Annotated in this window: 54 protein-coding genes and 2 tRNA genes (2 of these 56 cut by a window edge); 38 read left to right on the top strand and 18 right to left on the bottom strand. The window is 73.2% G+C overall.

What is annotated here, in order from left to right; genetic code table 11:
* The 3 genes in view from LQK89_RS13010 to LQK89_RS13000 are tightly spaced (at most 9 nt apart) and all read left to right on the top strand, a layout consistent with a single transcriptional unit that may run on beyond the window.
* A protein-coding gene (locus tag LQK89_RS13010) for an LLM class flavin-dependent oxidoreductase (RefSeq protein ID WP_231049346.1) crosses the window boundary here: on the top strand, positions 1-197 show its 3' end. The gene continues 895 nt to the left of window position 1, outside the view; 197 of the gene's 1,092 nt are visible here — the last part of the coding sequence; its start codon lies beyond the left edge, outside the window; the stop codon is at positions 195-197.
* On the top strand, positions 197-1,501 hold the full coding sequence (locus tag LQK89_RS13005; protein WP_231049345.1) for an O-acetylhomoserine aminocarboxypropyltransferase/cysteine synthase family protein: 1,305 nt from the start codon (positions 197-199) through the stop codon (positions 1,499-1,501). Before LQK89_RS13010 ends, LQK89_RS13005 begins: the two co-directional genes overlap by 1 nt.
* A 9-nt stretch (positions 1,502-1,510) precedes the next feature.
* Positions 1,511-2,443, top strand: coding sequence for a 4-(cytidine 5'-diphospho)-2-C-methyl-D-erythritol kinase (locus LQK89_RS13000; RefSeq protein ID WP_058741189.1), 933 nt, complete (start codon positions 1,511-1,513; stop codon positions 2,441-2,443).
* 44 nt (positions 2,444-2,487) lie between these two features.
* On the opposite strand, the gene LQK89_RS12995 is transcribed toward LQK89_RS13000, so the two are convergent.
* Positions 2,488-4,125 (bottom strand): glycosyltransferase family 39 protein, encoded by a 1,638-nt coding sequence (locus LQK89_RS12995; RefSeq protein WP_231049344.1) that lies wholly within the window; start codon positions 4,123-4,125, stop codon positions 2,488-2,490.
* Positions 4,126-4,216: 91 nt separating this feature from the next.
* Between LQK89_RS12995 and LQK89_RS12990 the strand changes: the two genes are divergently transcribed.
* From LQK89_RS12990 to LQK89_RS12970, 5 genes are all read left to right on the top strand, one after another.
* Entirely contained in the window at positions 4,217-4,630 is a 414-nt protein-coding gene (locus LQK89_RS12990) for a TOBE domain-containing protein (protein WP_174777672.1), read from the top strand.
* 62 nt (positions 4,631-4,692) lie between these two features.
* A complete protein-coding gene (locus tag LQK89_RS12985) occupies positions 4,693-5,736 on the top strand; it encodes a HesA/MoeB/ThiF family protein (protein WP_231049343.1) in 1,044 nt (347 codons plus the stop codon).
* A 37-nt stretch (positions 5,737-5,773) separates the two neighbouring features.
* Positions 5,774-6,577 (top strand): molybdate ABC transporter substrate-binding protein, encoded by an 804-nt coding sequence (modA, locus tag LQK89_RS12980; RefSeq protein WP_231049342.1) that lies wholly within the window; start codon positions 5,774-5,776, stop codon positions 6,575-6,577.
* Positions 6,574-7,374 (top strand): ABC transporter permease, encoded by an 801-nt coding sequence (locus LQK89_RS12975; RefSeq protein ID WP_231049341.1) that lies wholly within the window; start codon positions 6,574-6,576, stop codon positions 7,372-7,374. The genes modA and LQK89_RS12975 overlap by 4 nt, the downstream gene beginning before the upstream one ends.
* Complete coding sequence (locus LQK89_RS12970) at positions 7,371-8,396, top strand: ABC transporter ATP-binding protein (RefSeq protein ID WP_231049340.1); 1,026 nt, start codon at positions 7,371-7,373, stop codon at positions 8,394-8,396. Before LQK89_RS12975 ends, LQK89_RS12970 begins: the two co-directional genes overlap by 4 nt.
* On the opposite strand, the gene LQK89_RS12965 is transcribed toward LQK89_RS12970, so the two are convergent.
* From LQK89_RS12965 to LQK89_RS12955, 3 genes are all read right to left on the bottom strand, one after another.
* Complete coding sequence (locus LQK89_RS12965) at positions 8,393-8,632, bottom strand: MoaD/ThiS family protein (protein WP_231049339.1); 240 nt, start codon at positions 8,630-8,632, stop codon at positions 8,393-8,395. The two genes, LQK89_RS12970 and LQK89_RS12965, sit on opposite strands and share 4 nt — an antisense overlap.
* Positions 8,633-8,634: 2 nt before the next feature.
* Complete coding sequence (gene moaA, locus LQK89_RS12960; protein ID WP_442874067.1) at positions 8,635-9,681, bottom strand: GTP 3',8-cyclase MoaA; 1,047 nt, start codon at positions 9,679-9,681, stop codon at positions 8,635-8,637.
* Between the two features lie 101 nt (positions 9,682-9,782).
* Positions 9,783-11,267 carry a glycosyltransferase family 87 protein gene (locus tag LQK89_RS12955; RefSeq protein ID WP_231049338.1) on the bottom strand — a complete coding sequence of 495 codons (1,485 nt, stop codon included), beginning with the start codon at positions 11,265-11,267 and terminating at the stop codon, positions 9,783-9,785.
* 54 nt (positions 11,268-11,321) lie between these two features.
* On the opposite strand from LQK89_RS12955, the gene LQK89_RS12950 reads away from it, so the two are divergent.
* From LQK89_RS12950 to pheA, 4 genes are all read left to right on the top strand, one after another.
* On the top strand, positions 11,322-12,620 hold the full coding sequence (locus LQK89_RS12950; protein WP_231049337.1) for a molybdopterin-dependent oxidoreductase: 1,299 nt from the start codon (positions 11,322-11,324) through the stop codon (positions 12,618-12,620).
* The gene (locus LQK89_RS12945) at positions 12,617-13,069 is read left to right on the top strand and encodes a hypothetical protein (RefSeq protein ID WP_231049336.1); all 453 of its coding nucleotides are present in this window, start codon (positions 12,617-12,619) and stop codon (positions 13,067-13,069) included. Before LQK89_RS12950 ends, LQK89_RS12945 begins: the two co-directional genes overlap by 4 nt.
* 9 nt (positions 13,070-13,078) lie before the next feature.
* A complete protein-coding gene (locus tag LQK89_RS18120) occupies positions 13,079-14,113 on the top strand; it encodes a bifunctional helix-turn-helix transcriptional regulator/GNAT family N-acetyltransferase (protein WP_331000550.1) in 1,035 nt (344 codons plus the stop codon).
* A 77-nt stretch (positions 14,114-14,190) separates the two neighbouring features.
* A complete protein-coding gene (gene pheA, locus LQK89_RS12930; protein WP_231049335.1) occupies positions 14,191-15,147 on the top strand; it encodes a prephenate dehydratase in 957 nt (318 codons plus the stop codon).
* A 33-nt stretch (positions 15,148-15,180) separates the two neighbouring features.
* Here the strand turns inward: pheA and LQK89_RS12925 are convergent, their stop codons facing one another.
* Positions 15,181-16,263, bottom strand: coding sequence for a diacylglycerol/lipid kinase family protein (locus LQK89_RS12925; protein ID WP_231049334.1), 1,083 nt, complete (start codon positions 16,261-16,263; stop codon positions 15,181-15,183).
* Between the two features lie 41 nt (positions 16,264-16,304).
* Entirely contained in the window at positions 16,305-16,673 is a 369-nt protein-coding gene (locus LQK89_RS12920; protein WP_231049333.1) for a VOC family protein, read from the bottom strand.
* 61 nt (positions 16,674-16,734) lie between these two features.
* On the opposite strand from LQK89_RS12920, the gene LQK89_RS12915 reads away from it, so the two are divergent.
* The 5 genes from LQK89_RS12915 (at position 16,735) to LQK89_RS12895 (ending at position 20,158) form a co-directional block, all read left to right on the top strand.
* Entirely contained in the window at positions 16,735-17,211 is a 477-nt protein-coding gene (locus LQK89_RS12915) for a MarR family winged helix-turn-helix transcriptional regulator (protein ID WP_231049332.1), read from the top strand.
* A 70-nt stretch (positions 17,212-17,281) separates the two neighbouring features.
* Positions 17,282-18,547 carry a serine--tRNA ligase gene (serS, locus tag LQK89_RS12910; protein WP_231049331.1) on the top strand — a complete coding sequence of 422 codons (1,266 nt, stop codon included), beginning with the start codon at positions 17,282-17,284 and terminating at the stop codon, positions 18,545-18,547.
* On the top strand, positions 18,547-19,458 hold the full coding sequence (locus LQK89_RS12905; protein ID WP_231049330.1) for an HAD family hydrolase: 912 nt from the start codon (positions 18,547-18,549) through the stop codon (positions 19,456-19,458). Before serS ends, LQK89_RS12905 begins: the two co-directional genes overlap by 1 nt.
* 63 nt (positions 19,459-19,521) lie before the next feature.
* Positions 19,522-19,606, top strand: a tRNA-Ser gene (locus LQK89_RS12900).
* A 3-nt stretch (positions 19,607-19,609) separates the two neighbouring features.
* Complete coding sequence (locus LQK89_RS12895; RefSeq protein WP_058741178.1) at positions 19,610-20,158, top strand: GNAT family N-acetyltransferase; 549 nt, start codon at positions 19,610-19,612, stop codon at positions 20,156-20,158.
* A gap of 58 nt (positions 20,159-20,216) precedes the next feature.
* On the opposite strand, the gene LQK89_RS12890 is transcribed toward LQK89_RS12895, so the two are convergent.
* On the bottom strand, positions 20,217-21,035 hold the full coding sequence (locus LQK89_RS12890) for a helix-turn-helix transcriptional regulator (protein WP_231049329.1): 819 nt from the start codon (positions 21,033-21,035) through the stop codon (positions 20,217-20,219).
* 116 nt (positions 21,036-21,151) lie between these two features.
* Between LQK89_RS12890 and hxlB the strand changes: the two genes are divergently transcribed.
* Together hxlB and hxlA are read left to right on the top strand one after the other, a co-directional pair.
* Entirely contained in the window at positions 21,152-21,724 is a 573-nt protein-coding gene (gene hxlB, locus LQK89_RS12885; RefSeq protein WP_231049328.1) for a 6-phospho-3-hexuloisomerase, read from the top strand.
* A 58-nt stretch (positions 21,725-21,782) separates the two neighbouring features.
* Positions 21,783-22,421 (top strand): 3-hexulose-6-phosphate synthase, encoded by a 639-nt coding sequence (hxlA, locus tag LQK89_RS12880; protein WP_231049327.1) that lies wholly within the window; start codon positions 21,783-21,785, stop codon positions 22,419-22,421.
* A gap of 58 nt (positions 22,422-22,479) precedes the next feature.
* Here the strand turns inward: hxlA and LQK89_RS12875 are convergent, their stop codons facing one another.
* The 3 genes from LQK89_RS12875 to LQK89_RS12865 all read right to left on the bottom strand — a co-directional run bounded on the left by LQK89_RS12875 (position 22,480) and on the right by LQK89_RS12865 (position 26,370).
* On the bottom strand, positions 22,480-23,892 hold the full coding sequence (locus LQK89_RS12875) for a PepSY-associated TM helix domain-containing protein (protein ID WP_231049326.1): 1,413 nt from the start codon (positions 23,890-23,892) through the stop codon (positions 22,480-22,482).
* A gap of 85 nt (positions 23,893-23,977) precedes the next feature.
* Positions 23,978-24,988, bottom strand: coding sequence for a LacI family DNA-binding transcriptional regulator (locus tag LQK89_RS12870; protein ID WP_331000549.1), 1,011 nt, complete (start codon positions 24,986-24,988; stop codon positions 23,978-23,980).
* 146 nt (positions 24,989-25,134) lie between these two features.
* A complete protein-coding gene (locus tag LQK89_RS12865) occupies positions 25,135-26,370 on the bottom strand; it encodes a Gfo/Idh/MocA family protein (RefSeq protein WP_231050802.1) in 1,236 nt (411 codons plus the stop codon).
* Between the two features lie 194 nt (positions 26,371-26,564).
* On the opposite strand from LQK89_RS12865, the gene LQK89_RS12860 reads away from it, so the two are divergent.
* The 5 genes from LQK89_RS12860 (at position 26,565) to LQK89_RS12840 (ending at position 31,157) form a co-directional block, all read left to right on the top strand.
* Entirely contained in the window at positions 26,565-27,536 is a 972-nt protein-coding gene (locus LQK89_RS12860; RefSeq protein ID WP_231049324.1) for a carbohydrate ABC transporter permease, read from the top strand.
* Positions 27,537-27,561: 25 nt separating this feature from the next.
* On the top strand, positions 27,562-28,515 hold the full coding sequence (locus LQK89_RS12855; protein WP_231049323.1) for a carbohydrate ABC transporter permease: 954 nt from the start codon (positions 27,562-27,564) through the stop codon (positions 28,513-28,515).
* Between the two features lie 11 nt (positions 28,516-28,526).
* The gene (locus tag LQK89_RS12850; RefSeq protein WP_231049322.1) at positions 28,527-29,900 is read left to right on the top strand and encodes an ABC transporter substrate-binding protein; all 1,374 of its coding nucleotides are present in this window, start codon (positions 28,527-28,529) and stop codon (positions 29,898-29,900) included.
* An 89-nt stretch (positions 29,901-29,989) separates the two neighbouring features.
* On the top strand, positions 29,990-30,460 hold the full coding sequence (locus tag LQK89_RS12845; RefSeq protein WP_231049321.1) for a BLUF domain-containing protein: 471 nt from the start codon (positions 29,990-29,992) through the stop codon (positions 30,458-30,460).
* An 85-nt stretch (positions 30,461-30,545) separates the two neighbouring features.
* Positions 30,546-31,157, top strand: coding sequence for a ScbR family autoregulator-binding transcription factor (locus tag LQK89_RS12840; protein ID WP_167510125.1), 612 nt, complete (start codon positions 30,546-30,548; stop codon positions 31,155-31,157).
* Here LQK89_RS12840 and LQK89_RS12835 read toward each other — a convergent pair.
* The 3 genes from LQK89_RS12835 to LQK89_RS12825 all read right to left on the bottom strand — a co-directional run bounded on the left by LQK89_RS12835 (position 31,144) and on the right by LQK89_RS12825 (position 33,421).
* The gene (locus LQK89_RS12835; RefSeq protein ID WP_231049320.1) at positions 31,144-31,572 is read right to left on the bottom strand and encodes a BLUF domain-containing protein; all 429 of its coding nucleotides are present in this window, start codon (positions 31,570-31,572) and stop codon (positions 31,144-31,146) included. The two genes, LQK89_RS12840 and LQK89_RS12835, sit on opposite strands and share 14 nt — an antisense overlap.
* Positions 31,573-31,634: 62 nt before the next feature.
* Positions 31,635-32,255 (bottom strand): response regulator, encoded by a 621-nt coding sequence (locus tag LQK89_RS12830; protein WP_231049319.1) that lies wholly within the window; start codon positions 32,253-32,255, stop codon positions 31,635-31,637.
* Positions 32,252-33,421: a sensor histidine kinase gene (locus LQK89_RS12825; protein WP_144805019.1), complete on the bottom strand. Its 1,170-nt coding sequence runs from the start codon at positions 33,419-33,421 to the stop codon at positions 32,252-32,254. The genes LQK89_RS12830 and LQK89_RS12825 overlap by 4 nt, the downstream gene beginning before the upstream one ends.
* A 148-nt stretch (positions 33,422-33,569) precedes the next feature.
* Here LQK89_RS12825 and LQK89_RS12820 point away from each other — a divergent pair, with 148 nt between their 5' ends.
* From LQK89_RS12820 to LQK89_RS12800, 5 genes are read left to right on the top strand one after another with little or no spacing between them, the layout of a single operon-like run.
* Entirely contained in the window at positions 33,570-34,670 is a 1,101-nt protein-coding gene (locus LQK89_RS12820) for an ABC transporter permease (protein WP_231049318.1), read from the top strand.
* The gene (locus tag LQK89_RS12815; RefSeq protein WP_231049317.1) at positions 34,667-35,380 is read left to right on the top strand and encodes an ABC transporter ATP-binding protein; all 714 of its coding nucleotides are present in this window, start codon (positions 34,667-34,669) and stop codon (positions 35,378-35,380) included. The genes LQK89_RS12820 and LQK89_RS12815 overlap by 4 nt, the downstream gene beginning before the upstream one ends.
* Positions 35,381-35,390: 10 nt before the next feature.
* Complete coding sequence (locus LQK89_RS12810; protein WP_231049316.1) at positions 35,391-36,101, top strand: MSMEG_4193 family putative phosphomutase; 711 nt, start codon at positions 35,391-35,393, stop codon at positions 36,099-36,101.
* 33 nt (positions 36,102-36,134) lie between these two features.
* Entirely contained in the window at positions 36,135-36,662 is a 528-nt protein-coding gene (locus tag LQK89_RS12805; RefSeq protein ID WP_141862546.1) for a DUF3090 domain-containing protein, read from the top strand.
* The gene (locus LQK89_RS12800) at positions 36,659-37,456 is read left to right on the top strand and encodes an SCO1664 family protein (RefSeq protein ID WP_231049315.1); all 798 of its coding nucleotides are present in this window, start codon (positions 36,659-36,661) and stop codon (positions 37,454-37,456) included. The genes LQK89_RS12805 and LQK89_RS12800 overlap by 4 nt, the downstream gene beginning before the upstream one ends.
* Positions 37,457-37,531: 75 nt before the next feature.
* On the opposite strand, the gene LQK89_RS12795 is transcribed toward LQK89_RS12800, so the two are convergent.
* From LQK89_RS12795 to LQK89_RS12785, 3 genes are all read right to left on the bottom strand, one after another.
* The gene (locus LQK89_RS12795) at positions 37,532-39,559 is read right to left on the bottom strand and encodes a vWA domain-containing protein (RefSeq protein WP_231049314.1); all 2,028 of its coding nucleotides are present in this window, start codon (positions 39,557-39,559) and stop codon (positions 37,532-37,534) included.
* Positions 39,552-40,922, bottom strand: coding sequence for an AAA family ATPase (locus LQK89_RS12790; RefSeq protein ID WP_231049313.1), 1,371 nt, complete (start codon positions 40,920-40,922; stop codon positions 39,552-39,554). The genes LQK89_RS12795 and LQK89_RS12790 overlap by 8 nt, the downstream gene beginning before the upstream one ends.
* A 133-nt stretch (positions 40,923-41,055) precedes the next feature.
* Positions 41,056-42,255, bottom strand: a complete 1,200-nt coding sequence (locus LQK89_RS12785) for a cobalamin-independent methionine synthase II family protein (RefSeq protein WP_231049312.1) — start codon at positions 42,253-42,255, stop codon at positions 41,056-41,058.
* Between the two features lie 146 nt (positions 42,256-42,401).
* Between LQK89_RS12785 and LQK89_RS12780 the strand changes: the two genes are divergently transcribed.
* The 8 genes from LQK89_RS12780 (at position 42,402) to LQK89_RS12745 (ending at position 52,737) form a co-directional block, all read left to right on the top strand.
* Entirely contained in the window at positions 42,402-43,850 is a 1,449-nt protein-coding gene (locus LQK89_RS12780; protein WP_331000548.1) for an MFS transporter, read from the top strand.
* A 146-nt stretch (positions 43,851-43,996) separates the two neighbouring features.
* Positions 43,997-44,668: a GntR family transcriptional regulator gene (locus tag LQK89_RS12775; RefSeq protein ID WP_114850493.1), complete on the top strand. Its 672-nt coding sequence runs from the start codon at positions 43,997-43,999 to the stop codon at positions 44,666-44,668.
* Positions 44,669-44,776: 108 nt separating this feature from the next.
* Positions 44,777-46,069: an LCP family protein gene (locus tag LQK89_RS12770; protein WP_231049311.1), complete on the top strand. Its 1,293-nt coding sequence runs from the start codon at positions 44,777-44,779 to the stop codon at positions 46,067-46,069.
* A 393-nt stretch (positions 46,070-46,462) separates the two neighbouring features.
* Positions 46,463-46,551 (top strand) — tRNA-Ser (locus LQK89_RS12765).
* A gap of 218 nt (positions 46,552-46,769) precedes the next feature.
* Positions 46,770-47,765: a glycosyl hydrolase family 18 protein gene (locus LQK89_RS12760; protein WP_231049310.1), complete on the top strand. Its 996-nt coding sequence runs from the start codon at positions 46,770-46,772 to the stop codon at positions 47,763-47,765.
* A 246-nt stretch (positions 47,766-48,011) separates the two neighbouring features.
* The gene (locus LQK89_RS12755) at positions 48,012-49,004 is read left to right on the top strand and encodes an AAA family ATPase (RefSeq protein WP_231049309.1); all 993 of its coding nucleotides are present in this window, start codon (positions 48,012-48,014) and stop codon (positions 49,002-49,004) included.
* A complete protein-coding gene (locus LQK89_RS12750) occupies positions 49,004-50,326 on the top strand; it encodes a DUF58 domain-containing protein (protein WP_231049308.1) in 1,323 nt (440 codons plus the stop codon). The genes LQK89_RS12755 and LQK89_RS12750 overlap by 1 nt, the downstream gene beginning before the upstream one ends.
* Positions 50,323-52,737, top strand: coding sequence for a transglutaminase family protein (locus tag LQK89_RS12745; RefSeq protein ID WP_231049307.1), 2,415 nt, complete (start codon positions 50,323-50,325; stop codon positions 52,735-52,737). Before LQK89_RS12750 ends, LQK89_RS12745 begins: the two co-directional genes overlap by 4 nt.
* A gap of 179 nt (positions 52,738-52,916) precedes the next feature.
* Here the strand turns inward: LQK89_RS12745 and LQK89_RS12740 are convergent, their stop codons facing one another.
* Positions 52,917-53,519: a TetR/AcrR family transcriptional regulator gene (locus LQK89_RS12740; RefSeq protein WP_231049306.1), complete on the bottom strand. Its 603-nt coding sequence runs from the start codon at positions 53,517-53,519 to the stop codon at positions 52,917-52,919.
* Positions 53,520-53,792: 273 nt separating this feature from the next.
* Complete coding sequence (locus tag LQK89_RS12735; protein WP_058743270.1) at positions 53,793-54,587, bottom strand: trimeric intracellular cation channel family protein; 795 nt, start codon at positions 54,585-54,587, stop codon at positions 53,793-53,795.
* A 69-nt stretch (positions 54,588-54,656) separates the two neighbouring features.
* Between LQK89_RS12735 and efeU the strand changes: the two genes are divergently transcribed.
* A protein-coding gene (gene efeU / locus LQK89_RS12730) for an iron uptake transporter permease EfeU (RefSeq protein ID WP_231049305.1) crosses the window boundary here: on the top strand, positions 54,657-55,894 show its 5' portion. 355 nt of this gene lie beyond the right edge of the window; only the first 1,238 of its 1,593 coding nucleotides appear in the window; the start codon lies at positions 54,657-54,659; its stop codon lies off the right edge, out of view.

Raw genomic sequence — 55,894 nt, 5'->3', positions numbered from 1 at the left:
AGCAGGTGGCGGACCGGATCCTCGAGTTCGAGGACGCCGGGGTCGACACGCTCCTGCTGCAGTTCTCGCCACAGGCCGAGGAGATGGAGCGCTTCGGCGAGCAGGTCATCCCGCTCGTCCGTCCGACCGGTGCGTCCGTCTTCCCGTCCCCGTCCGCGTCCGCGTCCACGTCCGCCTCCGCCGGGTCGGTCGCCTGATGGCGGTCGAGGACGACTGGGCGTTCGAGACCCGGCAGATCCGCGCCGGGTTCAGGGCCGATCCGGGCTTCGGCGGGAACGTGCCGCCGATCGCGCAGACCGCCGCGTTCGTGTACCCGTCGGGCGAGGACGCCGCGGCGCGGTTCCTGCTCGACGCGCCCGGGCACACGTACTCGCGGGTGAACAACCCCTCGGCCGCCGCGCTCGAGCGGCGGATCGCCGACCTCGAGGGCGGGATCGGTGCGCTGGCCCTGGCGTCCGGGCAGGCCGCGACGTCGCTCGCGGTGCTCGGCGTCGCCCGCGCCGGCGACCACGTCGTGTCGAGCGCCTCGCTCTACGGCGCGACGTACACGCTGTTCGCGTCGACGCTCCGCGACCTCGGCATCACCTTCACGTTCGTGCAGGACCCCACCGACCTGTCCGAGTGGGCCGCCGCGGTCCGTCCGGAGACGCGGGCGTTCTTCGGCGAGAGCATCCCGAACCCGCGCGGCGACGTGCTCGACTTCGCCGGGGTGGCCGGCGTCGCGCACGAGGCCGGGGTCCCGCTCATCGTCGACAACACGATCGCGACGCCGTACCTCGTCCGGCCGATCGAGCACGGTGCGGACATCGTCGTGCACTCGGCGACGAAGTACCTCGCCGGGCACGGCAGCGCCATCGCCGGGATCATCGTCGACAGCGGGAACTTCGACTGGGCGGCACATCCGGAGAAGTACCCGCAGCTCACGACGGTCGAACAGTCCGGGTTCGCCGGCACGGCGTTCACCGAGAAGTTCGGTCGGCGGGCCTTCATCCAGCGCACCCGGTCGAAGCTGTCCGCGGACCTCGGCCCCGCGATCGCCCCGTTCAACGCGTTCCTGGTGCTGCAGGGCATCCAGACGCTCTCGCTCCGGATGGACCGGCACGTGTCGAACGCCGCGACCGTTGCGAGCTGGCTGGACGCGCACGACCAGGTCGGCGGCGTGCACTACGCGGGCCTGCCGTCGTCGCCGTGGCACCACCTGCAGCAGCGCTACGTGCCGAAGGGACCGTCGGCGGTGCTGGCGTTCGACCTGGTCGGCGGGCTCGAGGCGGGTCGGCGGTTCGTCGCGGCCCTCGAGCTGTTCGACCACGTCTCGAACATCGGCGACGTGCGCTCGCTCGTCGTGCACCCCGCGTCGACGACCCACGTGCAGATGACCCCGTCGGAGCGAGCGGCCGCGGGCGTCGGGGAGGGGCTGATCCGACTGTCGATCGGGCTCGAACACGTCGACGACGTCCTGGCCGACCTGGAGCGTGGTTTCACCGCAGCGCGCGCGAGATAGGTTGGAACCATGACCTCGCTGGCCGCTCCGACCCGCGTACGGGTGCGCGCTCCCGGCAAGATCAACGTGTTCCTGTCCGTCGGGGCCCTGCAGGACGACGGCTACCACGACGTCGCGACGGCGTACCAGGCGGTGTCGCTGTACGAGGACGTCACCGCCGAACCCGCCGACGACTTCTCGGTGCGGTTCACCGGCCCGATCGACACGAGCGGGGTGCCGACCGACGAGTCGAACCTCGCGATCCGCGCAGCCCGCCTGGTCGCGGACGCCGCCGGGCACCGCGGTGGGGTCCGGCTGACGATCGACAAGCAGGTCCCGGTCGCCGGCGGCATGGGCGGGGGGTCCGCGGACGCCGCGGCGACCCTGCTCGCGGTGGACACGCTGTGGGGCACGGCGCTCGGCCGTGAGGGGCTGCTGGCGCTGGCCGCACGGCTCGGGGCGGACGTGCCGTTCGCGTTCGCCGGCGGCACGGCCGTCGGCACCGGGCGCGGGGACGAGCTCAGCCCGGCGCTCGCCAAGGGGGAGTTCCACTGGGTGCTCGCGCTGAGCGACGCCGGACTCTCGACCCCGGCCGTGTACCGCGCGCTCGACGCGCACCGGGAGCGCTACCGGGCCGACATCCGGCCGGCGCCGACCACCCCCGTGGTCGAGGCGAACGTGCTCCAGGCACTCCGCGCGGGGGACCCGGGGCTGCTCGCGGACTGCCTGCACAACGACCTGCAGGCTCCGGCGATGCGGCTCCAGCCGGCGCTCGCGACGACGCTCGAGATCGGCGAGAAGGCGGGTGCGCTCGCGGGCATCGTGTCCGGCAGCGGGCCGACCGTGGCGTTCCTGGTCGCCGACCGTGACGCCGCGCTCGAGGTGCAGGTCGAGCTGAGCGCCGCCGGGCTCGTGGCGCTCCGGGCGACCGGCCCCGTGCACGGCGCACGCGTCGTGCACTGACCGTCTGCGGTGCTGCGCGCTCCAGCCGCTGCACCGTCCGGGCGTCAGCCCTTCACGAACTCCGTCATCACGACGCGGCCGGAGCGGAACTGCTGCTCGACGTGGAAGCCGTGCTCGGCCAGGACGGCGGCGGTCTCCGGCTCGATGTTCCGCGCCTTCGGGGTGCCACCGACGAACCACACGGTGTCGATCTCGCCGAGCCGGGCCGGGATGGTGGTCGCGAGGTCACCGTTCTGGTTCCACAGCACACCGCTCTCGGCGCCGATCTTGGTCGCGCCCAGGTCGGTCATGCCGGTGAACGCCCACGGGTACGAGATCCGGATGATGTCGGCGGTGGTCCCCGGGTGTCCGTAGACACTGCCGAACACGACGCCCTCGTTCGCACCGGCACGACCGGCACGCTCGCTCGAGATGATCGACGCGGCGTTCGCCCAGGTGGAGTCCTGCTTGGACTGCGGGCTCTTCACGTACACGGCGGAGGGGATGCCGCCGACCAGGCAGACGGCCACGGCGGCGGCGAGCAGGGCCCGCGGACGGACGAGCGTGACGGCGAGGGCGATGAGGAGCGCCACGAACGGCAGGCTCAGCGACGCGTACTTGGGGGAGTACAGGTGCTTGCCGAGCGCGGTCGCGATGAGCAGCACGCTCGTGGGCAGCACCGCGAGGGGCAGCGCGACGCGGACCGCCTGCGCCCGGACGAGGTCGCGGACGTCGGGGACACGGCGACGCGCGGCGATCAGCGGGACGGCGGTGCCGAGGGCCAGGAGGACCCAGGCGACGGCCGCGTACAGGGTGATCCCGCCGAACCAGGCGGTGGAGAACACCTGCGGGAGCGTGCGCTCCCCGATGCCGGAGATCCACGCGACCTGCTTCGACTGGGCCATCACCTCGAGCACGAGGGGCGAGACGAGCAGGGCGGCCCCGGCGGCTGCGACGACCCATCGGACGAGCGTCCGGCGGCTCACGAGCGGTGTCGCGGCGCGGCCGACCCGGTCAGCCCGGCGCTGCGCGGCCACCGTCCACGCGAGGGCGACGGCGTGCGCGACCACGGCGAGCGACAGGTAGACGTTGAACGTCACCGAGACGAGCGCCACGACGCCGTACGCCACCCACCAGCGGGTGCGGTGCGTCGTCCGTGTCCGTCGGACCGCGGTCAGGCCCACGAGGGTGAGCAGCACCGCGAGCGTCGTGATGGTCGCGTAGGGGCGGCCCTCGGAACCGGCCCACTGGACCCGGGGCAGGGCGATGAACACCAGTCCGGCCGTGATGCCGAGCCGGCGACCCCCGAGCCGGCGGCCGAGCGCCACGAGGAGTCCGGCGGCCACACCGATGGCGAGGGCGCTCGGGAAACGGAGGGTGAAGGGCGTGTAGCCGACGAGCCAGAACCAGGCGTGGATGAGTGCGTAGTACAGGCCGTGCACCGCGTCGACGTTGTGCAGTTCGGCCCAGAGCTGCGGCCAGCTGCGCTGCGCGCTCGTGACCGTGGCGCCCTCGTCGTACCAGAGCGACGGCACCCAGGCGAAGGCTGCACCGGTGAGGACGCCGATCGCCCCGACCGTGAGCTCGGGCGTCCGGACGACGGCCAGGCCGATCGCCGAGGACGCGGAGCGCAGGCGCGATCGGACCGGCGGGACGCCGACGGTCGCGGGCACACGGATGGTGCCGGTCTGGGGTGCAGTCACGCCCACGACGGTATCCGGGCCGTCTGGACAGGTGCCCCGCACGGGCCCGGCCGTCCGTGAGAGTTCGCGATGCCGTAGGGTGCCGTCCACCATGACGACACTCCGCATCCGTGATGCTGCACGGTACCTCGGCGTCAGCGACGACACCGTCCGACGCCTGGTCGAGGCCGGCACCCTGCCCCGGTCCGAGGACGCCGCCGGGCGCACGGTGGTGCTCGGCAAGGACCTGGCGGCGTACGTCCGCGGACGCGACACGGGGCTCGACGACCCCTCTGGGGTGCGGAGTTCCGCGCGGAACCGCTTCGTGGGGATCGTCACGGACCTGGTCGTCGACGGGGTCGTGGCGCAGGTCGAGCTGCAGGCCGGACCGAACCGGGTGGTGTCCCTGATGACCTCGGAGGCGGTGCGCGACCTCGGGCTCGAGGTCGGGTCCGTCGCGGTCGCGTCGGTCAAGGCGACGATGGTGACGGTCGAGGTGCCCGACCGTCCGGAAGGCGCACGGTGACCGGCGACCCGTCCGGGATGCGCACGCCGATGCGTTCCGACCCGGTGGCGGTCCGTCGGCGGATGACCTCGCGCACCGCGGCGCTCGAAGGGGCAGGGCAGCGCGCGATCGACGCCCTGGCCACGGGCCGGGTGCTCGTCGTCGGGGCCGGTGGGCTCGGCGCACCCGTCCTCACCTACCTGGCCGGTGCCGGGCTCGCGCGGATCACGGTCGTCGACCACGACGTCGTCGACGCCTCGAACCTCGCCCGGCAGACGCTCTTCGCCCTCGCCGACGTCGGACTCCCCAAGGCCGAGGTCGCCGCGGCGCGGGTCCGGGCGGTCGACCCGGTCGCCGAGGTCGTCGCGCTCGCGGAGCCCTTCCGCCCGGAGCACGTGGCCGACCACGACGTTGTGGTCGACGCGGCCGACAGGGTCGAGGTCACCCGGGCGGTGTCGGACGCCTGCGCCGCCGCGGGCATCCCGTTCGTCTGGGGCACGGTGCTCGGGTTCGACGGACAGGTCTCGGTGTTCCACGACGCCGCGGACGAGCCGGTCGACTTCCACGACCTGCACCCGGATGCCCTGCCGGACGAGGGGTCCTGCGCGCTCGACGGCGTGCTCCCCGCGCTGTGCGGTGCCGTCGGGGCGGTGATGGCCGCCCAGGTGACGGCCCTGCTGGCCGGACCCCGACCCGGATCGACGGCACCGGAGCGACACCTGCTCGGTGCGCCCCTGCTCGGTCGGGTGCTCACGGTGGACGCCCGACGGTGGCGGTGGACGGAGAGCCCGCTGCGGCGCGGTCCGGGCAGCCGTCGTCCGGCGCGGTCGACCGACGTCGAGCCCGAGCGCACCTCGCCGAGCGCCCTGGCCGAGCGGCTCGCCGGTGACGCGGCACCGATGCTCGTCGACGTCCGCACCGCCGAGGAGCGTGCGACGGGGACGATCGCCGGGTCCGTCACGCCGGACGACATAGCGGACGACGACCGCCGTCCGGTCGTCGTGGTCTGCGCCTCGGGGCGCCGCGCGACCGCGTGGGCGCGGACGGCGATCGCCGCGGGACGGGACGCGGTCGTCCTCGACGGCGGCATCACCGCGTGGCGGTCCGAGGGTCACCCGACGAGCTGAACGCCGCGTCACCCGCAGCTGCGGCTAGGATCGGACCGTGAAGCCGCTCCTGCGTTCCGCTGTCCTGCTCGTCGTCGCAGGTCTCGCCCTGACCGGGTGCACCGCGCAACCCGCCACCAGCGGCACGGGTACCGGGACCCCGTCGGCCTCGGCGACGCCCTCCGGCAGCATCACCGTGTTCGCCGCCGCCTCCCTCCAGAAGACCTTCACCGCGCTCGGGGAGCAGTTCGAGGCGGACCACCCCGGCACCACGGTCACGTTCTCGTTCGCGGGGTCGAGCGACCTCGTCAGCCAGGTGCAGAACGGCGCCCCCGCCGACGTGTTCGCCTCCGCCGACCAGGCCAACATGGCGAAGCTCTCGTCGTCGGACCTCGCCACCGGCTGGCCGCGCGACTTCGCCACGAACGTCCTCGAGATCGCGGTCGCCCCGGGAAACCCGAAGGGCATCCGGAGCCTGGCCGATCTCGACCGCTCGGGCGTGCAGCTCGTCACGTGCGCGTCCCCCGTGCCGTGCGGTGCGGCGACGCAGGAGGTCGAGCGGGCCGCCGGCGTGCAGCTCCACCCGGTCAGCGAGGAGCAGTCCGTCACCGACGTGCTCGGCAAGGTCGAGTCCGGACAGGCCGACGCGGGGCTCGTCTACGTCACCGACGTCCGCGGGGCGGCGGGCAAGGTCGACGGCGTCCCGTTCGACGAGTCGGCGAAGGCCGTCAACACGTACCCGATCGGCGTCCTGCAGGAGTCCACGAACCCGACCACCGCCGCCGCGTTCGCCGCCTACGTCCGGTCCGACGCCGGGCAGCAGGTGCTCGAGCGCGCCGGGTTCGGCCGGCCCAGGGGATGACACGCCAGCGGGAGCACCGCACCCCCGTCCCGTGGTGGCTCCCCGCCCCCGCGGTCCTCGGCGGCCTGTTCGTCGTCGTGCCCGTCCTCGCGATGGTCGGTCGCGTCGACTGGGGGTCCTTCGTCGCCCTCGTCACCTCGCCCGCGTCGACGACCGCCCTCGCCCTGAGCCTCGGCACCGCCGCCGCGACCACGGGCATCGCGTTCGTGCTCGGCTACCCCCTGGCTGTCCTGTTCTCCCGCTCGACCGCCCGGTGGGTGGGGGTCCTCCGCGCCCTCGTGCTGCTGCCGCTCGTCCTGCCGCCCGTGGTCGGCGGCCTCGCCCTCCTCGCGGCCTTCGGTCGACTCGGCGTGCTCGGCGCGTTCCTCGACGCGCACGGCCTGCGCATCGCGTTCACCACGACGGCGGTCGTGATGGCGCAGGTGTTCGTCTCGATGCCGTTCCTGGTGTCGAGCGTCGAGGGCGCCCTGCGGGTCGGCGGCGACCGGTACGAGCGGGTCGCGGCCACGCTCGGGGCCGGACCGACCCGCACCTTCCTGACCGTCACGACCCCGCGGGTCCTGCCCGGCATCGTCTCCGGGCTCGTGCTGTGCGGCGCGCGGGCGCTCGGGGAGTTCGGCGCCACCCTGACCTTCGCGGGCAGCCTGCAGGGCGTCACGCGGACCCTCCCGCTCGAGGTCTACCTGCAGCGCGAGGTCGACCCGGACACGGCGGTCGCCCTCGCCCTGGTGCTCGTGGTCGTCGCGGTCGTCGTCATCGGGGTCACGTCGCTGCGCACCCGGGCGGTCGTCGCGTGACGGCCCCCGACGCCGGTCTGCGCGTCCACGTCGTCGACCGTGACCGCGACGTCGACGTCGCGATCACGGTCGCGCCGGGGGAGTGCGTCGCCCTGGTCGGGCCGAACGGCGCCGGCAAGTCCTCCGTCGTCGAGACCGTCGCGGGACTCCTCCGCACCCCGGACAGCACGGTCGCGCTGGACGACCGCGACCTGACGCGGCTCCCGGCGCACCGCCGGCGCGTCGGGCTGGTCGCCCAGCGCGCCGACCTGTTCCCACACCTGTCCGTCGTCGACAACGTCGCCTTCGGTCCGCGCGCGGCCGGGACGGGCGGCCGGGAGGCACGACACCGGGCCGTCGCGGCCCTCACCGCGGTCGGCGTGGCCGGGTTGGCCGACCGGGCACCCGGGGCGCTGTCCGGCGGGCAGGCCCAACGCGTCGCGATCGCCCGGGTGCTCGCGACCGACCCGGCGGTCCTGCTCCTCGACGAGCCCACCTCGGCGCTCGACGTCGACGCCCGCGCCGCCGTCCGTGAGGCCCTCACCACCGCGCGCGCCGCTCGGCCGACGGTGCTCGTCACGCACGACCCGCTCGAGGCCGTCGCGCTCGCCGACCGGGTCGTGGTGCTGCAGGACGGACGCGTCGTCGAGCAGGGACCCGTCGACGCGGTGCTCCGACACCCCCGGACGCCGTTCGCGGCGTCCTTCTCCGGACTCGCGCTCGTCCGCGGGACCGCCACCGCGGACGGGATCGCACTCGACGGCGGCGGTGCGCTGGCGTCGACGGCCGGCACCGTGCCTCCCGGCCGGCCCGTCGTCGCCGCCCTGCACCCGACGGCCGTCCGCGTGACGCGGGACGGGGCGGGACCCGCGCGCACCGTGACCGCGCTGGAGCCGCGCGACGGACTCGTGCGCGTGCGCACCGCCGACCTGGTGGCGGACGTGACGGTCGCGACGGCCGCGGGGCTCGGACTGGCGCCGGGCGTCACGGTCCGGCTGTCGGTCGCGCCGGACGAGGTCGCGGTCTACGAGCCGGACGCCTAGCCGCCGGCGAACGGCGGCATGACGTCGACCGTGTCGACGCCCGCGAGCGGTGTCGAGCGGTCGCGGGTGGTGACCCCGTCGACCAGGTAGGAGCAGCGCTCCTGCAGCGCCGTCCAGCGCTCGGCATCGGCGGCGGTGACGGCGCGCAGGGCGTCGTCGAGGGTCGCGGCCGACGTGGTGGTCTCGTCCTGGCCGACCGTGGCGCGGGCCGCGGCGAAGAAGCGGAGGGTCGTCACGGTCAGCCCCCGATCGCGCTCATGCCGCGGGACGGGTGCACGATGCCGTCCACGTCGTCGCCGTGGTCGCGGGGCTTCGCCCACATCGCGCGCCGCCACGTGTCGAGCAGGGTGTCGTCGTCGGCACCGGCGCGCAGCGGACCGAGCAGGTCGACCTCGTCGTCGGAGAACAGGCACGAGCGGACGTGGCCCTCGGCGGTCAGACGGGTGCGGGTGCAGTCGGCGCAGAAGGACTCGGTGATGCTCGCGATGACGCCGACGGTCCCGAGCGGTTCGCCGTCGTGGGTGGAGACGCGGTAGCGCTCGGCCGGGGCGCCGTCCCGCGGGGCCTCGTCCGGGGTGAGCACGAAGCGCTCGCCGAGGAGCGCCCGGGTCTCCGTCGCGGTGACCATCGTCGCGCCGTCCCAGGCGTGCCCGGGGTCGAGGGGCATCTGCTCGATGAACCGGAGCTCGTGGCCGCGCTCGAGGCACCAGGCGAGCAGGTCCGCCGCGAGGTGGTCGTTCACGCCGCGGAGGAGCACCGCGTTGACCTTCACGCCGAGGCCGGCGTCGGCCGCGGCCGCGATGCCCTCGAGCACGCGGTCCAGGAACGGGCGGCGGGTGACCTCGGCGAAGACGTCCGGGTCGACGGTGTCGAGCGAGACGTTGACGCGTCGGAGCCCGGCGTCCGCCAGGGCCTGCGCGCGGTTCGCGAGGCCGATCGCGTTGGTGGTCAGGGAGAGCTCGACGTCGTGCGCGGCGCACCGGCGGACGATGTCGACGAGGTCGGCGCGCAGGAGCGGTTCGCCGCCCGTGAAGCGGACCTTGCGGACGCCGAGCCGGGCGGCGGAGAGGCCCACGAGCCGGTCGATCTCGTCCGCGGTCATCAGGGCGTCGGAGGGGATGACGGGCAGCCCCTCGGCCGGCATGCAGTAGGTGCAGCGGAGGTTGCAGCGCTCGGTCAGCGAGACGCGCAGGTCGACGGCGGTGCGGCCGAAGCGGTCGAGCAGTGCCGGTTCGTCGGCCGGCCGGGGCGGCAGGTCGGCCGAGCCGCTGCGCACGCGGCGCAGGAGCGAGGCGACCGGTACGGACGCCGCTGCACCCGCCGCAGGGAGCACCGCAGGCGCACCCGTCGTGGGCCGTTCGCCCGTCGCGGGCAGGATCCTCGCCGTCACCGGGCCGATGCTACCGGGCGCCGCCGACCCTCCGGTCCGCCGTCGGTTCCGCTGTCCGTCTGCCGCCACCGCCGCGGGTCGAGCCGTCGGCCCCACCGTCGCCACTCGTCACGGTCGGTCCGGACGACCGTGACCACCACGATCACGAGCACCGCGGCGCCGAGCCACCAGCGGAAGGCGTCGGCCGAGGGCCACACCCCGCGGAGGGCGATCGCGAGCCCGAGGGACAGCCACTCCCATCGGCCGGACAGCACCACGAACGGGATGAGGAGCAGCGCGTACCAGGGGTAGCGCGGGGTCACCGCGAGGAACGTCACGCCGATCATCAGGACCTCGCCGGACCACGGCCGGGCGGGGTCCGCGAGGCGCCAGGCGACGACGGCCGCGAGCAGCACGACGAGCCCCACGACGACCGTGGCGCCGTCGCCGGGGACGAGCAGGGAGACCAGGGCGAAGCGGGAGCCGTCCTCGTAGCCCTCCTCGGACAGGTAGCCGGGCAGGTAGCCGAGGACCTTGACGCCGGTGCTCAGGACGTACGGCACGTAGAGCAGTCCGAAGACGACGATCCCGACCGGGATCGCCCACCAGTGCCGCCACCGGCCGAGGAGCGGGGGGTACACGATCGCCGGGATGAGCTTCGTCGCGGTCGCCGCCCCGAGCGCGATGCCGCCCCAGACCGGCCGTCCGAAGGCGACGAGCACCACACCGGCCGTCGCGAGCGCGGCACCGAGCACGTCGACGTGCGAGTTCGTGACCGCCTCGGACGCGACGAGCGGCGACCACGCCCAGAGCGCGGCCCACCAGGTCGGCCGACCGAGGCGGCGCAGGGTCACGACGAGCCCGACCGTGACGCCCAGGGAGACGAGCAGCCCAGCGACCTGGAACGGCATGTACTGCGCGGTCGTGGGCACGAACGCGCGGACCGCGGCGAACCACAGCTGCGCCATCGGCGGGTAGATCGTCACGACGTCCGGCCGGTTGATCGCCACGCAGTGCCCGTCGGCGCCGTCACCGAGCCCGCGCATCCGCGGCTCGAGGGGCTTGCACGTGCCGTCGATCTTGTCCGGGAACAGCCAGTCGGGACGCAGACCGGCCAGTGCGCCGGACTGCGGCGTGTGCGCGTAGGGGGAGATCCCCGCGTGCTGCACGATGCCGTCCCAGGCGTACCGGGCAGAGTCGGTGCTGGTGTTCGGCGGACCGACGAGCGCCGCGACCCCGACCACGACCGCCCCGCCGAGGACGATCCGGGTCACCCAGGCACCGGGTACCCAGCGGAGCGCGAGGACGGCTCCGGCGAAGACCGCCCAAGCGATGAGCGTCCACGCAACGAATGGTGCACGATGACCGGCACGGAGGAACCCCAGATGCGTGATGCCGAAGGCGATGACACCCGCCAGCGCCAGCACGCCCACGACGGCGACCACGGTCGGCAGGACGCCGGTCCTGGTGGGCAGCGGGACGGCGCGCAGTCGTTCGTTCATCGTGGCCCGAGGCTACCGATCGTGCGACGGCTGCTGCTGGACGCACGATCCGCGATGGCGTCGCCGAACCGGAACGCCCGCTCGGCCGTCGTCTGGGGCCGGCTGCTCGGCATCGCGTTCCTGGTGTGCTTCGGCACCGGCGTGTACAGCCACCTGCTGCAGGACCCGCTACCCGGGATGCGCTTCCCGACCCGGCCCGTGCAGCTGTACCAGTTCACGCAGGGCCTGCACATCACCGCAGGCATCGCGATCATCCCGCTCCTGCTCGCCAAGCTGAACGCGGTGATGCCCGCGCTCGCGCAGACGCCGCCCGTCCGCGGCGTGCTGCACCTGCTCGAACGCCTGTCGATCGCCGTGCTCGTGTCGGCCGCGATCGTCCAGGTCGGGACCGGGCTCGTGAACACGTACCAGTGGTACCCGTGGCCGTTCCCGTTCCGGCAGGTGCACAACGCGCTGGCCTACGTGATCATCGGGTCGCTCGTCGTGCACGTCGGCGTCAAGCTGCGGATCATCGCGCGCTACTGGCGCGCACGCGACGCGTACGACGCCGACGGCCGGTTCGTCGCGGACCCGACGGTGGGCAGCGAGCTGCTCCCCGACACCGGCGTGGAGGATCGTGGCGCGTCCGCCCCGTACCCCCGCGGCCTGACCGGCCGCCTGCTGCGGTGGGTGGACGGCGTGCCGGCCGCGGCCGACGAGGCGGAGGCGGGGCGTGCCTCCCGTCCGGCCGTGGCGGCGACCGACGGCGGGCGCGAGCGCATCGCCCGACGCGGGTTCGTGGCGGGCGTGACGGCGGCGACCGTCGGCGTCGTCGCGCTCACCGCCGGGCAGTCCACGCGACTGCTCGAACCGCTCAACGTGTTCGGGGCGCGCCAGCGGCACCTCGGTCCGGACGACCTGCCGGTGAACCGCACCGCGCGCGCCGCCGGTGTGCTGGCGACCGCCACCGCCGCGGACTGGACGCTGACCGTCGTCGGGCCGGGGATGAGCCGGACGTTCTCGCGGGCCGAGCTCGTCGCCCTCGGCACCACGACGGCCGAGCTGCCGATCGCGTGCGTCGAGGGGTGGAGCCAGACGGCGACCTGGAAGGGCGTGCGGATGCGCGACCTGCTCGAGACCGTGCAGGCCGACCCGGCGTCGCCGCTGCGGATCACGAGCCTCGAGCGGAGCGGCGGCTACCGCGTGACCGAGATGGGGCCCGAGTACGCCGCCGACCCGACGACGCTCGTCGCGCTCGAGCTGAACGGCGCGACGCTCGACCTGGACCACGGGTTCCCCGCCCGGGTCATCGCGCCGGGGCGACCCGGCGTCCTGCAGACGAAGTGGATCGGGAAGATCGAGGTGATCCGATGAGGGCCGCGAGGACCGTGCTCGTCCTGGTGGGCGTGCTCGTGATGGCGTTCGGCGCGTGGACGATGGTCACGACCGTGCGGCCGGAGCGCATCTGGGGGCTCGTGACGTGGCTCGTCGCAGCCGTCCTGCTGCACGACGTCCTGCTGTCGCCGTTCGTCGTCGGCGCGGGGCTGCTGCTCCGCCGGGCCGGGCGGTCGCTGCGCGTCTGGGTGCTCGTCACGGTGCAGGCGGCCGTCGTGCTCGGGAGCGTGCTCGCGCTCGTCGTGGTGCCGGAGATCGCCGCGAAGGCGCACGGGCAGAAGAACCCGACGGTGCTGCCGTTCGACTACACGACCCGGCTGCTCGTCGTCGAGGGGGTCCTGCTCGCGGTGGTCATCGCGGTCCTCGTCGTCGGGCTCGTCCTGGCCCGCCGGCGCAGACCACTGGTTGCAGCGACAACCAATCGGTAGCATGAGGGAATGACCGACGAGACCCCGTGGCTGACGCGCGACCAGCTGCGCGCCTGGATGAAGCTCGTCGCCGTCATGGAGCTCCTGCCCGCGGCGCTCGACCAGCAGCTGCAGCGGGACGCTGACCTGACCCACTTCGACTACATGGTCGTCGCCATGCTGTCCGAGACGGAGTCGCGCACGCTCCGGATGTCGGCGCTCGCCGCGGCCACCAACGCCTCGCTCCCGCGCCTGTCGCACGTCGTGTCCCGGCTCGAGAAGCGCGGTCTCGTGTCCCGGTGCCCGTCGGTCGACGACCGGCGGGCGACCGACGTCCGACTGACCGCCGCCGGGTACGACACGATCGTGCAGGCTGCGCCGGAGCACGTCCGGACCGCGCGCCGCTACGTGATCGACGCGCTCGCCGACGAGCAGGTCGCGCAGCTCGACGGGATCACCCGGGCGCTCCTCGGCCGGCTCGACCCCGAGGGGCGGTTCGCCGCGCTGACGTACCCGCGGGGGGAAGAGGCGCTCTGTGAGGCGCGGCTGACCGGCGCGGACGCCGACGCCGGTCTGCCCGAGGTCCCCGGGGTGCTGTTCCGCGACGCCACCGCCGACGACGGACCGCTCCTGCGCCGGGCGACGCTCCGGGCGATGAACTGGCGGACCGAGACGTTCACGGACGCCGACCTCGACCGCCCCGAGTTCGCGCACTACTTCGACGGGTTCGACCCGGCCCGGGACCGCGGCGTCGTCGCGGTGGACGGGGACGGCCCGGTCGGGGTGGCGTGGGCGCGGTTCCTGCCGGAGGACGACCCCGGGTACGGGTTCGTCGCCGCGGACGTGCCCGAGCTGACGATCGCCGTCGACGTCCGGGTTCGCGGACGCGGTGTCGGGGGAGCGCTCCTCGCGCGGCTGCTCGACGCCGGACGGGCTGCGGGGTGGCCCGGGATCAGCCTGAGTGTCGAGGACGGGAACACCGGGGCGCGGATCCTGTACGAGCGGGCCGGCTTCCGGACCGTGGGGCGGAACGGCGACTCGGACACGCTGCTCGTCCGGATGTGACGAGCACGGTCCGGGCCGGCGTGACGTCTCGGTTCGCGTCGGCGTGATGCGACTGGTACACCAGTAGGCTCGGAGCCATGACCGAGCGCGCCGAGCCGACCGACACCTACTCGTACCTCGGACCCGCCGGCACCTTCACCGAGGCGGCCCTGAAGCTCGTCGACGCCGCCGCCGGCAAGCCCTGGCGCAGCGTGAACAACGTGGGCGAGGCGCTCGACGACGTCGTCACCGGGCGGTCCGTCGGCGCCGTGATCGCGATCGAGAACAGCGTCGACGGCGGGGTCAGCGCCACGCAGGACGCCCTCGCCCGCATCCCCGGTGTCCGCATCGTCGGCGAGTACCTGGTGCCGGTCGACTTCGTGCTCGTCGCACGGCACGGCACGGCCCTGACGGACGTCCGTACCGTGAACGCACACCCGGTCGCCTACGCCCAGACCCACCGCTGGCTCGAGGCGAACCTGCGCGGGCACGGGCACATCCCGGCGTCGTCGAACGTCGCCGCCGCGACCGCCCTGCTCGACGAGCACCCGGTCGCGGACGCCGCGGTCGCCCCGCCCGGGATCACCGACCACCACGACCTCGCGGTGCTCGCGTCGTCCATCGGGGACAACGCGTCGGCGGTGACCCGGTTCGTGCTCGTGTCGCGGACGCTGGCGATCCCGCCGCGGACCGGGGCCGACAAGACGAGCGTCATCGTGGAGCTGCCGGCGGACCATCCCGGTGCGCTCGTCGACATGCTCGAGCAGTTCGCGACGCGGGGCATCAACATGGGGCTGCTGTCCTCGCGGCCGATCGGTGACGAGCTCGGGCGCTACCGGTTCGTCATCGACCTGGACGGCCACGTGCACGACGAGCGGGTGGCGGACGCGCTGCTCGGCCTGCGGCGGTTCAGCCCGCGCGTGACGTTCCTCGGGTCGTACCCGCGGGCGGACGGGTTCCGGCCGGAGGTGTCGGCGCGCTACTCCGACGAGGCGTTCGTCGAGGCTCGGGACTGGCTGCGCGCGATCGTCTCCGGCGAGCCCGACGCCGACTGACCACGGCGGCGCGGGGCCGCCGCCCGGCCCACGTCAGCTGTGCGCGTCCTCGACCCGCCGGGTGTTGCGCGTCTGGTCCTGCGGCCCGGCGACCCGGACCCGGAGCCCGCCGGCGTCGATCTTCGCCCGGAACGCGACGACCTCGCCCACCGGATCGCCGTCGATCTCGAACTCGTCCGGCCGCTCGAGGCGTGCCACGAACTCCTCGCCGCGCAGGTAGCGCAGCGGGCGCTCCTCGCGGGCCGCGGTCGCGATGCGCTTGCCGACCTGGGTCTGCCCGATCTTCGAGCGCTGGAACGAGCGCAGGATCGCGTTCTCCCAGAACACCCGGGCGCCGATCCGCACCCAGCCGAAGAAGCCGCGGGGACGCATGACCACGATGTCGAAGACGCCGTCGTCGATCTCGGCGTCCGGCAGCAGCGTCGCGCCGGCCTGCAGCATGCCGCAGTTGCCGACGATCAGGGAGTGCGCGCGCACCGACTGGTTGCTCTCGCCGTCCAGCCGGTACCGGAACTCGAACGCGTCGGCGTCGCGCACCGAGCGGAAGAGCGAGTCGACGTAGGCGAGCCAGCCGACCTTCTTCTTGAGCTCGGGCTTCGTGTTCACGAGCATGCGGGCGTCCAGGCCGAGGCCGGCCATCACGACGAACCCGAACTGCTCGCGGCTGCCGTCGGGGCGTTCGACCTGGACCTCGCCGATGTCGATCGGGCGGTCCTCGCCGCGGAAGATCGTCCGGACGCTCGCGCCCAGGTCGTCGATCGGCGAGGGGATGTTGCGCGCGAGCAGGTTGCCCGTCCCGCTCGGCAGCAGGGCGAGCGCCGCGCCGGAACCGTGGACGACCTCGGCGACGGCGCGCACGGTGCCGTCCCCACCGGCCGCGGCGACGACGTCGGCCCCGGCCTCGAGAGCGGCCTTCGTCATGCCGCCGCCCGGGTCCTCCTCGGTGGTCTCGAACCACAGGGTCTCGGCCCAGCCCGCTTCCTGCTGGTGCTTCGCGACGGTGCTCTTCAGGGTCTCCAGGTGCACCTTGACCGGGTTGTAGACGACGGCGGCCGTCTTCTGTTCGGTCGGGAGGGCGTCCTGGTCCGCGGGCGCGGTCTCCGATGGGGTCGACATGCCCACGACGTTACCGACCGCGCCCTGCGAGCGGACGGGCGTCAGCGTCCGTCGTGGAGCGTCACGTGGTAGCCGTCGGGGTCGGCGAACGTGAAGGTCCGACCGAAGGGGCCGTCGAACGGTGCGGTGATGATCGTGTGCCCGTCGGCGACGAGCGCGTCGTGGGTCGCCTGGACGTCGGTCGCGTGGAACCACAGCGCCACCCCGAGGCCCGGCTGGTGGGCGGCGTCCAGGTCGGTGCCGGGGACCACGTCACGCAGTGCGAACGCGATCGGCTCGGTCTGGAACACGACGGCGTGCGGCGGGCCGGCGGGGGAGCGGACGAGCCCGAGGTACCGCTCGTAGAACGCCTGTGCGGCGTCGAGGTCGCGGACCTGCAGCGAGGTGAAGTCGATCCCGGTGGCGGTCATGGTGTGCTCCTTCGTTGTGTGTCAGTTGTCTGACACGCAGACACTATGTCAGACTCCTGACATGCGTCAAGACGATCGACACGACGAACGCATCGACCTCGACTCCTCCGTCGGCTACGTCCTCAAGGAGGCCGCGAGTGCCCTCCGCGCCGCCATGGAGGACGCCCTCCGCCCGTTCGGCATGACGATCACGCACTACTCGTGCCTCGAACTGCTCGCGCAGCGCCCCGGCATGTCGAACTCCGAGCTCGCGCGCGGCACCTTCGTCACCCGGCAGTCGATGAACACGCTCCTGCAGCAGCTCGAGCGGGACGGCGTCGTCGAGCGGGCCGCGACGCCGACAGCGGGCAAGGTGCTGCCGACGCGCCTCACGGCGGCGGGCCGACGGCAGCGCGAGCGTGCGAGCGCCGCCGTCCGCGAGGTCGAGCTCCGGATGACCCGGGACCTCGACGAGGCGGGCCGCGCAGCGGCCTTCCGCCTGCTCCGCGGGATGGTCGCCGCCCTGCGGGACGACCCGTCGACGGACGCGACCGGATGACGGACTGGAGGCCCGTGGCAGCGCCGCCACGGGCCTCCGGTCCGTCACCGGGTCCCCCTAGGATGAACCGGTGATCGATCTCCAGCTGCTGCGCGACCACCCGGACGTCATCAAGGCTTCGCAGGAGGCGCGCGGCGCCTCCGTGTCGGTCGTCGACGACGCGGTGGCGGCGGATGCGGCGCGCCGCGCGGCGATCACGGCGTTCGAGGCGCTCCGCGCCGAGCAGAACGCCTTCGGCAAGACCGTCGCGAAGGCCCCGAAGGACGAGAAGGCCGCCCTCGTGCAGCAGGCGCAGGCGCTCGCCGCGCAGGTCAAGGAGGCGCAGGCCGAGGTCACCGCGGCCGAGGAGTCGTTCGACCGCGTCGTCCGTTCGATCCCGAACGTCGTGCTGCCGGACGTGCCCAAGGGTGGCGAGGACGACTTCGTCACGCTCCGCACGGTCGGCACGAAGCCGACGTTCTCGTTCGAGCCGAAGGACCACGCCGACCTCGGCGAGCACCTCGGCATCATCGACATCCCGCGCGGCGTCAAGGTCTCGGGTTCGCGCTTCTACTTCCTGCGCGGCCTCGGCGCCCGCCTCGAGATCGCGCTCATGAACCTCGGGCTCGACCGCGCGGTCCAGCACGGGTTCGAGCCGCTCATCACCCCGACGCTCGTGCGCCCGGAGACCATGGCGGGCACCGGGTTCCTCGGCGAGCACGCGGCCGAGGTCTACCGGCTCGAGGCCGACGACCTGTACCTGACCGGCACGAGCGAGGTCGCCCTCGCCGGGTTCCACGCCGACGAGATCCTGTCGTTCCCTGAGTCGGGCGAGGGCATCCGGTACGCCGGCTGGTCGACCTGCTACCGGCGCGAGGCCGGGTCGGCAGGCAAGGACAACCGCGGCATCCTCCGCGTGCACCAGTTCAACAAGCTCGAGATGTTCTCGTACGTCCTGCCCGAGCACGCCGAGGCGGAGCACCAGCGCCTGGTCGCGCTGCAGGAGTCGATGATGCAGGACCTCGGACTGCACTACCGCGTCATCGACGTCGCCGGCGGCGACCTCGGCACGAGTGCTGCGCGGAAGTACGACATCGAGGCGTGGGTCCCGACGCAGGGCACCTTCCGCGAGCTGACCTCGACCTCGAACTGCACCACGTTCCAGGCCCGTCGCCTGGACACCCGGTACCGCACCGAGAGCGGCAAGACCGCCCCGGTCGCGACGCTCAACGGCACCCTCGCCACCACCCGGTGGATCGTCGCGATCCTCGAGACGCACCAACAAGAGGACGGTTCGGTCGTCGTGCCCGAGGTGCTCCGGCCGTACCTGGGCGGCGTCGAGGTGATCGCACCCTGATGAGCACCGCGGGGCGGTTCGTGGACGCGTCGGCGCAGGGCGGCGGCGCAGGCGGCGCCGGCGCTGCTGGACTCGGCGCCGGTGCGGCCGGCGCTGCTGGTGCTCCGGCTCGGACGAAGCGGTGGCTCGTGGCGCTCGACGTCGACGGCACGACGATGCGCGAGGACGGGGTCATCACCGACGCCGTCGTGGCCGCCGTGCGCGATGCCGAGGCCGCCGGGCACGAGGTCATGCTGTCCACCGGTCGCAGCGAGGGCATGACGGTGCCGCTGCTCGAGACGCTCGGCATCCGCCCGAAGTACCTCGTCTGCGCGAACGGGGCGCTGATCCTGGGGCGCCGCGAGGACGGCGGTTACGATCGCGTGCACGTCGAGCGCTTCGACCCGTCCGAGGTGTTGCAGACCATCCACGGCGCACTCGAGAACGCGGCGTTCGGCGTGGAGGACGAGACCGGCCACTTCCTGCTGTCCGGCAACTTCCCCGACGACACCATGACGGTCTCCGGCGAGCACGTCCCCTTCGAGCGGCTGCTCGGGGTCGAGGCCACGCGCGTGGTCGTCATCTCGCCCGGACACGACACCGAGGACTTCCTGCAGGTCGTCGAGCGGATGGGCCTGCACAAGGTGTCCTACTCGGTCGGCTGGACGTCGTGGCTCGACATCGCACCAGAAGGCGTGACGAAGGCCACCGCGATGGAGCGTGTGCGCGAGTGGCTCGACATCCCGCGCTCCCGGGTCATGGCGGCCGGCGACGGGCGGAACGACATCGACATGCTCCGGTGGGCGTCGACCTCCGGGCGCGGGGTCGTCATGGGGCAGGCCCCGTCCGACGTCGTCGACGCGGGCAACGAGCTGACCGGCGGGGTCACCGACGACGGTCTGGCCGCGGCGCTCGACACGCTCCCGCGCTGACGGTCGGCGGGGCCGCTAGACTCCTCGGGACGCGACCACGTCTCGCCACGTGGTCGCGTCGCTGGAGGGTTGTCCGAGCGGCCGATGGAGCCTGTCTTGAAAACAGGTGGGCAGTGATGTCTCGTGGGTTCGAATCCCACACCCTCCGCACATGAGCACCGGGACCCGCCTCCGACCGGTCGAGCTGGCCGACGCCGCCGAGCTCGCCGCGATCGTGAGCGCGAGCGCCGACCACCTGCGGCCGTTCGAGCCGACGCGACCGGAGAGCTACTTCACCGAGGCCGGGCAGCGCGCGACGATCGGCGGGCTGCTCGCGGCGGCGCGGACCGGCGGGTCGGTGCCCTTCGTGATCGTCGGGGACGACGACGAGCTGCTCGGCCGGATCACCCTGAGCGGCGTGACCCGCGGTGCCCTGCAGTCGTGCGCGCTCGGGTACTGGGTGCGTGCGGACCGGGTCCGGCAGGGGCACGCGACGCGGGCGGTCGGGCTCGCGGTGGCGCACGCGTTCGGTGCGCTCGGGCTGCACCGGGTGCAGGCCGAGACCCTGCCGGAGAACACCGCGTCGCAGCGGGCGCTCGAGCGGAACGGGTTCACCCGGTACGGGCTCGCGCCGCAGTACATCCGCATCGCGGGCGAGTGGCGCGACCACGTCATGTTCCAGGTGCTGGCGCCGGGCGACGCCGCGGACCTCACGCGCTGAGCGACACCTCACGCGCTCGCGCTCCCGTGAGGTGTCGCTCAGCGCGAGAGGTCGCGGATCAGGGCCGCGCGCCGAGGGCGGCGAGCTCCGCGCGGGTCCGGGCGCCGTGCTTCCGGAGCAGGTTCGCCACGTGGTACTTCACCGTGTTCGGGCTGATGCCGAGCCCGTCGGCGATCTCGCGGTTGCCCACGCCGGTGACGACGAGCCGGAGCACGTCGCGCTCCCGCGCGGTCAGGTCGGTGTCCGTGGGCAGGTCGACCGTGCCCGGCGCCGGGTCGAGGGGGAGCGTGATGTCGAGCGTCGAGCCCCATCCGGGCGTCGAGTCGACCTGCAGGGTTCCGTCGAGGGCGACGACCCGCTCGGCGATCGGTCGGACGGCGTCGTCGTGCACGTCGAGCGTGCCGGCGCCGTCGTCGCGGAGCTGCACGAGCAGGTTCCGACCGTCGCAGTCCCACTGGATCCGCACCCGCCGCGCGGCGCCGTCGTCGACGAGCGCGAGCACCGCCGTCCGGACGATCGCGCGGGCACCGTGCGCGACGGCTCCGGGGAGCGCGCGACCGGTGGCGGGCGGTTCGACGAACTGCACGTCGAGGTCGCCGAACCGGACGAGCGGGCGCAGGTCGGCCCGCAGTCGGGAGAACGCCCCCGTGACGGGCTCGAGCAACGTGCTGCGCTGCCGGTCCGTCACGGTCCGGAGGTCGACGAGCGCGGCCGAGGCGATCTCGACGGCCTCGGCGCGGGCCGCGGTGTCGGACAACCGGGGGGAGCGGAGCACCGCGAGGACGGATTCGAGCGTCAGGGCGTGCCGGTCGGCCTGCTCGGCGACCGTGCGGGCGTGCTCCGACGCGGCTGATCGACTTGCAGGGGTGTCCGTCACGGCGACTGAACCTACCCGCCCCACCCTGCCGGTCGCTACACGCCCACCCGATCGGACGGGGTGACCGCCCGGCCGGGCAGCGGCACGCACACCATGACCGGAGCAGCATCGTGGCCATGCACAACAGCAGCACCGCCGACGCCCTCGGACTCGTCGCCGACGAGCTCCGCGCCCTCGTCGACACCGTCCGCGCCGCCGACCAGGCCCCGTTCGAGCGCGCGCTGACCCTGCTCACCGACGCCGACCGCGTCTTCGTGCACGGTGCCGGCCGCTCGGGGCTCGCGCTCCGGATGACCGCGATGCGACTCATGCACCTCGGACTGCGCGTGCACGTCGTCGGCGAGGTCACGACCCCGGCGATCGGACGCAGCGACGTGCTCCTCGTCGCGAGCGGCTCCGGCACGACCGGCGGCATCGTGCAGGCCGCACGGACCGCGGCCGACGTCGGCGCCCGGGTGCTCGCGGTGAGCACGACCGACGACTCGCCGCTGGCCGCGGTCGCCGAGGCCACGCTCGTGCTCCCCGCCGCGACGAAGACCGACCGCTCCGGCACCGCGTCGGCGCAGTACGCCGGGAGTCTTTTCGAGCAGGGTGTCGCCCTGCTCGGGGACGCCCTGTTCCACGCGCTCTGGCAGCGCGGCGGCCGCTCCGCCGACGAGCTGTGGCCCCGCCACGCGAACCTCGAGTGACGCCGCGCGCGCGACCGGCACCGAGACCCCCACGAACCACCACCGGAAGGACACCACCATGCAGCTCCAGTTCGCCATGGACACCCTGACCACCGAGGACGCCCTCGACCTCGCCGGCAAGGCCGCGCCGTACGTCGACGTCATCGAGCTCGGCACGCCCCTGATCAAGAGCGCGGGCCTGTCGGCGATCACCGCGATCAAGCAGGCGCACCCCGACAAGACCGTGTTCGCGGACCTCAAGACGATGGACGCCGGTGAGCTCGAGGCGGGCATCGCGTTCGACGCCGGCGCCGACCTCGTCACCGTGCTCGGCGTCGCGGGCGACAGCACCATCGCCGGCGCCGTCAAGGCAGCCGAGGCGCACGGCAAGGGCGTCGTCGTCGACCTGATCGGCGTCGAGGACAAGGCCGCCCGCGCGAAGGAGGTCGTCGCGCTCGGCGCCACCTTCGTAGAGATGCACGCCGGCCTCGACGAGCAGGCCGAGGAGGGCTTCACGTTCGAGACGCTCCTGCACGACGGCGAGGCGTCCGGTGTGCCGTTCTCGGTCGCCGGTGGCATCACGACCGACACCATCGCTGCCGTCCAGGCGTCCGGCGCCCGCATCGCGGTCGCCGGCAGCGCGATCTACAGCGCCGACGACGTGGCCGCTGCCGCGAAGGCGCTCCGCGACGCGATCACGGAGCAGTCGGCCGCCTGACCGGCACCACCTGACGGACGGGAGGCTCGTGGCGGGGTCGCCACGAGCCTCCCGTCCGTCACCGGGTCGCCCCGGGACGTGACCGGAACGCGGTGACCAACGCGTCGACCAGCAGGAACCCGAGCAGGGTGACCCCGACGACGGGCAGCAGCAGCGCGAGCCCGATCGCGACGGCGACGACGGCGATCGCACCCCACCACGGTGCGCGTGCGAGCGCGCCGTCGGCGGGCGCGCGGCCGACGCGCGTGCCGGGCGTCCGTCGCTGCCACCACATCACGTAGCCGAGGACGACCATCGCGGCGATGCCGAGCGCCGCCGCGAGCAGCACGAGCTGGTTCGGCAGCCCGAACAGCGCGCCCATGTGGGTGTTGATGCCGAGCTTCGCGGCCTTCGCCATGAGCGGGTAGTCGTCCCAGGTGACCTGCGACACCGCGGTCATCGTCGTCGGGTCGACCGCGACGGCGTTCATCGCGACCGGCCAGCTGAGCTTGATCTCCTCGACGGTCCACGCCTGGTCGGTCGTCGCCGCGGGCCGGATGCGGACCTCGGCGGCGTGCACGTCGGCCGACCGGGCGACGGCCAGGACCTCGTCGAACTGCTCGGGTGTGACGGTCGCGCGGGAGCCCACCGGTGCCGCGGCGGACCCGTGGTGCCCGGCGTGCTCGCCGGCCGTCATGCCCATCGCCGCCGCGCCGCCGAGCGCGGTGTCCACGGTCGGCGCCTGCCAGCTGAGCGCCGAACGGAGCGCGGTCACGTTGTCGCCCGCGAAGTGCGACCACGTGATGCCCGTCGCCGACAGGAAGAGCGCGCCGAGGAGCACCCACGCGCCGGTCGCCGCGTGCCACGAGAAGGTGCGGCGGTACCCACGCAGGCGGGTGGCCGGGACGACGAGCTCGCGCTTCCGTCGGGCCGTGCGGAGCCGGAACGCCCAGAGCCCGATGCCGGCGAGCGACACGATCCCGAGCCACGACGCGGCGGTCTCGCTGTAGAGCCGACCGACGTCGCCGAGGAACAGGCTGCGGTGCACCGTGCTGATCCACGTCCGGAACGGCAGGGAGCCGGAGGTGCCGTACACGGGCAGGTCGCCCCGGACGGACGCGTCGCCCGGGTCGACGAACACGGCGCGGGTCTGCGACTCGAGCAGTCCCGCCTCGGTGAACATCACGCGGGTGGTGTCGCCGGGCGCGGGCGCCGGACGGACCTCGACGACGGTGTCGTCGGGGTGGTGGGCGGCGACGTACCGCTGCGCTGCGGCGACCTGGTCGGCGAGGGGGCGTGCCGCGGCGGTGGACGGCGCGGTGAGCTCGTGCCGGTACACGACCTGCTCGATCGACGGGGCGACGGCGTAGACCGCTCCGGACAGCGCCGCGACCAGGACGAACGGGCCCACGAACAGGGCCGCCAGGAAGTGCAGGCGGAGGAGGAGCTGGGCGAGCCAGCCACGGGAGGGCGGCGGAGCGGTGCTGGGCATCGGGGCGCGGGTCCTGTCGGGCGGAGCGTCCGGCACCGTGCCGGACGACCCGGGAACTCTACAACATGTAGAAAGTCCGGCGCGGCTACCGGCGGACGTCGCAGCCGCAGCTGGCGCCGAGGACGAGGTCGGCCGGGACGAGGTCGAGGTGCCGGTGCTCGGCGTCGCGCGTGAGCACCCGCTCGACGGCCGCCGTCGCCATCCGCCCGATGGGCTGCCGGACGACCGTGAGCTGCGGGTTCGTGTAGTCCGCCTCCGCGGCGCCGTCGAACGACACGACCGCGACGTCGTCCGGTGCGCGGAGGCCGAGTTCGTACAGGGCGCGGAGGAGACCGACCGCCTGCATGTCCGAGCTGACGAACACCGCGCGCGGGCCCGAGCTGCTGCCGAACATCCGCAGGCCGGCCTCGTACCCGCCGGCGCGGTCGAACGAGCAGCGGACGATCGGGCCGTCGGGGAGTCGCGCGTCGCGCAGGGCCTGCATCCACCCCTGCTCGCGGAGCTCCATCGAGCCGGTGTGGCCCATGATCAGCCCGATGCTGTCGTAGCCGTGCTCGACGAGGTGCTGCGTGCCCTCCCGCGCGCCGCGGAGGGCGTCGACACCGATGCTCGCGTACTCGGGCACCTCGAAGAAGGTGTTGAGGAGCACCATCGGCATCCCGGGGTCGGTCACGGTGGACAGGTCGGGGTGGGTCATGATGCTCGTCACGATGATGCCGTCGACCTGTCGGGCGGACAGGCTGCGCAGGCGTTCGCGCTCGAGCTGGGCGTCGCCGTCGCTGTTCGCGAGCAGGACGTCGTAGCCCCGTGCCGCCGCGGCGTGCGTGACCTCGACCGCCAGCTCGGCCCAGAACGGGTTGTCGAGCTCCGGCACGATGAGGCCGAGCATCTTCGACGAGCCGGTCCGGAGGGCCTGCGCGCTGGCGTTCGGCCGGTACCCGAGGACCCGGATCGCCTCGCGCACCCGGGCCGCGGTCTCGGCGGCCACCGGTCGCGGTCCGTCGTGCACGACGTAGCTGACGACGGAGGTGCTGACCCCGGCGTACCGGGCGACGTCCGCGCGGGTGACCGCCTTCGGGGTGGTCGGCACGCTCACGGGGGTCACCTTCGTCGGGTCGGTCGACCGGTGGGACGACCGGAGCGGCCCGGCGCCGTCGGGGTGACGGTGCCGGGCCGCACGGGTTGCACGGGCGGGGAGGTCGCGGGCGGCGGGAGCCGTGGGTGACGGACCCCGAGCGCGGGCTACTCGCTCGCGATCCTAGACGAGACCGTGCTGGTGGCCGGCTCGGGCGCGTCGCCGTGGTCCGGCACGGGCAGGCGGACGCCGCCCTGCAGCGCCGAGCGGTGCGCGACGATGCCCGGGAGCGTGTACCGCGCCGCGACCCAGGCGTTCACCGGGGGGAGTGTCCCGTCGACGACCGCACGGACGAAGTCGTCGACCAGGAAGTGGTGGCTGCCCTCGTGCCCGGTCGGGACCCCGTCGTACTCGGCCGGCAGGCGCGAGGTGTCGTGCACGGGCGCGTACCCGGAGACGAACGCGTCACGCAGCGCGGGGTCGACGTCGGCGAGCCGGGGGTCGTCCAGCTCCATCGTCGGGCGGGTGTCGATCTGGTCGCTGACGTCGTGCACGGCCTCCTTGTCCTGCCAGACGCTGACCGTGGCGAGCTGCTCGAAGCTGGCCTCGGTGCCGAAGTACCGGAACCGGGACTCGCGGAGGTGCGACGGGTAGCCCACGCGGCGCATCTCGTTGATCCGCACGACGCCGCCGTTGTCGAGCTCGAACAGGGCGGTCGCGTTCGAGAAGTCGTTGTCGAACTGGCTGACCGCCTTGTCGAACACGCCGTCGTCGCGGTCGTCCTTGACGCCGATGCAGCTGACGCTGACCGCATGGCCCGGGATCGCCCCGAGCACGCCGCCGACCGAGTGCGTGGGGTAGAGCATCGGCGGGTAGCTGGCGGTGCGCTTCCACTGCTCGCCGCCGCTGTACTGGTAGGCGGCGTAGAAGCCGAGGTCCATGTCGTGCACGTAGTCGCCCTCGGCGTAGAAGACCCGGCCGAACGAACCCTCGGCCACCTTTTGCCGTGCGAACACCGTCGCCGGGTTGTAGTGGCTCGTCTCGCCCATCATGTAGGTGAGCCCGGTCTCGCGGACGGCGTCGATGATCGCCGCGATCTCCTCCTCGGTGATCGCCATCGGCACCGCGGAGTAGACGTGCTTGCCGGCGCGGAGCGCGCGCACGACGAGCGGACCGTGGGTCCACCGCTGTGTGAAGATCGCGACCGCGTCGACGTCGGACGCGAGCACGGCGTCGAAGTCCGCGAGCGTGCCGTCGAGGTGCTGCGCGGCGACGAGCTCGTCGGCGCGGTCCGCGACGACGTCGGTGACGAGCACCCGGTCGACGTCGGGGTGGACCTTGAAGAGCTTGGCGAACTGGGGCGCGAACTGGCCGGCTCCGACCATTCCGATGCTGATCATCAGTGACCTTCCGAGGTGGGGGACGTGTCGCCGAGCAGGTCGCTCCGTCGCGATCGAGTCCCAGCCTGACACAGGTGTCTACACGTGACAACCCTCTTAAGCGCGCCAAGAAATAGCGCTTGTCAGCGGAAGTCCACACGTGTAGATTCCCCGCCACGGACTGCCGACGTCAGTCCACCGCAGACGAAGGAGTCGCGATGGCAACCGAGAGCCCCTTGTCGTCACCCCTGGTGACGGCACCACCCCGGACCGTTCGGCGGGTCGACGCCGCCGCTGTCCGGACGTCCTCCCCACGGCGTCGACCACGGAACGACCTGTGGCTCGCCCTGGCGTTCATCGCCCCCGCCTCGATCGGGTTCGCGGTGTTCCTGCTGTGGCCGACGCTCCGCGGCATCTATCTGAGCTTCACCACCTACAACCTGCTCACCCCACCCGTCTTCACCGGACTGCAGAACTACGAGCGCCTGGTGCAGGACTCGATCTTCTGGCACTCGATGGCGGTCACGGTCGAGTACGTGCTGCTGAACATCGGGTTCCAGACGATCCTGGCGCTGTTCATCGCGGTGATGATGCACCGGTTGACGAAGTCGACCTTCGTCCGCGGGATCGTCCTGGCGCCGTACCTGGTGTCGAACGTCGTCGCCGCGCTCATCTGGCTCTGGATCCTCGACACGCAGCTCGGCATCGGCAACGAGGTCCTCAGCGCGATCGGCGTCGGTCGCATCCCGTTCCTGCAGAGCGACTTCTGGGGCATCCCGACGATCGCGTTCATCAACCTCTGGCGGAACGTCGGCTACACCGCGCTGCTCATCTTCGCGGGCCTGCAGGCGCTGCCGGAGAGCGTCTACGAGGCCGGACGCATCGACGGTGCGAGCGAGTGGAAGATGTTCTGGCGGATCACCGTCCCGCTCCTGCGCCCGATCCTGTCGCTCGTGCTCATCATCACGATCATCGGGTCCTTCCAGGTGTTCGACACCGTCGCGATCGCCACCCAGGGCGGACCGGCGAACGCCACGAACGTCGTGCAGAACTACATCTACAACCTGGCCTTCGGCCGGTTCCAGTTCGGCTACGCGTCCGCCGTCTCGGTGGCCCTCCTCATCGTCCTGAGCATCATCACGTTCGTCCAGTACCGGCTCTCGCGTTCCAGCGAGACGGACCTGGACTGACGGACCCCCCGGAAGCGAGTCGAAGATGACCAGCACCCTGCCCCCCGTGGTCGAACCGACCACCACCCGCGCGCTCACCACGCGCGGCGCGAAGCCACCGCGGCCGAAGCCCTCCGTCGGGCGCGTGATCGCCTGGACCGCGATGATCGCCGTCATCGTCGTGACCCTGTTCCCGTTCTACTGGATCCTCCGCACCGCGCTGTCCTCCAACGGCGCGCTGTCCGCCGACCCGACCTCGCTGCTGCCGACCGGCTTCAGCCTGGGGGGCTTCGAGCGCGTCTTCGGGCTGCAGTCCACGAAGGAGGCCCTGGTGCAGGGCGGCTCCGGCGCGGCGATCAACTTCTGGCAGTACCTCGCCAACTCGGTGATCACGGCGACGATGATCACGGTCGGCCAGGTGTTCTTCTCCGCCGCGGCTGCCTACGCCTTCGCCCGACTGCGCTGGCCCGGGCGCGACCGGGTCTTCGGGGTGTTCCTCGCCGGCCTGATGGTCCCGACGATCTTCACGCTCCTGCCGAACTTCACCCTGATCAAGTCGCTCGGCCTGGTCGACACCCTGCTCGGGATCGCCCTGCCCTCGATGCTGATGACCCCGTTCGCGGTGTTCTTCCTGCGGCAGTTCTTCCTCGGGATCTCGCGCGAGGTCGAGGAAGCGGCGCTGATCGACGGCGCCGGGAAGGTCCGGGTGTTCTTCCGGCTCATCCTGCCGATGGCCTCCGCCCCGATCGCGACGCTCGCCGTGCTGACGTACATCACCGCGTGGAACGACTACTTCTGGCCGCTGATGGTCTCGTACACCGACAGCTCCCGGGTGCTCACCGTCGCGCTCGGCGTCTTCAAGTCGCAGTCCCCGCAGTCCGGGACCGACTGGGCGGGCCTCATGGCGGCGACGCTCGTCGCGGCACTCCCGATGATCGTGCTCTTCGGCGTCTTCGCCAAGCGGATCGTCAACTCCATCGGCTTCTCCGGGATCAAGTAGGGAACCCCGCCATGACGCACTCCATCACCCGCCGCTCCCTCTTCGACGGTGGCGCCTCGGCCCTGGCGCTCGGAGCGCTCGCAGCCTGCTCGTCGCCGGGCACGCCGAACCCGAGGAGCGGTGCGACCGGCACCGTGTCGTACTGGCTCTGGGACGCGAACCAGCTCCCCGCGTACCAGGCCGTCGCGAAGGCGTTCGAGCGCGAGAACCCGGACATCCAGATCAAGATCACCCAACTCGGCTGGGCCGACTACTGGACGAAGCTCACCGCGGGCTTCATCGCCGGCACCGCGCCCGACGTGTTCACCGACCACCTGTCGAAGTTCCCGCAGTTCGCCGACCTCGACGTGCTGTACCGGCTGGACGAGCTCGAGGCGACGAAGGGCATCCGCGACGACGACTACCAGTCCGGACTCGCGCAGCTCTGGAAGGGACGGGACGGCCACCGCTACGGGTCGCCGAAGGACTGGGACACGATCGCGATGTTCTACGACAAGGACGTCATCGCGAAGGCCGGCTACTCGCCCGAGTCGCTGGCTGCGCTGTCCTGGAACCCCGACGACGGCGGAACGTTCGAGCGGGCGGTCGCGCACCTGACGATCGACGGCAAGGGTCGCCGCGGCGACGAGCCGGGGTTCGACAAGTCCGACGTCGCGGTCTACGGCATGAGCGCGAACGGCAGCGGCGGCGACGGCTTCGGCCAGACGCAGTGGTCGCCCTTCACCGGGTCGACCGACTGGTACTACACGAACACGAACCCGTGGGGCGACCGGTTCCGCTACGACGATGCCGGGTTCCAGAAGACGATCTCGTGGTACTTCGGGCTGGCGGACAAGGGCTACATGCCGAAGTACGGGGTGTTCTCGACGACGACCGGACCCGACGTGCAGCTCGGCGCGAAGAAGGTCGCGCTGTCGTTCAACGGGTCGTGGATGATCGGCACCTACGCGAACCTGCAGGGGGTCGACGTCGGCATCGCGCCGACGCCCGCCGGTCCGGTCGGACACCGCGCGTCGATGTTCAACGGCCTGGGCGACTCGATCACGAAGCAGGCGAAGCACCCCGAGGCGGCGGCGAAGTGGGTCGCGTTCCTGGGCAGTGCGGCGGCGCAGGAGATCGTCGGTCGTGCCGGCATCGTGTTCCCGGCGCGCCGGTCCGGCACGGAGGCCGCGGTCGCCGCCTACGCGGAGCGCGGGCTCGACGTGACCGCGTTCACCGAGCAGGTGTCGGGCGGCACCACGTTCCTGTTCCCGGTCACGCGGAACCCGGCCGACGTCCAGGCACTCGTGCAGCCGGCGTTCGACGACATCTACGCGAACGGCAGGCCGGTCTCGACGCTGACCAGCGTCAACGACCAGGTGAACACCCTCCTCCAGCTGACGTGAGCGGCGTGTCCGTCCGCACACCGCACTCCGATGCGGTGTGCGGACGACCGCGTTGACCGACCGCAGGAGCACGACACAGACTGGCGCCGATGACCACCCTCACCTCGCTCGTGTACATGTCCGTCGCCGTCGACGACCTCACCGACGGCCAGCTCGTCGCCATGCTCCGGGAGGCCCGCCTGCGCAACGAGGCGCTCGGGGTCTCCGGCCTGCTGCTCGCGAAGGGCGGCCGGTTCATGCAGGTCCTCGAGGGCCCCGCGTGGAGTGTCGAGGACCGCTTCGCCGCGATCGAGCGCGACCCGCGGCACCACGACGTGAAGTCCCTGTCCCGCGAGACGATCGACGCCCGTCGCTTCGACGGCTGGTCGATGGCGTTCGGCAACCCGAGCGACGTCGAGGTCCGCGACGAGCCGGGGTTCAACACCTTCCTCACCGAGCGCAGCGGACTGCCGGCCGGTCTGGCCGGCACGCCGGCCGACTGGCTGCTGCGCTGGTTCCGCGGGCGGGACCTGCAGGACGTCCCGGAGGAGCGCATCACCCTGGCACGGCACGCCGCGTAGCCGAGGAGCGCACCACCGCGACGACACCCGGACGGGAGGCGCGGTGCGGCTCCGCCACGCGCCTGGCGTCCGGGAGACTGGCACCGTGGAACGACGCGAGCAGATCCTGGTGGCGGCGGCCGAGGAGTTCGACCGCGTCGGCTTCGCCGCCACGGCGGTCGCCGCCGTCGCGCGCGGCGCCGGTGTCCCGCAGGGCACGCTCCACTTCCACTTCCCGACGAAGCTCGCGCTCGCCCTCGCCGTGATCGACGAGCAGAACGCCAGGACGTTCGCCGTCGTCGAGCACACCGACGCCTCGCCGACCGCGGCGCTCGTGCGGGCCTCGAAGGCGATCGCCGACCTGCTCCGCACCGACCCGATCGTCCGGGCCGGCATCCGGCTGTCGCTCGAGCGCGGCGAGTTCGCGGGTGCGACGTCGTCCTTCTACGAGCAGTGGATCGGCGGGATCGTCGACGTGTTCCGCCTGGCGCTCGCGAGCGGGGAGCTGCGGACCGACCTGAGCGCCGAAGAGCTCGGCGGCACGGTCGTCCCGTACTTCACGGGGGTGCAGCTCGTCGCGGAGGTCCGGAGCGGCCGCGCGGACCTCGACCCCGCCGTCGCGGTCATGTGGCGCGTGGTGGTGCAGGCCACCGCGGCGCCCGCGCACCGGGCACGGCTGCTCGCGGTCGTCGACGAGACCTTCGTCAGCGGTCGGTGAGCTCGCGGTCGCGGAACCACTTGAGCAGCCACGCGGCGCTCGTCCGGTCGAACTCGGGCGCGAAGTCCATCGTCCCGGACAGGAAGGGGCTGAAGCCCTCCTCCTCGCGGACGTCCCGCTCGTCGAGCGACCGGTAGGCCATCGACCAGCCGTCGAACCGTCGGCGCGCGATGTCCTCACGGATGAGCGACTTCACCTCGTCGTGCCGGCGGTCGCGGGAGATCGCCGCGAAGCGGTCGTCGACGCTCCACGCCGGCCCCTCGAGCAGCTGCATGAAGCGGCCGCCCTTCGCCACGAGCAGCCCGGAGACGCCGAGCGCCTCGTTGCGGAGCCGCGACTCCCGGAGCAGCTCGGCGAGCGCGTCGTCGTCGAAGGGTGTGACGGACCGGCTCATGTAGACGATGGAGACGAGCACCGGACCATCCTGGTGCATGGTCCTGGGTGCGCCGACCACTGTCCGCGAGCCGCACGCGGCGCTCACCGCAGCACGCCGAGCGCCCGGGCCTCGGACACCGCCGCGGTGCGCGAGGCCACCCCGAGCTTCGAGAAGACATGCACCAGGTGCGACTTCACGGTCGCCTCGCTGATGTGCAGTCGTCGGGCGACCTCGCCGTTCGACGCCCCGTCGGCGACGAGCCGCAGCACCTCGATCTCCCGCGCCGACAGGCTCACCTGCGGGGCCCGCATCCGGGCCATCAACCGGCCGGCGATCGCGGGCGCGAGGGCGCTCTGCCCCGAGGCCGCCGCGCGGACGGCCGCCACGAGCTCCTCGGGCGGGGCGTCCTTGAGCAGGTACCCGCTCGCGCCGGCCTCGACCGCGCCGAGGATGTCGCCGTCGGAGTCGTAGTTCGTCAGCACGAGCACGTACGGCGGCGCGTCGAGTGACCGGATCCGGCGGGTGGCGTCGGCGCCCGTGGTCTCCTGCCCGAACTGCAGGTCCATCAGCACGAGCTCGGGCGCGAGCTCCTCGGCCATCGCGGTCGCCGCGTCGGGGGTGGCGGCCTCGCCGACGACCGCGAGGTCGTCCTCGGCGTCGAGCAGCGCGCGGAGTCCCGCGCGGACGACGGGGTGGTCGTCGGCGATGACGATGCGGATCACGGGACCTCCAGGACGGCGGTGATCGTGGTGCCGCGGCCGGGGGCACTCTCGACCGTCAGCCGGCCGCCGAACTGCTCGACGCGCTCGGCCATCGCGCGGAGGCCGAAGGAGTCCGTCGCCGCCGCCCGGTCGCCGGTGGTGACCGGGTCGAACCCGACGCCGTCGTCGACGACCGTCAGTCGTGCCTCCCGGCCGTCCACGGCGACCACGACGTCGACGTGCGCCGCCCGCGCGTGCTGCACCGCGTTCGCGACCGCGCCCTGCGCCAGGCGGAGCAGCGCGGTCTCGACGTCCATCGGCAGGGCGACGTCCGGGACGGTGACGCCGACCGTGAGCCCGTCGCGGGTCCACTGCTGCTCGGCGAGCCGGCGGAGCGCGGCGCCGAGCCCCTGGTCGAGCGTCGGGGGCGCGAGCTCCCGGATGAAGCGACGGGTGTCGGCGAGTCCGTCCGCGGCGGTCTCGCGCGCGAGCCGGATGTGCTCGGTCCCCGGACGGTCGCCGTCCGCGCGCTCGGCTGCGTGCAGCAGCATCTGGATGCTCGACAGGCCCTGCGCGACGGTGTCGTGGATCTCCCGCGCGAGCCGTGCGCGCTCGGCGAGCACCCCCTGCTCCCGCTCGGTCGCGGCGAGCCGGTCCCGGGTGGCGAGGAGCTCGGCGACGAGGGCCTCGCGCTCGGCGGCCTCGCGGGCGAGCGCCCGGTACCCGAGGCCGATGAGGAGCGCGACGCCCGCGCCGACGAGCGGACCGACCACCCCGCCGACCGTGAAGCCGCCGTGCAGGCCGAGCGCCACGACCGCGACGAGCGTCGCGGCGACCACGGCTGCGGGGCCGACGACGCGGGGCAGGACGTGCAGGTACAGGAAGAAGAGCGGGAAGACCAGGTACGCGGCCTCGGGGACCAGGACGAGCAGCCCGACCCAGACGACGCTCAGTCCGACGACCCAGAGCGCGCCGGCGAGGACCCGGCGGGACCCGGCCGTGCGGGCGACGACCGCCCCGAGCAGGTAGACGACCGCGAACGCTCCGGCGAGCACGCCCGCGAGCGGCGCGGTCGGGCCGCCGACGACGACGATCCGGACGACGACGAGCGCCAGGAGCGCGGCGGACAGCACGTGCAGGCCGGTGCGGAGACCGACGAAGACCGGGGTGAGCGTGCTGTGGGCCATGTCACGGACAGCGTACGGACGGCCGGGTCGCGGCGGATCAACCGGAAGTTCGATCCCGGGACCGATCGACCCGGCGATGACCGTCGGGAGCACGGACGCGACGCTGGGGCGGAGGTCGTGGAGGGTCCACGACCGGGAAGGAACGACCGTGTTCGTCGCCTGGCGCGATCTCCGGTTCGCCCGCGGACGCTTCGTGCTCATCGGCTCCGTGGTGGCCCTCATCACCCTGCTCGTGGGGTTCCTCGCCGGGCTGACCGGCGGGTTGGCGTCGCAGAACGTCTCCGCCGTGCTCGGCCTGCCCGGCGACCGACTCGTGCTGCAGCAACCGTCCGACGGGCAGCCGTCCTTCGGCGAGTCCGAGATCGGACGGGAGGCACGGATCGGTTGGCAGACGTCGGCCGGCGTCGACCGGGTGGTCCCGGTGGGCATCGTGCAGGGGCGGGCTGCCGCCGGGAGCGGCGGCCCGGCCGGCGAGTCCGCCGCCGCTGCGGTCGGGGTGGCGCTGTTCGGGCTACCGCACGGCGGCGACGGCGTCGTCGCGGCGCTCGCACCGGACCGGGACGACGCGGTCGGCCTGTCGGCCGCCGCTGCCGAGCAGCTCGACGTGCGGGTAGGCGACAGCATCAGCGTCACCGGCACGACGTACCGCGTCGCGTCGGTCGGCGGGGACGCCTGGTACAGCCACACCCCGGTCGTCGCGATGACGCCCGACGCGTGGGCCGCGGCCGACCGCCGGCTCGGGGGCAGCGGGGCACCGACGCTCCTGGCCGTGAGCGGGTCGCCGGACTGGGACGCCGTCGCCACGGCCACGCACACCTCGGCCGCGACGCCGTTCGGGTCGCTGACGGCACTCGAGACGTTCCGGTCCGAGGTCGGCTCGCTCGCGCTCATGATCGCGATGCTGTTCGGGGTCTCCGCCCTGGTCGTCGGCGCGTTCTTCACCGTGTGGACGATGCAGCGCGCCGGCGACGTCGCGGTGCTCAAGGCCCTCGGTGCGAGCACGGCGTCGCTCGTCCGGGACGCCCTCGGACAGGCGCTCGTCGTGCTCGTCCTCGGGATCGGCACGGGCACCGCCCTCGTCGCGGTGCTCGGGGCGGTCGCCGGTGGCACGCTGCCGTTCCTCCTCAGTCCGCTCACCACCCTGGTGCCCGGCGTCGCGATGGCCCTGCTCGGGCTCGCGGGCGCCGCGGTCGCCCTCCGTTCCGTCACCGCAGCCGACCCCCTCACCGCACTCGGGAGCAACCGATGATCACCCTCGACGACGTCACCCTGACCTTCCCCGACGGCGACCGCCGTGTCACCGCGGTCGACCACGTGACCCTGACCGCACCGGCCGGGACGGTGACCGGCGTCACCGGGCCGTCCGGCTCCGGGAAGTCCTCGCTGCTCGCGGTCGCGGCGACCCTGATCCGGCCGGACGCCGGGCGGGTGCTCGTCGGGAGCGGAGCGGACGCGGTCGACGTCGCGGCGCTCTCGCGGGACGCGGCCACCGCCTTCCGCCGGGAGCGCATCGGGATCGTGTTCCAGCAGTCGAACCTGCTGCCAGCGCTGACGGCCCGGGAGCAGCTGCTCGTGATGGGGCACCTCGGCGGTGCGCGCGGCCGACGGGTCACCAGGGAACGCGCGGACGGGCTGCTCGACGCCGTGGGGCTCGCCGGGCACGCGGACAAGCGGCCCGCGCAGATGTCCGGCGGGCAGCGGCAGCGCGTCGCGATCGCCCGGGCGCTCGTGCACGACCCCGCGGTCCTGCTCGTCGACGAACCGACCAGCGCGCTCGACCAGGAGCGGGGCGGGGCCGTGATGGACCTCGTCGCACGGCTGACGCACGAGCGGGGGACGGCGACGCTGCTCGTCACGCACGACCTGGTGCACCGTGGGGCGCTCGACGCGCTGGTGACCGTCGTGGACGGGCGGGTCGCGGAGACGTCGGACGCGGGGGCGGCGTCGGTCGCGGCCTAGGATCGAGCGCATGGCGACCGTCCTCCTCCTCCGGCACGGGCGCACCACGGCGAACGCGACCGGCGTGCTCGCCGGCCGGACCGCCGGGGTCGCGCTCGACCGCGTCGGCCGCGAGCAGGCCGACCGCGCCGCCGCCCGCATCGCGCCCGTCCCACTCGCCGCCCTCGTCACGAGCCCGCTCGAACGGTGCCGGCAGACCGCCCGTGCGGTCCTCGCCCAGCAGCAGGGCAGCCCGGACGTCCGCGTCGAGCGCGCCATCACCGAGGCGGACTACGGGCTGTGGCAGGGGCGGAAGCTCGCCGACCTGGCGAAGGAACCGCTGTGGCGCACCGTGCAGGCGAACCCGAGCGCGGTCGTGTTCCCCGGCGGGGAGTCCATGCAGACCATGCAGTCCCGCGCGGTCGCGGCGATCCGGCGCATCGACGCCGAGGTCGAGGCGGCGCACGGCCCGACCGCCGTCTGGGTCGCGGTGAGCCACGGCGACATCGTGAAGTCCGTCCTCGCCGACGCCCTCGGCATGCACCTCGACCTGTTCCAGCGCATCGCGGTCGGACCGGCATCGGTGTCCGTCGTGCGCTACGGCGAGCACCGTCCCGAGGTCGTCGCGACGAACACCGACTCGGGGGACCTGTCGTGGCTCGCCGCGGCCCCGGCGCCCTCCGGTGACGCAGCCGTCGGCGGGGGAGCGGGCCACGACCGTCCGGGGACCGCCGGAGCCTGAACGGGCGTCGGCGGGCCCTCCTACAATCGGGGCATGCCCACCATCGTGCACGGCTTCGACTGGCCGGAACGTCTCGTCGTCGGGACGGTCGGCCGCCCGGGCGAGCGCGCCTTCTACCTGCAGGCACGCGACGGCCGCCGGGTCACCAGCGTCGCGCTCGAGAAGGAGCAGTCCGCGGTCCTCGCCGAGAAGGTCTCCGAACTCCTGGACGAGGTCGCGACCGTCGACGACAACCGCTTCAGCGTCCCCGCGTCCGCGCCGACCGAACTCCGCGACGCGGCTCCGCTCGACCAACCCGTCGAGCCCGAGTTCCGCGCCGGTGCGCTCAGCCTGGGCTTCGACCCCGCGACGGCGCAGGTGGTGATCGAGGCGTACCCGATCGACGAGGAGCTCGAGATCGTCACCGAGACGGACGAGGACGGCGACGAGGTCGACGCCGTCGTCGAGATCCCCGAGCCCGCCGAGGTCTTCCAGGTCAAGATCCCCGTCGGCAGCGCACGCGCCTTCGTCGAGCGCACGCGCGAGGTCGTCGCCGCCGGACGCCGGCCCGGCGACGCATGAGCGACGGCTCGCCCACTCCGGACGGTCCGTGCCCCGCCGACGGCTCGTTCGCGATCCGAGCGCGCATCCGCGAGGCCTCGAACGCCACGTTCCTCGCCGAGCTCGACGGGCAGTCCGTCGTCTACAAGCCCGTGCAGGGCGAACGCCCCCTCTGGGACTTCCCGGACGGCACCCTCGCCGGGCGCGAGGTCGCGGCGCACCTCGTGTCCCAGGCGTTCGGCTGGGACGTCGTGCCGCCCACCTGGCTCGTGGACGACGGGCCGTTCGGCCCCGGCATGGTGCAGCGGTGGCAGGACGTCGACCCTGAGCAGGACGCCGTCGACCTCGTCCCGACCGCAGAGGCCGACGCCGAGGGGTCGCCGTGGCTCCCCGTGCTCGAGGCGATCGACGAGCGCGACCGCCCCGTGACCCTCGTGCACGAGGACACCGCGGCACTCCGGCGGATGGCGGTGTTCGACGTCGTCGTGAACAACGCCGACCGCAAGGGCGGGCACGTGCTCGCGATGCCGGACGGGCACCGGTACGGCGTCGACCACGGCCTGACCTTCCACGTCGAGCACAAGCTCCGCACCGTGCTCTGGGGATGGATCGGGGAGCCGCTCGACCCGGACGAGCTCGAGGGACTCGACCGGGTGGCCGAGGCACTGCGGGGGGACCTCGGGGCGGCGCTCGCCGAGCACCTGACGCCGGCCGAGATCGACAACACCCGGGCCCGGTGCGCGGCGCTCCGCGCCGTCGGGATGTTCCCGCCGCCGCCGGGGCACGGATCGGCGGTGCCCTGGCCGCTGTTCTGACCGGACCTGGTCAGCCGAGGCTCGACGGATCGTGGGTCAGGGTCGGTCGTGGTCCGACGGACCGCGGGTCCCCGGTCAGCCGCCCCACTCGTCGCGACCCCAGCCGCCGAACAGCGGCGTGCCGCCCTGACGTGCACCGAGGTACGAGCCGACGACCGCGACCCCGAGGTCGTCGTTCTCCGGCGCGACCACGGACCCGTCCACGCGTCGGGCCATCGCGTCGATGAAGCGCGCGAGCCCCGGGTCGTCGCCGAGTCGGAAGAACGTCGTCTGCGCGCCGAGGCGTCCGGCGTTCTCGAGCTCCCGCACGGAGAGCGCGATCGTCACCGGGTCGGGCGGGTAGCCGAACCACACCTGCCCGTTCGGCTCGAGGTGCGACGTCGGCTCGCCGTCCGTGACGATGAGCAGCACGGGCTGCGCCGTCGGGTGCTTCCGGAAGTGCCGGTTCGCCAGCAGCAGCGCGTGCTGCAGGTTCGTGCCCTTGTCCCACTGGGCGTCGAGCCCGACGAGCTGCTCGATGTCCATCACCTCGGCCTCGCGGCCGAACGCGATGAGCTGCAGGTCGTCCCCGCGGAACCGGGTGCTGACGAGGGTGTGCAGCGCGAGGGCGGTGCGCTTCATCGGGACCCAGCGGTCCTCCATCGCCATCGAGAACGACGTGTCGACGAGGAGCGCCACGCACGCCTGCGTCCGCGCCTCGGTCTCCTGCACCTCGACGTCGTCGATCGTCAGCCGCACGCCGGCTCCGTCGCGACCATCGGCCGCGGTGCGCACGAGGGCGTTCGTGATCGACCGGGGGAGGTCCCACGGCTCCGTGTCGCCGAAGGCCCAGGGGCGCGTCGCACCCGAGGGCTCGCCGGACGCCCCCGAGCGGCGGAGGTCCCGCGCGCCCTGGCGTCCGGACATCCGCTCGGCGACGTCCTTGAGCAGGCTCTTGCCGAGCTGCCGCATGGCCTTCGGGGTCAGCCGGAGCTGCCCGTCCGCGCCGCGCTTCACGGCACCGGAGTTCCGCAGGGCCTGCTCGAGCCGCTGCAGGGTCCGCGCGTCGACGCCGGCCTGCTCGCCGAGCTGGCGCTGCAGGGCGTCGAGGTCGAGGTCGGCGAGGTCCGAACCGGGCCCGGACTGCGCGAGTTGGTCGGCCAGGGCGTCGAGGTCGGCGATGTCCTGGAACACGCCGGTGCCGTCGCCGAGCCCGAGGCCCTGCTCGCCGTCCATCCGCTCGGCGCCGCCCCAGTCCTCGCCGGGGCGGAGGGATCGGAGGGTGTCGTCGAGCTGACCGAGCTGGCTCATCAGGTCGGGGGAGCCGAACGCCTGCTGCGCCAGGGCGTCGAGCTCGTCCCGCTGCTCCTGGGTCATCGAGTTGCGCATGCGCTGCGCAGCGGCGGCCCGGGCGGCCAGGTCGTCGAGGAGCTCCTCGACGTTCGCCGGGTTCGACGGGAAGTACTGCCCGTGCTGCGCCATGAACGCGTCGAACTGCTCCGGGGTGTCCGTCCCCGCGCGGTGGTCCTCGAGCAGCTGGTTGAGGTCGCGCATCATCTCAGAGACCGCGGCGCGGTCCTCGTCGGTCGCGTCCTCGAGCGCCTGCTTCATCCCGGCGAACCGCTGGTCGAGCACCTCGCGCCCGAGCAGGTCCTTGATCTGCTCGTACTTCTGGCGTGCCTGCGGGCTCGTCCAGTCGTAGCCGTTCAGTTCCTGCACGGCGGCAGCGGGCGACGGCGGCAGGCTGTCGAGCTGCATCTCGGCCAGGGCCCGGTCGCCGTCGTCGAGGTCGACGTTGCGGGCGAGTTCGCCCCGCTCGGACAGCACGGCCTCGTCGAGGAGCTGCCGCACCTGCTGCAGGGTCCCGTCGAGGTTGTTCCGGCTGGTCAGCTCCCGCCGACGCTCGGCGACCCGGCGCATCAGGTCGTCGAGGCCCCGTTGCGTCTCGCCGCCGCGCCGGAGGAACTCGCGGATGGCACGCTCGGGCGAGGTGCCGCCCATGACGTCCTCACCGATGGCGTCGAGCGCCTCGGACAGGTCGACCGGCGGCGCGAGCGGATCGGGTCCGCCCTCGTATCTCCCGTAGCGGGCGTCGCGGGACAGGCGGCGGTTCTGCCTAGCCATAGACGGCCTCGCCGCCCCCGGACTCCTTGCTGATCCGGCGGGCGAGGAAGAGCCCCTCGAGCGCCAGTTCGATCGCGCCGGCCCGTTCGCCGTCGTCCGTGGCGCCGAGTCGCTCGCACACCTGGTCGTACAGGTCAGACTCGCCGATCGACGGCAGGCCCTCGAGGAAGGCCCGGGCGCTGACCTGCTCGCCGGTGGTGACCATCGTCCCGCCGTCGAGCGCCTCGATGAGGACGTCGAAGTCGATGCCCCGGAAGCGTGCCCGGACGGTCTCGGCGGTCGCGGTCCGGAGCAGGTGCTCGAGGACCTCGTCCGCCCGGTCCTCTTCTCCGTTCTCGAACTCGATCTTGCCGCCGAGCACGTCGACCGCGGTCTCGAGGTCGATCGGCCGCGCCACGGCGTGCTCCTCGCCCTGGCGTGCCGCGCGGTGGACGGCCGCGGCCGAGATCGTCTCGGCGCCGGCGATCGCGAAGCGGGCGCTGACGCCGCTGCGCTGGTCGACCGCGCTGGACTGTCGGAGCGCCCGGGTGAAGCGCGCGAGGATCTCGATCAGGGTGTCCGGCACGTCGGCGGTCAGGTGCGCCTCTTGTCGGATGACGGCGATCTCGTCGTCGAGCTCGATCGGGTAGTGCGTGCGGATCTCGGCGCCGAAGCGGTCCTTGAGCGGCGTGATGATCCGGCCGCGGTTCGTGTAGTCCTCGGGGTTGGCGCTGGCGACGACGAGCACGTCGAGCGGCAGGCGCAGCACGTAGCCGCGGATCTGGACGTCGCGTTCCTCCATCACGTTGAGCATCGCGACCTGGATGCGCTCGGCGAGGTCCGGGAGCTCGTTGATCGCGACGATGCCGCGGTGCCCCCGGGGGATCAGGCCGAAGTGGATCGTCTCGGGGTCGCCGAGGCTGCGTCCCTCGGCCACCTTCATCGGGTCGACGTCGCCGATCAGGTCCGCGACGCTCGTGTCCGGCGTCGCGAGCTTCTCGACGTAGCGCTCGTCGCGGTGCCGCCACTCGATCGGCATCGCGTCCCCGAGGTCGGCGGCGCGGCGGATGCTCGCCGTCGTGATCGGCTCCAACGGGTGCTCGCCGAGCTCGGAGCCGGCGATCACCGGGGTCCACTCGTCGAGCAGGCCCTGCAGGGTGCGGAGCAGGCGGGTCTTGCCCTGCCCGCGCTCGCCGAGCAGCACGACGTCGTGCCCGGCGATGAGGGCGCGTTCGAGCTGCGGAACGACGGTGGTGGCGAAGCCGTGCAGGCCGGGCCACGGGTCGCGGCCCTCGCGGAGGGCCTGGAGGAGGTTGTCGCGGATCTCGGCGCGGACCGACTTCTGGACGTGCCCAGCAGCGCGGAGCTCGCCGACCGTTCTCATGGTGGGTCGGGTCACGTTCCTGACGCTACGCCCGCGCACCGACAGTGTCGACGGTGGCCGCGTGGCGGACCCGGCCACGATCCTCCCGGCCGTCCCGTCCCGACCTGTGGGACGTGCGCCGTCCCGCCCGCCGTCAGCCGAACAGGCGGCGCGACGCGATCTCGGCGCCCTCGACGAGCGCGCGGAGCTTCGCCCACGCCACGTCCGACGCCACGAACTCGTAGCTCGCGAACGTCGCGAGCCCACAGTCCGTCCCGGCGACGACGCGCGTCGGGTCACCGACGGCCTCGGCGGCCTCGACGATCCGGTTCGCGACGAGCTGCGGGTGCTCGAGGTAGTTCGTCGTGACGTCGATCACGCCGGGGACGAGCACCGCGTCCTCGGGCAGCGGCAGGTCACGGAACGCCGGGAACTCGTGCGCGTGCCGCGGGTTGCCGAACGGGATGCTGAACGCCCCGACCTCGGCCCGGTACAGGTGCGGGAGCAGCACGTCCACGGGGACGTCGTCCTGGTGCGGCCCCTGCCAGTTGCCGTAGCAGACGTGCAGCCGGGTCTGCTCCTTCGGGATGTTGCGGAGCGCGTGGTTGAGCGCGTCGACGTGCAGGTCCACGGCGGCCAGGAACTCGTCGAGCGACGCGTCGCCGAAGTGGATCACCCGCTCCATCGCCAGGTCCGGCGCGTCGAGCTGCAGGACGTGCCCGCGCGCGGCGATCTCCTCGTACTCGACGCGGAGCTGCTCGGCGAGCGCGAAGACGTACTCGCGGTGGTCCCGGTAGTGCGGGTTCTGCTCGTCGAGCAGGAGCGTCGTCGCGACGATGCCGGGGGTCGCCGCGGACAGGAAGGTGCCGGCTGGCGTGCGGCCGGCCGCGGCGTTGCGGTCGAGTTCGCGGGCGAATCCGTCCAGGTCCTCGCGGATGCCGGCGCGCGCCGGGTCGTACTCCAGGACCCCCTGCGCGACCGGGGTGTCCCAGACCCGCGCGAACGTCGCGCCCTCGTCGATCTGGCGCGCCTGGAACGCCGCGTACTCCGGGAACTTGACCGAGTCGAGCGTCGGCTTGCGGTGCCCCGTCCCGCCGAAGCCGGACAGGCGCTCGCGGATGTAGGTGGAGAAGCCGACGCGCGGCACCTCGCCGTCGTTGACGACGTCCAGGCCGACGTCGAGCTGGGCGTCGACGGTCCGGGCCAGGACGGCGGCGGTCTCCTCGCGGAGCGCCCGCTCGTCGTACGCGGCGCCCTGGTCGCGGGCGACCAGGAGCGCGGTCAGCTCGGGCGTCCGGGGCAGCGACCCGGTGTGGGTGGTCAGGATGCGGTCGGTCGAGTTCTGCAGCGGCACCTCGCCACCGTACCGACGGGAGGCACGGGGCTGGTCGGACGTGACGGCTCGCGTCTGCAGTACCGCACCTCCCTGATTCTGTGAGGACGTAAAGCTGCACTCCCACTGGGAACCAGCCTGGAATCTCCGGAGTACGGTCCGCTCTCGTGAGCAGTACGACGAACGGGGCGATCAAGAGCCTGGTGCCCGCCAGGATGGACCGGCTGCCGTGGACGCGGTTCCACTGGAGCGTGGTGGTGGGGTTGGGGGTGTCCTGGATCCTCGACGGCCTCGAGATCCAGATCGTCTCGAACGCCGGCTTCCAGGCCGACCTGCACCTCTCCACGCAGCAGGTGACGTACCTCGGCACCATCTACCTGTTCGGACAGGTGATCGGTGCGCTCGTGTTCGGCCGGATGTCCGACCGGCTCGGGCGGCGGAAGCTCTTCATCCTGACGCTCGCGATCTACCTGATCGGCTCCGGCATCGCGGGACTCGCACAGGACTTCTGGTTCCTCGCGGCCTTCCGGTTCATCGCCGGGCTCGGCATCGGCGGCGAGTACGCGGCGATCAACTCGGCGATCGACGAGCTCATCCCGTCGAAGTACCGCGGCCACGTCGACATCGCCATCAACGGCACGTACTGGGGCGGTGCGGCGCTCGGTGCGTTCGCGAACATCTACCTGCTCGACACCTCGATCTTCGCCGAGAACATCGGCTGGCGGATCGGCTTCTTCCTCGGCCCGGTGCTCGGCATCGCGATCATCTTCCTGCGTCGGCACATCCCGGAGAGTCCGCGGTGGTTGATGACGCACGGCCGCGAGGATGAGGCCGAACGGACGGTCTCGGAGATCGAGGACTCGGTCGAGAAGTCGACCGGTCAGCGCCTGCCCGACGTCGACGACTCGAAGGCGCTCACGGTCACGCCGCTCGACAAGGTCGGGTTCCTCACGATCGCGCGCGTGCTGCTCCGGCAGTACCCGACCCGCACGCTCGTCGGGGCGACGATGATGATCACGCAGGCGTTCCTCTACAACGCGATCTTCTTCACCTACGCGCTCGTCCTCACGAACTTCTTCGGGCTCAAGACCTCGCAGACGTCGATCTACTTCTTCCCGTTCGCGATCGGCAACCTGCTCGGCCCGATCATCCTCGGACGGTTCTTCGACACCTGGGGTCGTCGGCAGATGATCTTCCTGACCTACCTGGTGTCGGGCCTGGTGCTCGCGACGTCGGCCTTCCTGTTCCGGGCGGACGCGATCAGCGCCACCGTGCAGGTCGTGTTCTGGTGCGTGTCGTTCTTCTTCGCGTCGGCCGGTGCGTCGAGTGCCTACCTGACCGTCAGCGAGATCTTCCCGCTCGAGCTGCGGTCGCAGGCGATCTCGTACTTCTTCGCCCTGGCCCAGATCTTCGGTGCGATCGCGCCGACGATCTACGGTGCGTTCATCGGTGACGGGTCGTCGCGCGACCCGCTGTTCTGGGGCTACCTGCTCGGGTCAGGGGTGATGATCGTCGGCGGTGTCGTCGCACTGGTCTTCGGCGTCGACTCGGCGCGGAAGGGCCTCGAGGACATCACGCAACCGCTGTCCGTCCTGACGGAGTCGTCGAAGAAGTAGTATTTCGTATCCGGAGTGTTTAGCGCGGCGATCGTCGCGCTGCAACCCTCGTGGGATGCTCCTCCACACGGCGTCCTCGTCCGACTCCATCCACGGTTCCACGGCGACCGGCGAACCCGGCGGTCGCCGTGGCTGACCATGACTGGATGGAACGCGCATCGGCCTCCGCCGGCGGTGTCCCGGACCCGTCTGCCATCCGCCGCAGTCTGCTCCGGGACGCGGTCTTCCTCAAGCTGCTCGAGAACGTCCTGCGCGGGGTCTACCGGCGCGGGCAGCGGCTCCGGCTCGACGACATCGCGAACGACATGCAGGTGTCGCGGACCCCGGTGCGCGAAGCCCTCGTCCCGCTCGAGGCACTGCGGCTCGTCAGCGTGCAGCGGTACATCGGCGTGGTTGTCGCCCAGTGGACGGTGGGGCAGATGGTCGAGCGGCTCCGGATCACGCGCAGCCTGGTCGGGGAACCCCCGGTGGCGGCGCCCGCGACAGTCGAACGCTTCCGTCCGGAGTGGCTCGACGACTGCGCGACCGAGGCCGGGGCACTCGTCGAGCTCGGGTCCTGGACCCTCCGACGGCGTGGGGCGCTCATCAGTGCCGACTGGCTGGTCGCGCAGCGGGCCGTGCTCGACATGTTCTTCACGGACGACGTCGCCGCAGCGAACGGCATCGACGCGGTCGTCGGGCGGCGTGAGCGCCTGCGGCAGGTCGAACGGGCGCTCGCCGCGGCGGAACGCGACCAGGTCGACGAGTGTGCGGCGGTGCTGGTCGGCCTGTCCCGCGACCTCATCGCACTCCCCGAGCGGTTCCGTTCGGCGGCGTGACGGGGTCCCGTCGCTCGGTCGCCCGACGACGAGGGCTTCGCACGGGATCGCCAGGATCGGTGTTGCAGTCTGGTTCGCCGGTGATGTCCGCGCACGACAGGGAGCACGATGAACGACGTCCGGGACCGGTCCCACCGGCTGAACCGAGCGACCGGCATCGCACGCCACGGACGTCTCGGCCGACGCCACCCGCTGCGGTCGGTCACGAAGGTCCTGTCAGGTGTCGCTGCCGTGGCCCTCGTGAGCACCGCGTCGGTCGCCGCCATCGCCGCGAAGCAGGTCACCGACGACTTCGGTGACGGCGTCGCGATCCAGGGGCAGCCGGCAGCGAAGGCGCACGACACCGAGCTGAGCTCGTACGAGGGCGGCTTCAACGTGCTCGTCGTCGGTACGGACAACGACCCAGCGCAGGGGACCGACTACGGCGAACGGGACGCCACACTCAACGACGTCACCATCCTGCTGCACGTCTCGGCCGACCACTCGAACGCGACCGCGGTCAGCATCCCGCGCGACCTCGTCACGCCGATCCCGGCGTGCCAGAAGCCGGACGGCAGCGGATCGACGCCCGCGATGGCGGCGCAGCCGATCAACTCCGCGTGGGGTGACGGGGGGCTGAACTGCGTCGTTCAGACCGTGCAGGGGCTGACCGGTCTGCCGATCCAGTACTCCGCCGCCGTGTCGTTCAAGGGCGTCATCGAGATGTCGAACGCCATCGGCGGCGTTCCGGTGTGCGTCGCCCAGCCGATCCACGACCGCTACACCGGGCTCGACCTGCCCGCCGGGACGAACACGTTGCAGGGGGACCAGGCCCTGGCCTTCCTGCGGACCCGGCACGGTGTCGGTGACGGCTCCGACCTCGGGCGGATCTCGAGCCAGCAGGTGTTCCTGTCCTCGTTGCTGCGGACGGTGCAGTCGAACGACACACTGACGTCGCCCCCGACGCTCTACAAGCTCGCGCGGGCCGCCGCCTCGAACATGCAGCTGTCCCAGAGCCTGAACGACGTCGGGACGATGGTGCAGATGGGTCGGGCGCTCCAGGACCTGCCGCTGTCGCAGGTGAACTTCGTGCAGTACCCGGGCACCACCGGCGGGAACGGTGTCTACGCGGGCAAGGTCCAGCCGACGACCGCTCTCGCCGACCAGCTGTTCGCCAAGATCGAGGCGGACCAGTCGTTCTCGCTCGGGGCGGACAGCACCGGCATCGGGTCGGAGCAGGCGCCGGCGACGGCGGCACCCGCCGCCCCGGCGGCACCGTCCACGCCGTCGGCCCCGGCCCCGTCCGCGTCGGCTCCGCCCGCATCACCAGCGCCCGCGGCGCCGTCGTCGGCCGACACGATCGACGGCCTGCAGGGGCAGTCCGCCGATCAGCAGACCTGCTCGCGCGCGTTCGGCTCCTGACCGGACTCGCGAACGGCCCGGTAGCAGGCGCCGGGGTGCTGGACGCAGCGTCGCAGGCGCCGGGGTGCCGGACGCAGCGTCGCAGGGGTCGCAGAACCAGAGCGGGGGCGCGGACCTGGTCCGCGCCCCCTGTCCGTTCCCCTCCGAGCGCCGCGCGATCGGGCGCGCCGGGCTCGGATCGAGTGGGAACGGCGTCCGGTGCTGTGTCGCGACTGCGAGGGAGAACCCCGGAATGTGATCGTCGCGTCCCGATGATGCTATTGACCGGGGTACGTCCCGACAACCCCCGAGTGTCCCCACTTCAGGGGACCGGCAGGTTCGCGCCGTCTCGCGCCGCGTTCGTGGGGGTGCTCGTCCTCCTGTATGGTGGTCGCAGCACTCGCGAGAGTGCGTGGAGACGTCGCATAGTCAGGCCGAGTGCACCACCCTGCTAAGGTGGAGTCCCCCTTAGGGGACCGAGGGTTCAAATCCCTCCGTCTCCGCACCGGATCGAGACCCCCGCTGATGCAGCGGGGGTTTCGTCGTTCTCGGGGTCGTGCCCCGTCCCACGAGACGGCTCCGATCTGCCGAGACGCCCCCGATGTGGCGACACGGTGCCGAACAGGGCGGAGTCTCGCCCGCCTGGCGGCGTCTCGCCCACCTGCGGTCGGCACCGGACGGGAGGCACGCCCCGCGTCCGGCGGTCGGCTACCGTGAGCGCGTGCTCCGTCGGTCAGGTCTCGCGGTCGTCCTCGTCCTGTCGGGCGTCGTGCTCGCCGGGTGCGCGACCGCGGCCGGGTCGAGCGCGCCGGTCGTCGAGGCCTACGCCGAACCCGGGTCCGGCACGGTCGACCGGGTCACCGCGGCCACCGAACACGCGGCGACGATCGGCGTCGACGGCGTCACGCTGAGCGCGGACGGGTCGGGACTCCAGCCGGTGCCCGTCGGCGTGCGGGACCTCGCGCACGCGGCCGACCGCGGTGGTGCCCGGTCGGAGCTCCTCGTGAGCAACTACTCGGAGGCGCTCGGCGACTTCTCGCCCGAGATCGGCACGGCGCTCCTCGGTGACGCCGGGAACCGCGAGCGCGTCGCACGGCAGCTCGCCCGGGCCGCGTCGCGCATCGGCGCCGACGGCGTGCAGGTCGACCTCGAGTCCCTGCGCAGCCGTGACCGCGACGGCCTCGTGGCGTTCGCCGCGGTCCTCACCGACGCCGTGCACGACGAACTCGGCCCCGACGCGGACGTCTCGATGGCCGTGATGGCCTCGACCTCGGCTGCGGGGTTCCACGACACGGGGTACGACCTCCGCGCCCTCGCCCGGCACGTCGACCGGTTCGTCCTCATGACCTACGACGAGCACGGCCCGTGGAGCGACCCGGGAACGGTCGGGGCGCTGCCGTGGGCGGAGCGGGTGGTGGTCGCCGCCGAGCACGAGGGGCTGCCGGCCGACCGGATCGACCTCGGGGTCGCGGGTTACGGGTACGTCTGGGGTGGGGACGACGGTGGGCAGGTGTCGCCCGCCCGCGCGCGGACCCTCGCGGGGGACCGGGCGCGGTGGTCGGACCGGACCGGGGAGTGGTCCGCGACCCTCGCCGACGGCCGTGAGCTGCACTGGTCGGACGCGCGGTCCTACCGGGCACGGGTCGCGCTCGCCCGAGAGCTCGGGCTGCACGGCGTCGCGCTCTGGTCCCTCGGCACGCAGCCCCTGCCGGACTGACGGGTGGCGGTCGCGGCGAGCCAGGGAGGCAGCCCGCGTCGCGCAGACCGGATGACGTGACCACAGGGCGGACGGGAGGCACGTGGCGGCGCCGCCACGTGCCTCCCGTCCGGTGGTGGACGCGACCACGGCGGCCCGCCGGGACGCCCCGATGTGTCCTCCGGATGACCGGTGACGCATCCTCCGGTGGCTGTCACCGCGCCGTTGTAGCATGCACGACACCTGTCCCGAGACGAGGAGGCCCGCGTGCCGGACCCGACCGACCCCGCCTTCCCGATCGAGCACGTCCGCGCCGTCGGCGACGACGTCGTCGCGGCCGTCTCGACCGTCGTCGACGGCAAGGTCGATGCGATCCGCACCGCCCTCACGGTGATGCTCGCCGAGGGGCACCTGCTCGTCGAGGACGTCCCCGGCGTCGGCAAGACCGTGCTCGCGAAGGCCCTCGGGGCGTCGGTCGGCGGCTCCGTGAACCGCATCCAGTTCACCTCGGACATGCTGCCGTCGGACGTCACCGGCGTGAACATCTACGACCAGTCGTCCGGCACCTTCCGGTTCTCGCCCGGACCCGTCTTCGCGAACGTCGTGATCGGCGACGAGATCAACCGCACGAGCCCGAAGACCCAGTCGGCGCTGCTCGAGGCGATGGCGGAGTCGCAGGTGACGGTCGACGGCGTGACGCGGCAGCTCGAGTCGCCGTTCATGATCGTCGCGACCCAGAACCCCATCGACATGGAGGGCACGTACCCGTTGCCGGAGGCCCAGCGCGACCGCTTCATGGCGCGCATCGCGATGGGCTACCCGAGCGCCGACGCCGAGCGGGACATGCTCGCGCACCGCGGCGTCCGCGACCCGCTCTCGTCGCTCCGTCCGATCGTCGACGTCGGGACGCTCCGCGCGGTGGTGCACGCCGTGCGGGCGGTGCACGTCGCGCCCGACGTCGAGGCGTACATCGTGGCGATCGTCCGGGCCACCCGGTCACACCCCGACCTCGTGCTCGGGGCGAGCCCGCGTGCCACGCTGCACCTCGCGCAGGCCGCCCGCGCGCACGCCGCCCTCGCCGGCCGGCCGTTCGTCACACCGGACGACGTCGCGCGGCTCGCCCCGGTGGTGCTCGCGCACCGCCTGGTGCCGGTCGCCCGTGGCCTCGGCGGATCCGGAGACGACACCGCCCGTGAGATCGTCGTGCGGATCGTCTCCGACACCGCCGTGCCGTTCACCGCGGCGCCGGTCCACTCCTGATGCCCGGGCCCGCACCGCTCGCGCTGCGCGCCGGCGCGGTGCGGTCGTGGGCGCTCCGGTACGGTCGCCGCGGGACGGCACTGCTCCGCCGCACCCCGTTCCCGCGGCCGACCGCGCGGGGGTGGACGGTGCTCGCGTCCGGGCTCGGGCTGACCGTCGGCGGGCTCGTCGCCACGACGAGCATCGCCGTGTCCGCGGGGCTGCTCCTGCTCGTGCTGCTCGTGCTCGGGGTCGTGATGGCCCTCGTCGTCGCGGCGCCGCTCCGTGCGACCCGCAGCACCGTGCGGGGGATCGTCCAGGTCGGCGAGGTCTACCGGGAGCGGATCACGCTCCGCGGGACCTCGCTGCCGATCGGTCCGCGGACACGACTGCTCGTCCGTGAACAGCTCGACGACACCTTCGCCAGTGTGTCCGAGGCCGAGACCTACGCCCTCGTCGGACCGCACGAGCCGCCGGCCGTGCTCGACGTCGAGGCGCTCGCGATGCACCGGGGCCGGACGCTGGTCGGCCCGGTGACGATCCGGGTCGAGGACCCGTTCGGCCTGCTCCGCATCGACCGGCCCGTCGTCCCGGCGGAGGAGATCGTCGTCGTGCCGGCGTCGACCCCGCTCGCCGCGATCGACACCGGCGCCCTCGCCGGGGCGGTCTCCGCCGACGAGGGCCGGGTCGGCCAGGGAGGATCGGCGGACGACAGTGAGCTGCGGCCCTACCGCCAGGGCGACCCGATCCGCCGGGTGCACTGGGGGCAGAGCGCCCGACGGGGCGAACTGCACGTGCGGCAGACGACCCAGGCGCAGCCGCCGGAGGCCGTCATCGCGCTCGACGTCCGCCGCGAGTCGTACCAGCGGCTCGGCCGCGACGACCTCGCCGAACTGTCCGACCTCGGTGGCGACGCGGCGTTCGAGCACGCCGTCGTCGTGGCCGCCAGTGTCGCTCGTGCCCTGAGCGCGCGGACGTCCCGCGTGCTGCTCGTGAGCGACGGCGCCGCGGGGAACACCCGGCACGCGGGGGACGCCGGCAGCCTGACCGACGTGCTCGTCGGACTCGCCGACATCCGGCTCCGCTCCGATGCCCGCGACGTGACCGAGGTCCTGCCGGACGTCCGCGGCCGGGACGTGCACGGCATGACGGCCGTGGTCACCGGCCACTGCACCGCGGAGCAGGCGGCCGAGCTCGTGTCGCGGACGAGCGGGTCGAGCCGGGGCATCCTCGCGACGATCGTGCCGCCGGAGCCGGTGGTGCGCGGCATCCTCGACCGTGGCGGCTGGCGGACGCTCGTCGTGCCGGTCACGGGCGCGCACGCTCCCGGGAGCATCCGGTGAGCGGGACGGGGCAGGGCGCCGGCCGCCGCGACGACGCTCGCCGACCGCAGGACGGGGGCGGTACCGCCGTCGCCGACCGGCCGGACCGGTCGGGCCGGGGCGGGGCTGCCGACGGCCGCGAGCCCGCCACACGGAGCGATGCCCCGAGCGCCTGGATCGTCGCGCTGGCCCCCGTCCCCGTGATCGTCGCCGCGCTCGCCATGCGGCCGCTCGTGCAGGGCACGCAGTGGTGGCTGTCCGGTGTGGTCTTCACCGCCGTGCTCGTCGCCGTGCTGCTGGTCGTCCGGCGACGGGCTCCCGGCGTCCGGTTCATCGCGCTCGTCGCGACGCTGGTCCTCGGCTCGTGCGCCGCGGCCGTGCTGAACGACCTGTCGCCGCTCGGGTGGCTGGACCGCGACGGTGCGCTCGGCGAGGCCCTGGCGGCCATCCGCCTGAACCCGGCGCCGCTCCCGCAGACCGACGCGATCCGGCTCGTCGTGACGGTCGCGATCGGCTGGGTCGCCGGGGTGTCGCTCTTCCTCGCCGCGATCGCCCCGACCGTCGCCCTCGCCGCCGTGCCGGCGCTCGTCGTGCTCGTCGTCCCGGGCGTCATCACCGGCCAGCCGGCGTCGCCCGTGCTCGTCGTCCTAGTCGGCATCGCGTTCCTCGGCCTGCTGTGGCTGTCGGTCCGGCCGGTGCAACGCGCGTTCCCCGCCGCGGTGGTCGGGGCGATCGGACTCGTCGTGGCCGTCGGGCTCCCCGTCGTCGTGCCGCTCAACGCGAGCTGGCTGTCGGGGGTGACCGGGGCACTGCAGTCGCCGATCCAACCAGGCCGCCCGGGCACCCTGCTGCAGCTCGGCCAGGACCTGCGCCAACCGAACGAACTCGAGGTACTGCAGTACCGCTCGGCCGACGGCCGGCCGGAGTACCTCAAGCTCGCCGACCTGGACGAGTTCGGCTCCGGGGACTGGGTGCCGACCGTCACGGACGCCAGCACCTCGGACACCGCCGACCAGCAGCAGTTCGCGGTCGGGGTCAACCCGCGCCTGGCGAACCGGGGGGACGTGACCATCCGGGTGACCGGGCTGTCGAGCAACTACCTGCCGGTGCCGTCGGGTGCGGTGTCGGTGCAGTCCCGGTCGACGAACCTGGACCTGGCGAACTGGCGCTGGATGGGCGACTCGAACACCATCCGGTCGACGGGGCCGACGACCCAGCGGGGCTCGACGTACGAGGTCTACGGCGCCTCGACCTCGTCGGGGGAGTACCTCGATGCGATCGCGTCCTCGGGGCTGCTCGGTCGCGCCGACGGTCGGGGGTTCCAGGCGCCGAGCCGCGCCCAGCTCCGCACCGACCTGTCGCTGCCGGACGACCTGCCGAAGGACATCGCGTCGACCGCCCGCCGCGTGGCCGGTGGTGCGACGACCGACTACGAGGAGGCCCGGGCGCTCGAGCAGTGGTTCCGGAGCGACCTGTTCACGTACTCCGAGACCGCGCCCGTCGAGCAGGGCTACGACGGCGACAACATGCGCGTGATCGACACGTTCCTGCGCGTCCGCGAGGGCTACTGCGTGCACTTCGCCTCGTCGATGGCGGTGATGGCCCGGACGCTCGGGATCCCCTCGCGCATCGCGGTCGGCTACCGGGCGAACCCGCAGCAGACCGACGACGGCGAGTACACGGTCACCAACCGGCAGCTGCACTCGTGGCCGGAGCTGTACATCCGTGGTGCCGGCTGGGTCTCGTTCGAGCCGACCCCGGACTCCGACGCCGCCGTGCAGCCGTCCACCGAGTCCTCGGCGACGCCGGCCCCGGCCGACCCGCAGACCCCGCTGCCCGCACCCGGCGAGACCGCCCCGGCAGAGGCATCACCGACCCCCACGCCCTCGGCGTCCGCCGCCCCGGGTGCCGCGGCGCCCGGCAGCAGCACCGGCACGGGCGCCCTCGGGCTCGCGGTCGGGGTGGCCCTCGCGCTCGTCCTGCTCGCCTCGCCCTCGGTCGTCCGGGCAGTCCGCCGCCGCCGTCGGCTCGCCGCGGTCCGCAGCGGTCGGTCGCCGGCGGTGCAGGCCTGGCGCGAGGTCCTCGACGACGTCGCCGACCACGGGCTCGCACCCGGCGCGGCGCCGCCGGACGACGCCGCGGCGGCCGCACGGACCGCCCGGGCGGTGCTCGGTCGGCTCTCGGGTCGCCTGCCCGTCACGGTGCTGCCGCACCTGACCACGGTGGTCGACGCGGTCGACGTCGAGCGGTTCGCCGCCGACGGTGCGGCTGCGGTGGACCGGGACGCGCTGCTCCGGGCCGTCCTGGAGGCACGGGTCGCCCTGGACGCATCGGTGTCCCGTGGGCGGGTGGTCCGGTCGCGGCTGCTGCCGCCGAGCCTGCTGCCGTCGTCGGCCTGGTCGCACGAGGGCCGGCGGCGCCGGCCGGCGTAGTGGGCGGCCGCGCGCGCGCCGCGCCGCGCGCCGCGCCGCGCGCGGTCCGCACAACGGGAAGCACGCCGCGCCACATGATCACGTGGCGCGGCGTGCTTCCCGTTGTGCGCAGGCACGCCACACCGCGCCGCCGGGCGCCGCGCGCCGCGCCGCGCGCCGCGCGCCGCGCGCCGCGCGCCTCAGCGCGGGCGCACCACCGCGTCCACCACGGCCGCGATGACGTCGCCCGGGTTCACCCCGGGCAACGCCGGCGCGTCGAACACGATCCCCACGTTCGCCCCGACGAGCAGCGTCGCGAAGTCCTCGAGCCGCATCCCGGGCGAGACCTCCGGGTGCGCCCCGAACCACTCCTGCACGAGCTCGAGCACCCCGTCCTGGAGCGCCCGTCGCTGACGCACGAACTCGGGCAGGAACGCCTCGTGCCGCATCGCGTATCCCCGGAACTCGGACAGCAGGGCGAACTGCGCGGTCTGGTCGTGCCGCCCGAACGCGGCGCGCAGGACGTCGCCGATGTCCTCCGCCGCCAGGTCCGGCCCGACGAGCTCCCGCAGGGACGCGAGCACCAGGTTCGTCTGGCGCTGCATGACCTCGGCGACCAGGTCCTGCTTCGACGCGAAGTTCGAGTAGACGGCCCCCTTGCTGAACCCGGCCCGGGCGGCGACGGTGTCGAGCCGGCTCCCGTGCAGTCCGGACTCGGCGAACTCCTGCGCGGCCGCGACGAGCAGGCGCTCCCGGACCTCGGCTCGCGGGGTCCTCGGTGTGGGGGCGTCGTCGTCGCGCATCTGGTCCTGGTCCCTGATCGTGGCGGTCCGGCACGACGTGCCGCGTACGGCGGGCGGACGTGCCGATCCCCGCACGGTGGTGCCGTGCGGTCCGTCGGAGCCTGCCGCGCCGCGCGTCGGTTCCCCGCGCGGCACGTGGCCGGCCCCGACCTCCTGTCGTCGACGGACGAACCGGCACGTTCGGGTCGTGTCGGTGCCTCGATCGGCGGGTGGTCGCCGGGGTCGATACCCGGCGGTACCGATGCTAGCGCCAGGGTCCGTCGCGGCCCAGTCTCAGTCGTCGGTGTGCGGTTCGTGGTCAGTCCGGACGCTGCCGGTGTCCGACCGGACGCTCCCGACGCCGGACCGTCGACCGGGTCGGCGGAGCAGGCGGACGGCGTCCGGGCGGAGTCGGCGGCCGCGCTGGAGCAGCGCGCCGAGGGTCGACTTCGGCTGCCAGTCGCGGCCGTTCGGCAGCCCCCAACCACGCTTGACGGCGCCGTAGCGCAGGCCGAGCGACAGCACGATGGCCGCGATGATCCCGATGGTGGGGGAGCCGAGGTACGACGCGACGACCATCACGGCCGAGGCGGCGACCGCGACCGTGGCGTAGAGCGCGTTGCCGCCGAAGACCGCGGGCACACGGCGGAGCAGCAGGTCGCGCATGGCCCCGCCCCCGACCGCGGTGATGGTCCCCATGATGATCGCGGCGGGCCAGCCGAGCCCGGCGTCGAAGGTCCGCTGCACCCCGACCACCGACCAGAACCCGATCACGGCGGCGTCCAGGACGGTGAACAGCCGGTCCCAGGTGAGCTCGGAGAACGACACGAAGAAGGCGATGAGCGCGCCGGCGATCGCGACCGGCACGTAGAGCGGGTCGACGAGCGCGACCGGGGGGCCGTTCTGCAGCAGGGTGTCGCGGAGCATGCCGCCGCCCAGGCCGGAGACGAACCCGACGACCAGGAACCCGAACAGGTCGAAGTCCATCGTCCGGGCGAGCGATCCACCGAGCAGCGCGGACGCGAGCACGCCGGCGAGGTCGAGCACGTTCGTGACCGACGCCAGGCCCTCGGGGGACAGCAGGTTCATGAGAACAATCAAACCCCACGTCACGGAAGTGGCGGTGCGAGGTCGGGTTAGGTTAGCCTCACCTTCGCCATGATCGCCACCCTCGTCATCGGCCTCCGCGAAGGCCTCGAAGCGACGCTCATCGTCGGCATCATCGCCGCGTTCCTGCGTCGCAACCGCGCTCCGCTCACCCCGATGTGGATCGGCGTCGGCGCCGCGGTCGCCCTGAGCATCGCCGTCGGCTTCGGGCTGCAGCTCGTCGAGCAGGCCCTGCCGCAGGCCGAGCAGGAGGGCATGGAGACCGTCATCGGTGCCGTGGCGGTGGTGTTCGTCACGGGCATGATCGTGTGGATGCGGACCCACGCCCGCACGCTCTCGAAGGACCTCGTCGCCAGTGCGACCGCCGCCCTCGGCCGCGGCACCGCCTGGGCCCTCGCCGGCATGGCGTTCCTCGCGGTCCTCAAGGAGGGCTTCGAGACCTCGGTCTTCCTGCTCGCCACCTTCCAGGCGTCCGCGGACACGGGCTCCGCCGCCCTCGGCGCCGTGATCGGCATCGCCGTGGCCGTGCTCATCGGGTACGGGATCTACACCGGCGGCGTGAAGCTCGACCTCGGCCGCTTCTTCACGGGCACCGGCGTCTTCCTGGTCTTCGTCGCCGGCGGACTCGTCCTGACCGCCCTCCGCCACGCGCACGAGGCCGGCTGGCTCGTGATCGGTCAGCAGCGCACCGTCGACCTCGGCTGGCTCGCCCCGAACGGCTCGCTCCGCGGTGCGCTCGTCACGGGCGTGCTCGGCATCCCCGCCGACCCCCGGGTCGTCGAGGTCCTCGGCTGGGTGCTCTACGTCGTCCCGGTCCTCGCGATCTCGCTCTGGCCGCGCGCCTGGCGGCCGTCGCCGCAGCGCGTCCCGCGGGTGCGCGCCGTCCTCGCCGCCGCCTTCGCCGCGACGGCCGTCGTGCTCGCGGTCGCCGTGCCGTCCGGCAGCGGCGCGGACCTGCCCCGCACGGTCGCCGTCTCCGGCGACGCGCGCTCCGTCACGGCGTCGGTCGCCGGGGACAGCGCGGTCCTGCGCGTGGCCAGCGGCGGCCGGGAGGCTCGGATCACCCTGCCCGCGTCGGCCCACCGCCGCGTCGCCCGGGCGGGCACCATCGCCGACCAGTGGCAGGTCACCGAGGACGTCCCGTCCGCCGACCGACCGACCTCGCTGACCCTCGACCAGCTCGTGGGGCTGTTCGGTCGCGTCCCGGTCGGCGTGTCCCCGTCGACGAACCCCGGCCCGTTCGCGGCGGACTGGACCGTCCGTGACACCGTGACCCTGACGACCGTCGA

Origin of the sequence: Curtobacterium sp. C1 (assembly GCF_021049325.1) — a bacterium.
In the GTDB taxonomy this organism is placed as follows: domain Bacteria; phylum Actinomycetota; class Actinomycetes; order Actinomycetales; family Microbacteriaceae; genus Curtobacterium; species Curtobacterium citreum.
Note: the sequence above shows the minus strand (reverse complement) of the source record. Positions and strands in the feature narration are given on the sequence as shown.

Excerpts from the sequence above, each read along its gene's own strand:
- LQK89_RS13005 (WP_231049345.1), top strand. The coding sequence starts at position 197 with ATGGCGGTCGAGGACGACTGGGCGTTCGAGACCCGGCAGATCCGCGCC.
- LQK89_RS13000 (WP_058741189.1), top strand. The coding sequence starts at position 1,511 with ATGACCTCGCTGGCCGCTCCGACCCGCGTACGGGTGCGCGCTCCCGGC.
- LQK89_RS12990 (WP_174777672.1), top strand. The coding sequence starts at position 4,217 with ATGACGACACTCCGCATCCGTGATGCTGCACGGTACCTCGGCGTCAGC.
- LQK89_RS12985 (WP_231049343.1), top strand. The coding sequence starts at position 4,693 with ATGACCTCGCGCACCGCGGCGCTCGAAGGGGCAGGGCAGCGCGCGATC.
- LQK89_RS12975 (WP_231049341.1), top strand. The coding sequence starts at position 6,574 with ATGACACGCCAGCGGGAGCACCGCACCCCCGTCCCGTGGTGGCTCCCC.
- LQK89_RS12955 (WP_231049338.1), bottom strand. The coding sequence starts at position 11,267 with ATGAACGAACGACTGCGCGCCGTCCCGCTGCCCACCAGGACCGGCGTC.
- LQK89_RS12950 (WP_231049337.1), top strand. The coding sequence starts at position 11,322 with ATGGCGTCGCCGAACCGGAACGCCCGCTCGGCCGTCGTCTGGGGCCGG.
- LQK89_RS12945 (WP_231049336.1), top strand. The coding sequence starts at position 12,617 with ATGAGGGCCGCGAGGACCGTGCTCGTCCTGGTGGGCGTGCTCGTGATG.
- LQK89_RS18120 (WP_331000550.1), top strand. The coding sequence starts at position 13,079 with ATGACCGACGAGACCCCGTGGCTGACGCGCGACCAGCTGCGCGCCTGG.
- pheA (WP_231049335.1), top strand. The coding sequence starts at position 14,191 with ATGACCGAGCGCGCCGAGCCGACCGACACCTACTCGTACCTCGGACCC.
- LQK89_RS12925 (WP_231049334.1), bottom strand. The coding sequence starts at position 16,263 with ATGTCGACCCCATCGGAGACCGCGCCCGCGGACCAGGACGCCCTCCCG.
- LQK89_RS12920 (WP_231049333.1), bottom strand. The coding sequence starts at position 16,673 with ATGACCGCCACCGGGATCGACTTCACCTCGCTGCAGGTCCGCGACCTC.
- LQK89_RS12915 (WP_231049332.1), top strand. The coding sequence starts at position 16,735 with ATGCGTCAAGACGATCGACACGACGAACGCATCGACCTCGACTCCTCC.
- LQK89_RS12905 (WP_231049330.1), top strand. The coding sequence starts at position 18,547 with ATGAGCACCGCGGGGCGGTTCGTGGACGCGTCGGCGCAGGGCGGCGGC.
- LQK89_RS12895 (WP_058741178.1), top strand. The coding sequence starts at position 19,610 with ATGAGCACCGGGACCCGCCTCCGACCGGTCGAGCTGGCCGACGCCGCC.
- hxlB (WP_231049328.1), top strand. The coding sequence starts at position 21,152 with ATGCACAACAGCAGCACCGCCGACGCCCTCGGACTCGTCGCCGACGAG.
- hxlA (WP_231049327.1), top strand. The coding sequence starts at position 21,783 with ATGCAGCTCCAGTTCGCCATGGACACCCTGACCACCGAGGACGCCCTC.
- LQK89_RS12875 (WP_231049326.1), bottom strand. The coding sequence starts at position 23,892 with ATGCCCAGCACCGCTCCGCCGCCCTCCCGTGGCTGGCTCGCCCAGCTC.
- LQK89_RS12860 (WP_231049324.1), top strand. The coding sequence starts at position 26,565 with ATGGCAACCGAGAGCCCCTTGTCGTCACCCCTGGTGACGGCACCACCC.
- LQK89_RS12855 (WP_231049323.1), top strand. The coding sequence starts at position 27,562 with ATGACCAGCACCCTGCCCCCCGTGGTCGAACCGACCACCACCCGCGCG.
- LQK89_RS12850 (WP_231049322.1), top strand. The coding sequence starts at position 28,527 with ATGACGCACTCCATCACCCGCCGCTCCCTCTTCGACGGTGGCGCCTCG.
- LQK89_RS12845 (WP_231049321.1), top strand. The coding sequence starts at position 29,990 with ATGACCACCCTCACCTCGCTCGTGTACATGTCCGTCGCCGTCGACGAC.
- LQK89_RS12825 (WP_144805019.1), bottom strand. The coding sequence starts at position 33,421 with ATGGCCCACAGCACGCTCACCCCGGTCTTCGTCGGTCTCCGCACCGGC.
- LQK89_RS12815 (WP_231049317.1), top strand. The coding sequence starts at position 34,667 with ATGATCACCCTCGACGACGTCACCCTGACCTTCCCCGACGGCGACCGC.
- LQK89_RS12810 (WP_231049316.1), top strand. The coding sequence starts at position 35,391 with ATGGCGACCGTCCTCCTCCTCCGGCACGGGCGCACCACGGCGAACGCG.
- LQK89_RS12805 (WP_141862546.1), top strand. The coding sequence starts at position 36,135 with ATGCCCACCATCGTGCACGGCTTCGACTGGCCGGAACGTCTCGTCGTC.
- LQK89_RS12800 (WP_231049315.1), top strand. The coding sequence starts at position 36,659 with ATGAGCGACGGCTCGCCCACTCCGGACGGTCCGTGCCCCGCCGACGGC.
- LQK89_RS12795 (WP_231049314.1), bottom strand. The coding sequence starts at position 39,559 with ATGGCTAGGCAGAACCGCCGCCTGTCCCGCGACGCCCGCTACGGGAGA.
- LQK89_RS12790 (WP_231049313.1), bottom strand. The coding sequence starts at position 40,922 with ATGAGAACGGTCGGCGAGCTCCGCGCTGCTGGGCACGTCCAGAAGTCG.
- LQK89_RS12775 (WP_114850493.1), top strand. The coding sequence starts at position 43,997 with ATGGAACGCGCATCGGCCTCCGCCGGCGGTGTCCCGGACCCGTCTGCC.
- LQK89_RS12770 (WP_231049311.1), top strand. The coding sequence starts at position 44,777 with ATGAACGACGTCCGGGACCGGTCCCACCGGCTGAACCGAGCGACCGGC.
- LQK89_RS12750 (WP_231049308.1), top strand. The coding sequence starts at position 49,004 with ATGCCCGGGCCCGCACCGCTCGCGCTGCGCGCCGGCGCGGTGCGGTCG.
- LQK89_RS12740 (WP_231049306.1), bottom strand. The coding sequence starts at position 53,519 with ATGCGCGACGACGACGCCCCCACACCGAGGACCCCGCGAGCCGAGGTC.
- LQK89_RS12735 (WP_058743270.1), bottom strand. The coding sequence starts at position 54,587 with ATGAACCTGCTGTCCCCCGAGGGCCTGGCGTCGGTCACGAACGTGCTC.